This window comes from Xanthomonas sp. WCS2018Noco2-27 (assembly GCF_031843525.1).
GTDB lineage: Bacteria > Pseudomonadota > Gammaproteobacteria > Xanthomonadales > Xanthomonadaceae > Xanthomonas.
This window is the reverse complement of the sequence record NZ_JAVTIK010000023.1, coordinates 1-57,671: the sequence shown is the minus strand read 5'-3', so window position 1 is coordinate 57,671 and position 57,671 is coordinate 1. Positions and strand designations below refer to the sequence as shown.

Below are 57,671 nucleotides of genomic sequence, written 5' to 3'. Positions count from 1 at the left end.
GCATCGTGGCCTGGGCAGACGCACTCAGTGCACGACTGCTTTGCCAATAGGTGATGGCAGCGGTCAGGCCGAAGCACAGCGAGGCGATGACCGCAGTGCCGAACATCAGGCGGTACGCAAGGCGGCCGCCGAAACGTGAGTGCGTGGAAAGCGAGGTCATGGGCGTGGCTGCAAAGGGAGGGGAGGAACCCGCTGGGGCGCGGGAGTGCAGGTAAGACGCGCAACAGACTCACTCGGCGGCGATCAGGTCAGCGCGGGCGCTGTTCGGTGCGGCATGTACCTCCCGAACGCGGCATCTCTGAGGGCCGTAGCGGCCTTGCGGCCGCTGACGGCGTCTTGCGCTTGCCGCTTCTAGTAAGCGGCCAACGCCACGCGCTTGGGCGCGCGCATGCCTGCATTGCCATGCTGAGTAGCGGATACAGCAACCACCCGGAACGTCGACACCGCATCGTCCAGCTGCTGCGCCTGCTGCTGCATCGCGTTGGCGGCAGCGGTGGCTTCTTCCACCAGCGCGGCGTTCTGCTGGGTGCTCTCGTCCATCTGGGTGATGGTGAGATTGACCTGTTCGATGCCGGCCGACTGTTCCTGCGAGGCGGCGGAGATCTCGCTCATGATGTCGGTCACGCGCTGCACCGAGGACACGATGTCGGCCATGGTCTTGCCGGCCTGATCCACCAGTGCCGACCCCTGCGCCACCTTGCCGACCGAGTCGTCGATCAGATGCTTGATCTCTTTCGCCGCACCGGCCGAGCGCTGTGCGAGCGTGCGCACCTCGGAGGCGACCACCGCGAAGCCGCGGCCTTGCTCGCCGGCACGCGCCGCTTCCACCGCCGCGTTCAATGCCAGGATGTTGGTCTGGAACGCGATGCCGTCGATGACACTGATGATCTCGGCGATTTTCTTGGACGAGGTCTGGATGCCGGACATGGTGTCCACCACCTGGCTCACCACCTGGCCGCCCTGCGATGCGACGCTGGCCGCGCCGATCGCCAACTGGTTGGCCTGACGCGCGCTTTCGGCATTCTGTTTGACGGTCGAGGTGAGCTCTTCCATCGAGGCGGCGGTTTCTTCCAGATTGGCGGCCTGTTGCTCGGTGCGCTGCGACAGATCGTTGTTGCCGGCGGCGATTTCGCTGGCCGAGCCGGTGATCGAACCGGCCGCCTGCTGGATGCGCCCGACGATGCCGGCCAGCTGCGTGGCCGTAGTGTTGGCATCGTCCCGCATACGTGCGAACACGCCGTGGAACTCGCCGTCCATGCGCGCGGTGAGGTCGCCTTCGGCCAATGCGGCCAGCAGCTCGGACAGCTTGCCCAGGTTGCGGTCGCTGACTTCCATCATCGCGTTGAGGTCGTTGATCATGCGCGCCGAATCGTGCTTGAAGCGCGTTGCATCGCCACGCTGGCTGAAATCGCCACTGGCCGCTGCCTGCGCCAGGCGCTTGATCTCGGTGTTGATGGCCAGCAGGCTGGCCTTGGCCGCGTCGACCGCTTCGTGCAGTACCGCACGCGTGCCAGGCAGGCGGACCGCATCGCGCGACAGGTCGCCCTGTGCGTATTCGTTGAGGATGCCGATGGCATCGACGATGGCATCCAGGTGCTCGAAGAGCATGGTGTTGATGCCGGAGGCCAGCTCGCCATAGACGCCGGGGAAATCGGTGGGCATGCGGTGGGTGACGTCGTCGCCGGCATGCATGTGCATCATTACCTTGGTCTGCGCGGAGAAGCGCTCCAGGGTGTGCACCATGTCGTCGGTGGCCTTGAGCATCTGGCCGATTTCATCGTTGCCATGTTCGGCAGTGCGCACGCTCAGGTCGCCACGTGCCACGCCCTTGATCGCCGCCAATGCGCGCGAGACCGGCTCCAGGATCGAGTTGCCGATCATCCAGCCGACCAGCAGGTTGAGCAGCATCAGCACGCCACCGGCCAGGGTCACGATGCCGGTAAACGCCAGCGCCTGCGACTGGGTGTCGTCCAGATACACACCGGTGCCGATCACCCAGCCCCACGGCTTGTACAGCGCCGCATACGAGGTTTTCTGCACCGGGTCCTTCTGCCCGGGCTTGGCCCAGGTGTAGTCGACATAGCCGCCGCCAGCCTGCGCGGCGGTCACGAACGCCGGAAAAATACGCTTGCCGTCCGGGCTGAGCACATCGGTCAGGGGCTTGCCATTGAGGTCCGGGCGGGTGGGGTGCATCAGCATCACCGGCGCCTGGTCGGTGACGTAGATATAGTCCACGCCACCGCGTGCGCGCATGGTGGACAAGGTGGACAGCGCTCTGCTCTTTGCAGTGGCCACGTCCATCTCGCCCTTGTCGGCGCGCTCGGCGTAGCCGTTGACCACCGCCATCGCCATTTCGATCTGGCTCTTGAGCCCGTCGCGACGCGTATCGGTGAGATCGACGTACTGCATGCGTGCCGCGATGACGGCAAGGATGATGATGCCCAATGCAACGAGCGCAGTTTGGGCGAAGAATTTGCGCTTGAGCGGCACATTGGCCAACGTCTTTGCGAGCGAGCTCTTGAACGTCATGACAGGTATCCAGCGAGAGGATTGTGACCGGGATAAGTCGAATAGCGACCCGGCAATAGAAATGTTGAGCATTGCGTGACGTCAATTGCTCCGGCACGGCGTGCAACGCACCGACGTCTGTGCGACACGCCATCGCCATCGCCTGCGACACGCCATCGCCATCTGTTGACGCCTACACACCGAAACATGCAGGCACCGCGCGGCGCGCACGATCCGCTGTAAGGCAGATCACGTGAAGCGGTACAGCATGTTGTAGAGGGGATGGCGGTGGCCGCATTGCGGCCGATCGGCGCACGCCGGAATGCGCTTAGCGGTGCTGCGGCGTGCCGACCTTGGCCACCGAAGCCTGCAGGTTCTGCAGCTCGGTCCAGAGTATCTGGTGGGTATCGCCGGGCTGGCCAAGCGACAAGGCTTGCGCTTGGTACAGGTCGCCGGCATGCAGGGCGCGATTGGCCAGACGCTGTTGCGCCAGGTACTGGCCCAGCTGCTGCTGCACCACTGCAAACTGGCGCGCCTGCTCACCCTGCGGCGCAGTGGCCTGGAAATAGCCGGCATGCCGGGCGATGCGTTGACGCAGGTTGCCCATGCGCTCGTCATAGGCCTGCACGCGGGCCGCATCGTGCGCTGCGGCGAGCTGTGCGCGTTGGTCGTCGCGTAATTGCACCAGGTCGATGGCAAGCGACTGCAGTGCGCTCACCGGCACGCTGTCCAGCAGCACGGAGACCGGTGCGGCCGGTGCGGCAAACGAGGGCGGCAACGACACGCCCGCTGCCAACACGGCGACGGCGAATGCGGCGCCCAGCATGTTGCGGGCAGAGCGGATGGAATTGGCGGTGTGCATGCGGACATCCTTCGACATGGCGCGGGCGCTTCCGCCCTCATTGCTGTGTGTATCGGCCGCAGAAGCTTGCGCTTGATCACCTTTCGACCAACGGCAGCGCAGGCGGGTGAATCGTTGGTGTTGTGAAGCGCCCGATGATGCGGGTTTGTAGCGTCCGGATAGCAGAACGCCCCGGTGGTTGGCCGGGGCGTTCTGGGGCTTTGGGTGAGGCGGATGGGGGACGATTGGCGCGGTGACGCTGAGCCGTCCCCTCACCCGAGTCCACCTCCGTGCGGGAGGTGGGTTAGCGTCGTGCGCTTAGAACTCGCGCCAGTTCGCCTGGCTGTCGGCGGTCGTCGCCAGGGCCGGGCGCAAGGCCATCGCGGGTTTGGTCGCCGGCTTCGCTTTCGCAGATCCAAGGTGGCGGGGCGCACCCGTCGAGGCGACGGATGTCAGCCGCTGCGGGGCAGGGCGGGTTGCCGTTGCCGGCTGCGTCTGGCCGGGGTGGAGTTTGAAGATCGCCACCGCATCGGACAACTGGCCGGCCTGCTCTTCCATCGCCCGTGCGGCGGCGGTGGCTTCTTCCACCAGCGCGGCGTTCTGCTGGGTGGCCTGGTCCATCTGCGTCACGGTGAGGTTGACCTGCTCGATGCCGGCCGACTGCTCCTGCGAGGCGGCGGAGATCTCGCCCATGATGTCGGTGACGCGCTGCACGCTGGCCACGACCTCGGTCATGGTGGTGCCGGCCTGGTCTACCAGCCGCGAACCTTCGGCGACCTTGCTCACCGAGTCGTCGATCAGGTCCTTGATCTCTTTCGCCGCACCGGCCGAGCGTTGCGCCAGGGTGCGCACTTCGCTGGCCACCACCGCAAAGCCGCGGCCTTGGTCGCCGGCACGCGCCGCTTCCACTGCCGCATTCAAGGCCAGGATATTGGTCTGGAACGCGATACCGTCGATGACGCTGATGATGTCGGCAATCTTTTTCGACGAGGCCTGGATATCGGCCATGGTCGCGACGACCTTGCTGACCACTTCGCCACCTTGCGAGGCCACGTTGGCGGCACCGATGGCGAGCTGATTGGCCTGGCGTGCGCCTTCGGCGTTCTGCTTGACGGTGGAGGTGAGCTCCTCCATCGACGCGGCGGTTTCTTCCAGGTTGGCGGCCTGTTGTTCGGTGCGCTGCGACAGGTCGTTGTTGCCGGCAGCGATTTCGCCGGCAGCGGTATTGATCGAGCTGGTGGCCAGCTGGATACGCCCAACGATGCCGGACAACTGCGCGGTGGTGGCATTGGCGTTGTCGCGCATCTGCGCAAACACGCCATGGAACTGGCCCTGCATGCGCTCGGTCAGGTCGCCGGCGGCAATGGCTTGCAGCACCTTGGACAACGCACCCAGATTGCCGTCGGCAGTGGCCATCAACTGGTTGAGGCTTTCCACCATCGCCAGAAAATCATGCTGAAACCGCTGCGTATCGCCACGCACGCTGAAGTCGCCATTGGCGGCGGCCTGCGCGAGCAACTGGATCTCGCTATTCATTGCCGAGAGATTGTGCTTGACCGCATCCATGGTGTCGGTGAGCACGGCCTTCTCGCCGGGCAGGCGGTCCATGTCCTGACTCAGGTCGCCGATGGCATAGCGCGACATGATCTGCGCCAGCTTCATCTTTACTTCGATATGCGATGCGACCAGTGCATTGGTGTCGCGCACCATGGTGCCGTATTCGCCGGGAAACGCCGCCTGATCCATGCGGAAGCTGATCTGGCCAGCGTCGTGCCGGCGCGCCATGTCCTGCTGCGCAGCGGCCACGGCTTTGAGTTGATCCTGCATGCCGCGCATGCTGTTCAACAATTGACCAGGCTCGTCGCGCGGCTGCGGGCCGATCGGATTATCCAGCTTGCCGTGTGCGATCGCCTCGGCCACCTGGGTGGCCTGTTGCAAGGGGCGCACCAGGCTGCGCGAAATCAGCCACGCCAGTGCAGCGGCCAGGCCGGCCGACAACAGGCTGAAGGCGATCAAGGCGCGATTGGCCAGCGCCACACTGCTCAGGATCGTGTCTGCACCGGCGGCGTTCTGCTGGTTCTGCAATTCCACCGCCGCGGCGATCGCCTTGGAGCGGCGTTCCAGCAAGGGCTGCGCTTCGCCATTCAACAGCTGCTTGGCGCCGTCGAGATTGCCATCGCGCACCATGCCGAGCAGGCGGTTGTTGGTGGCGCGGGCAGCGGTGAGGCTGTCCTGGATGGCCTGGCGCGCGCGCATGCCATCGGTGTTGGTCGGCAGATGCTGCAGCGCGGCCCACAGTTGTGCGTAATGCGCACGATTTTCCTTGAGCTGTGCATCGACGGCGGGCAGTTGTTGCGGTGCGGCCAGCATGAAGTCGCGCATGTAGCGCTCGCCGAGCATGTTGCTTTCGCGCATCTGGTTGAGCAGCGCGGCCTTGCGATTGTTGACCTCGATGATGATCGAGACCTGGTTTTTGACGGTCTTGAACTCGTACAGCGCCAGGGTGGTGGAGCCGGCCAACAAAACGATCAGCAACGCGAATGCCAACGCCAGGCGTCGCCCGACGGTCAGGGAGTGCAGGAATTTCATGGTGATTCTCTAAGGGAGGGTGGGAAAGAGGTACACCGGTAGCGTTCGCTCGCCAGGTTTCTTAAGCCACTCGGGCGCGCTTGGCACGCCTGCGTTCAGCGCGGTCGACGCCAGCACGACGCATTGGCGCGATGCGTAGTGCCGCTGGCGCGTGCAAGGCGATGACACAGGCACTGTGGTTTGCAAACCATTGCAAGCCTTCTATTGCGCTGTGCTGAGCGCTGTGGGCTACGTGGTTTCCCAGGGCGGCATCGTGTGCCGGTACTGGAGGCGCGCGACCACAAGCGGCTTCCTGCATACCCGTAGAAACGCACAAGCCCCGGCATCGCTGCCTGGGCTTGGTGGTGCAGGCTGCGTAACCGCAGCCGATGTCGCGCAAGACCTCAGAACTCGTGCCAGCTGGTGTCCCCACCGGAGGCGGCTGCCAGGGTAGGGCGTGCCACGGTTTTCGTTTTGCTCGCCGGTGCGGCGGTGGCGGCAGCGCGCTTGGCCACAGGCGTTTTGAGCGGCTTGCGCGCTGTCGGGGCGGGGCGCGCCGGTGCCATCGTCACCGCAGCGGTGGGCCGCAGCTTGAAGATCGCTACGGCATCGGACAGCTGGCCGGCCTGTTCTTCCATCGAACGTGCGGCAGCGGTGGCTTCTTCCACCAGCGCGGCATTCTGCTGGGTGGCTTCGTCCATCTGCGTCACAGTGAGGTTGACCTGCTCGATCCCGCTGGATTGCTCCTGCGATGCGGCCGAGATCTCGCCCATGATGTCGGTGACACGCTGCACGCTGGCCACGATATCGGCCATGGTCTTGCCGGCCTGGTCCACCAGCAGCGAGCCTTCGGCGACCTTGCCGACCGAGTCGTCGATCAAGTGCTTGATCTCTTTTGCTGCACCGGCAGAGCGCTGCGCCAATGTGCGCACTTCGGAAGCAACCACGGCGAAACCGCGGCCCTGCTCGCCGGCACGCGCTGCTTCCACTGCCGCGTTCAAGGCCAGGATATTGGTCTGGAAGGCGATGCCGTCGATGACCGAGATGATCTCGGCGATCTTCTTCGACGACACCTCGATGCCGGACATGGTGGTGACCACCTGCGCGACCACATCGCCGCCTTGCGAGGCCACCGTCGCTGCGCCGATGGCGAGCTGGTTGGCCTGACGCGCATGCTCGGCGTTCTGCTTGACGGTGGAGGTGAGCTCCTCCATCGAGGCGGCGGTTTCTTCCAGGTTGGCCGCTTGTTGTTCGGTACGCTGCGACAGATCCTGGTTACCGGCGGCAATCTCGCTGGCCGCGGCATTGATCGACACAGTGGCGTGCTGAATCCGCCCGACGATGCTCGACAACTGCTCGGTGGTGGCATTGGCATCGTCGCGCATCTGCGCAAACACGCCATTGAACTCGCCGTGCATCTGCGCTGTCAGGTCGCCGGCTGCAATCGCCTGCAACACCCCCGACAACGCGCGCAGGTTGGTATCGGAGGTGGCCATCAAGGTGTTGAGGCTCGCCACCATCGCGTGGAAGTCGTACTGGAAGCGCTGCGCATCGCCGCGCACGCTGAAGTCGCCATTGGCGGCGGCCTGCGCCAGCATCTTGATCTCGCTGTTCATCGAAGAGAGATTGCGCTTGACCGTGTCCATGGTGTCGGTGAGCACGGCTTTTTCGCCGGGCAGCCGTTGCATGTCCTGGCTCAGGTCACCGATGGCATAGCGCGACATGATCTGCGTCAGCTGCATCTTCACCGCGATATGCGAGCCGACCAGGGCATTGGTATCGCGCACCATGGTGCCGTAGTCGCCAGGAAATGCGTCTGCGTCCATGCGGTAGCTGATCTGGCCGGCGTCGTGGCGCTGCGCCATGTCCGATTGCGCGGCCAACACGGCCTGCAGTTGGCGCTGCATGCCTTGCATGCTGTGCAGCAACTGACCGGCCTCGTCGCGGCTATCGACCTGGATGGTGTTGTCCAGTTTGCCCTGCGCAATGGCGCCGGCCACGCGGGTGGCGCGACCGAGCGGGCCAGCGATGCTGCGTGCGATGAACCAGCCGGCGAAGGCGGCCAGCAACACCACCAGCGTCATCGCCGCGATCATCACCTGCACCGAGCGTTGGTAGGTGGCTTCGGCTTTTGCGATTTCGCTGGTCATTTGCGCGCTGTTGAACTTGGTCAGCTCAACGAGTTTGGCAAACAGCTCGCGTCGCGCCGGACGTGATTGCTCGTCGGATACGGTATTGGCGGTGGCCAGATCATCGGCGCGTATCGCGGCGCTGAGCGCAGCGTTGGCCTTGTAGTAATCAGCCAGTTTCAGCTTGACCGCGTCGTATAGCTCGGCCTCTTTGCCGGGCGTGGTGGTCTTGGCGTAAGCGCTTTGTGCGACATCGATGTCGGCACGCGCCTTGTCCATACGCTCGAAATAATTCTGCACTGCCTTCGGGTCGTCGGCATGTGCCAGCTGGGCCAGTTCGTAGGTGCGGAATTCGCCGAGCAGGGCGCGCATTTCGCTCAACTGCTGCACCGCCGGCGCCCAGACATTACCGATGTCGCGCAATAGCTGCGCGCTGGATTGCATGCGCACCAATGCGAACGCGCCAAGGCTCACGGTGATCAGTGCGGTAAACGAAAACGCCAAAGCCAACTTGCGCGCGACGGCAAGATTGCGAAACCAGTTCATAGCGGTCATCTCATGTTGCAGAGAGCGACTGGCCGCACGGGCGGCCGGCAAGATGCGGGCGCGCGAGATGATGGCTGAGTCGAACGATCCGGACGAAGGGCCAGATTTTCCGTCGGTCGTGTCGGGCCGGACGGGTATTGCTGATGCCGGCAGCCCCCATACTGCCGGCGATCTCTCCAACCCCGATCGCTCATCGATCGCGTTAAGAGCGTTGCGCCGCGGCATCCGTGCCGCGGGATGTTGCCTTACGCTGCCTGCGGCACCTTCAACGAGCGCACCAGTCCGCCGATATCCACGATCAGCGACACACGGCCATCGCCCAGGATGGTGGCGCCAGAGACGCCTGGAATGCGGCGGTAGTTGTTTTCGATGTTCTTGACGACAACCTGTTGCTGGCCGAGCAGTTCGTCCACTTCCAGCGCGATCTTCTGGCCGTCGCCTTCGACCACCACCACCAGCGGTTCCTTCGAGGACTGTTGCCCGCCGAATCCGTAGTAATTGGTGAGCGAGAGAATCGGCAGATACTCGCCACGCACCCGCAGCACCCGGCCTTCGCCTGCCATCGAGCGGACGTCTTCGGCGGCAGGCTGCAGCGCTTCGAGTACGTAGGACAGCGGCAGGATCAGCGTTTCGCCGGCCACCGAGACGGTCATGCCGTCCAGAATGGCAAGGGTCAGCGGCAGACGGATCAGCACGCGGGTACCGCTGCCGGCGCTGCTTTCCAGCTGTACTTCGCCACCCAAGCCCTGGATGTTGCGGCGGACCACGTCCATGCCCACGCCACGACCGGAGAGATCGGTGACGGCATCGGCGGTGGAGAAGCCCGGTGCGAAGATCAGGTCCCACACCTGCGAATCGGTCGGGTTGTCCGGCACGGCAATGCCGCGTTCGGCCGCTTTTTCCAGGATCTTGGCGCGATTGAGGCCGCGGCCGTCGTCGCTGACTTCGATCACGATGTGGCCGCCCTGATGCGAGGCCGCCAGGGTAATCGTGCCGGTTTCGTCCTTGCCGGAAGCGCGGCGCGCGTCGGGCATTTCCAGACCATGGTCGATCGAGTTGCGCACAAGGTGCACGAGCGGGTCGGCGATCTTTTCGATCAACCCCTTGTCCAGTTCGGTGCTTTCGCCAATGGTGCGTAGACGCACCTGCTTGCCGAGACGGCTGGACAGGTCGCGCACCAGGCGCGGGAAGCGGCGGAACACCGCATCGACGGGCAGCATGCGCACGCCGATGACCGCTTCCTGCAGATCGCGGGTATTGCGCTCGAGCAGATCCAGACCGGCGAACAGCTGTTCGGCATGCGCCGGATCCAGCCCGGCGGAGACCTGCTTGAGCATGGCCTGCGTAATCACCAACTCGCCGACCAGGTTGATCAGCGCATCGACCTTGTCGACGCTGACGCGGATGGAGCTTTCGGCTTCTGCGGCGGCGGCCTTGGCCGGCGTCGCAGCAGCAGCGGCAGGCTCAGCGGCTGCGGCAGCGGCCGGTGCAACAGCCGCCACTGGCGCTGCGGTGTCTACCGCCAGGCTCGGCGGCGGGCCGGGTACAGCCATCGGGCGGATGTCCAGCTCGCAATCGTCCACCACCCAGGCGAAGGTGTCTTCGATCTTGCTGCGCGGAATCTTGCCGATCAGGCCCAGATCCCACGCCAGATAGGCTTCCAGCGGGTCGATGCTTTCAAAGCCCGGCATGCGCTCCAGACGCGCGGCAATCTGCAGCGGGCCAAGATGCTCCAGCTCGCGGATGATGCGCAGCGGGTCGTTGCCGCTCATGAACAGCGACGGCGCCGGGGTGAAACCGATATGCCAGGCTTCGGGTTCTTCTTCCTTCGGCTTGGCGACCACGACCGCAACCGGCGCTTCGCCGGCCAGCACCGCGTTCAAGCGCGTATGCACGGCCTTGACCGCGGCCGGGTCGGCGGGAGTGCCGTGTTCGGCTTCGCGCAGCAGGGCGCGTAGCACATCGACCGAACCGAGCATGGCATCGACCGCATTGGGTTCGAGCTGGCGCTTGTTGGAGCGCAACTCGTCCAGCAGCGTCTCCAGCACGTGGGTCAGGCCGGCGACGGCCTCGAACCCGAAAGTGGCTGCGCCACCCTTGATGGAGTGCGCAGCGCGAAACACCGAGTTGATGATTTCCGGGTCGCGGTTGCCCTCTTCAAGGGACAGCAGCCCGGCCTCCATCGCGTCGAGCCCTTCACGGCTTTCCTCGAAAAAGGTGGCGTGGAAACGTTGCAGGTCCATGCTCATGGGCGTGAGATCCGATGGTGAAGCGAGTAAGGATTAACCGAGAACTTTCTGCACGGTGGCGATCAGCTGTTCTGGATTGAACGGCTTGACCAGCCAACCGGTGGCGCCGGCGGCCTTGCCTTCGGACTTCTTGTCGGCCGCCGATTCGGTGGTGAGCATCAGCATCGGGGTGAACTTGTAGTCCGGCAGCTGGCGCAGCTCGCGAATGAGCGAGATGCCGTCCATGTTGGGCATGTTCACGTCGGTGACCACCGCATTGAAGCGCTGGCCCTTCGCGCGGCCCAGCGCAACGGCGCCGTCTTCGGCTTCTTCGACGGCAAAGCCGGCGGAGGTGAGGGCGAAAGAGACCATCTGGCGCATTGACGCCGAATCGTCCACCACCAAGATACGTGCGCTCATGCGGCGTTCTCCACAGATTTCAGGTTGTCATTGGATGCGGAAAGTCCCAGTGCGTCGGTGACGCCGAGCAGACGTGCCGCATCTCTAAAGGTGTCGTTGCAGCCATCGAATTCGGTGTGCAGACCGGCCTGGCGGCGGGTCTGCACAAAGGCGCAGAGCAACTGCACGCTGGCGGTGTGGATACGGCGCACTTCACCGGCATCAAGCACCAGGTCGCCGCCCTGGGTGAGGAATTCGGCAAGCTTCTGCTTGAGGTCGGCGCTGGTCTCGATGCCGAGATCCTCACCCAATGTCACTGTGCTCATTGTTGCTCCGAACGGCTGGTTCTATGCGTACTAACGGCGGAAGGCGGAAAAGCTTTAACGGTGAATCGGCGACACGCCAGATTGCGCAAGCCCTGCGTTAATGCAGCAGGTGCGTGGCATCGAGCAGGATCATCGGTTGATGGCCCAGGCGGGCGACACCGCGGAACAGGTTGTTGGAAATACGGCACAGGCGTGCGTTGTCCGGCGGCTCGATCTGGTGATCGGTAAGGCTGGTGACGTCTTCCACGGCCGACACGCGCAGGCCCATGGTCTCGCCGTTTTCTTCCAGCACCACCACGCGGGTGTGCAGGTCCATGTCTACCGGCGACGAGCCCAGATGGATGCCCAGGTCGATCACCGGCACCACCTGGCCACGCAGATTCATGATGCCGAGCATGGCGCTGGCGGTGCCGCGTAGCGGCAACAGCGGCACCGGCAAGACCACTTCCTGCACCTTGAGCAATTCCAGCGCATACGTTTGTTCGCCACAGCGCAGACGCAGCCAGCGGGTGCTGCGTTCGCTGGCGCGGCGCTCTGCATGGATCTTGTCGGCCTGGCCGGGCGCAAGCAGTGCCTGCAGGCCTTGCGGATACACCGGTGCCGGTGCGGCGCGTGGCGGTGCCGGCGCTGCACGCGGTGCAGGTGCCGGCGCTGGCACCGCAACCGGTGCGGCTTCCAGCCCGAACGCCGGGTCGGAATCCATTTCCGCCAGCAGATCGGCAGTCAGCAGGTCCACCGCAGAGGATGCGGTCCCGAAGGCGGGATCGGCGTCCATTTCGGCCATCAGATCGGCCGTGCTCATGAACGGGCTAGGCGCGGCGGTGGCGAATGCCGGGTCGGCATCCATCTCGGCCAGGAAATCGGCAGCGATGTCGGCAGCACTCGGTGCGGCGACCACGGGCGGTCCGAACGCCGGGTCGGCATCCATCTCGGCCAGGAAGTCGGCGGCGATGTCGGCAGCGCTCGGTGCGGCGACCACGGGCGGTCCGAATGCCGGGTCGGCGTCCATCTCGGCCAGGAAATCGGCGGCGATATCGGCAGCACTCGGTGCGGCGACCACGGGCGGTCCGAACGCCGGGTCGGCATCCATCTCGGCCAGGAAATCGGCGGCGATATCGGCAGCACTCGGTGCGGCGATCACGGGCGCACCGAGTGCCGGGTCCGAACGCAGGTCGGCCAGCAGATCGGCGGCGATGACTTCCGGCGTTGCGGCAACGGCAACCGGCGCTTCGGCGACAGCGACGTCGGTCTCTTCGATCGTGGCAAGCGCGGCAGCGGGCGCAGCGGCCAGGGTTGCAGCGGCAGGCGTGCTCGCGACGGTGGCGGGCATCTCTACGCCGGCATCGTGCAGCAAGCCTTCCAGATAATCGTCCAGCTCACCGTTGGCGGTGTGGTTGCTCATGCGGCTTGCTCCATACGCATCGCGTCATCGGCCAGCACCCATTCCAGCGCGCGGCGATAGGCGGACAGGCCGCGGCCCTGATAATCGGCGCCGGTGGCGGGGACGGTCAGTGCGGCGGCATTGCAAATACGGGTGTCCATCGGAACGGCGTCTTCCCACACCACCGGTCCGTAGGTGGTCTGCATTTCTTTGAGCGTTTCGTTGCCGGCGCGGGTGCGGCGGTCGAACAAGGTCGGCAGGATCGACACCGGCAGCTCGCGGCGACGCGAACGCTGCACCATGTCGGCGGTGCGCACCATGCTGGCCAGGCCATGCAGCGCGAGCGGCTCGGCCTGGGTCGGCACCACCACGCGGTCGCAAGCGGCCAGCGCGTTGATCATCAGCAGGCCGAGCGTAGGCGGGCAGTCGAGCAGGATGTAATCGTGTTGCCCGGCGTGGCGGGTCATGGCGTTCTGCAATGCCAGGCCCAGGCCGGGTTGATTGGCGCTACGGCGCTCCAGCGTGGCCAGTGCGGCTTGCGCGCACACATACGACAGGCCGGGGATGCTGCTTTCGTGCGCCAGGCTGGCCAGGTCGCTCGGCGGGGTGCCGAACAGATCCAGTACCCCGCGCGGCGGCGGGTCGACCGCCACGCCGAACGCGCGGGTGAGCGAGGAGTGCGGGTCGAGGTCGATCAACAACACCCGATGGCCGAGCGCGGCCAAGCCGCGACCCAGCGCCAGCGTCGTGGTGGTCTTGCCTACGCCGCCCTTTTGGTTGGCGATTGCCCAGATACGCATCTCACTGCACTCCTTCAATTACGGCGGGGACGGAACTTGTGCCGCTTTCGGTGGTGACGGCCGTTTGGCCGCCGTCTGACTTGGGAAGCTTTGGCGCCCCGGCGGCGGTCGCGTGCAACTGCGATGGCGGATCGGGTGCGAGTGAGCCAGCTGAGTCAGCGAGGATGATCAACACCACACGCCGGTTCGCATTCCGTCCCGCCTCGGTTGTGTTATCGGCACGTGCGCGGAATTCTCCATAGCCCACCATCGCCAATCGTTGCGGGGCGATGCCGTCGTCGGCAAACAGGTGCACCACGCTGGCCGCACGCGCCGCCGACAGCTCCCAATTGGAGGGGAACTGCAGGGTGGCGATGGGCTGGTTGTCGGTGTAGCCCTCCACGCGCACGCCGTTGGGCGCATCGCGCAGCACGGAGGCCAGGGTGGACAAGGTGTCGCGGGCGCTGCCGGCCAACGCGGCCGAGCCGGTACCGAACAGGATGTCGCTGTTGATCTCCACTTCGATCCACAGATCGTTGCGGCGGATGGTGATGAGTTTCTTGTCGATCAGCGGCGACAGCGTCTTGCTCAGCTGTTCGGCAACCGCGTCCATCTGCCGCTGCGCACGCGCCAGCTGGGTCTGATTGCGCAGCGACACCGGCATGCGCATCTGCGCGGCCATCGACGGCAGCAGGGTGGGGTCGGTGGGGCCATTGGACGCAGCCATCGGCGCGCCGGCCTTGATCACCGACGGGCGGTCGTAATCGGCGCCCAGGCTCTGGGTCTTGCCCAGTTGCACCGGGCTGGCGTTGGTGGACGAGCCGCCGAACGCGCTGGTCAGCGCCTGCGCCATGACCTTGTATTTGCCCTCGTTGAGCGAGGAGATGGCGTACATCACCACAAAAAATGCGAGCAGCAAGGTCATCAGGTCGGCGTACGGAATCGCCCACGCTTCGTGGTTGCCATGTTCTTCGTGGTGTTTGCGACGACGGGCCATAGCAAGCTCTAATGCAAGTAGCCTGCCAATTTCGACTCGATGTTGCGCGGGTTCTCGCCCTGAGCGATCGCAATCAGCCCTTCGATCGCCATTTCGCGCTCGTTGGTGCTGCAATGGATCACGCTCTTGAGCTTGGCCGCCACCGGCAGAAACAGCAGATTGGCCGAGGCAATGCCGTAAATGGTGGCGGTAAACGCCGCCGCGATGCCGTGGCCGAGCATGGCCGGGTCGGCCAGATTCTTCATCACCGCCATCAGGCCGAGTACCGCGCCGATGATGCCCAGCGTGGGCGCATAGATGCCCATGCCCTCGAACACCTTGGCCGCGGCAAGATCCTGACGCTCCTGGTTATCGACTTCGATTTCCAGCATATGCCGCATGGATTCGGGCTCCACGCCGTCGACCAGCATCTGCAGGCCCTTGCGCAGGAAGGCATCGCTCTGACGCGGCAGCTGATCTTCCAGGCCCAGCAGGCCCTGACGACGCGCGATGTTGCTCCATTCCACGATACGGGCCAGCAGCTGCGGGCGATCGCTGGACGGCGGCTGGATCACCCAGCGCAGGATCTTGAACGCGCGCCGGAAAACCGCCGGGGAGGTGTGCAGCAGGATCGCCGCCACGGTGCCCACGATCACGATGAGGAAGGCAGCCGGCGACCACAGCGACGAAATGCCGGCGCCTTTCAACACGCTGCCGCCAACGATCGCCACGATCGCCAGCACCAGTCCGATAATGCTCAGTCTGTCCATGGAAGCGGTATCGGCCCAGGCGCGGCGGACTTGATAGATGTGGCCGGTTGGCGCGCCAGAAACTTGTCGTTCTGAGGTATGGGTCTTCGAATTGCCAACTGCGCTGAGAGCGGTAGCGCGGTGCGGGACCGGTTCCTCGGTCGTAAAGGGTCTCGCTGAACTCAGTGGCGCCTCAGGTCAGCCCTTGCGTTACCGAGGCGGACATAGAAGACACGACCGACGCGACACTCAAGCCCCTCTCCTGCGGGAGAGGGGTTGGGGTGAGGGTACGTCCAGGCGCGGACGGTCGATTGTAGGCTTCGGTGAGGGCGCCAGCGCGGCCGGGAATCGTCTCTTCCAGCTCCACACACATCCTGTGTGAGTCGCCGTCGCGGCACATCTGTGCGATGGCGACGGCAGCCAGGCGGCGTGTGGTGGCCATGTCCTGGAATGTGTCAACACTCACGTCGATCCTGTCTCTGGCTGAGCCCGGTTGCAAGTGACGGGAAGAGTGCAGGCGCTTCAGTAAACCGCTTGCGCCTGGGTTCGTGCGAGGGCGTGTTGCGGGCCGCGATGAAGCTGCTGCGGCAAGCAGGCTGTGCCGTGCCGTACTGCATGCAAGCGTGGCGAGCCCGACCGCGCATCGTGGCGCTTGTATTGCTGCGGCCTGCTGCGCGGCAGAATGCGCTGGCGCATGGGCTGTGATACTTAGCTTTCCGTTGTATTAGAACGATCTAATCGCGTCCGCGCAGAAGGGGAGAGAAGAGGAGGGAAACCGGGTCGCCGCAACGGCGCCGGATATTTTTGCGTCACTCGCGCGGTGTTCTTGTCCGATCGTTGGATCGATACAAAGCCGCCGAAGCCGATCACTATTGGGAGAACATGATCGAAATGAACTGCATGCCATTCGCACGCAACCGCAGCACCTTGTCCGCCGGTATCGCCATCGCCTTGTTCGCGAGCGCCGCCTCCGCCACCGTCTCCGCCCAGCAGGCCGACGGCACGCCGGCGCCCGCGGGCCAGGCCGAGGTGCAGGCCACGGAGCTGGACGCTGTGACGGTGACCGGCTACCGCTACGCGATCGAAAAAAGCCTGGAGCAGAAGCGCAACGCCAACGCCGTGGTCGATGTGATCACCGCCGAGGACGTGGGCAAGTTCCCCGACAAGAACGTGGCCGATGCGCTGCAGCGCGTGCCCGGCGTGGTCATCAGTCGCGACGGCGGCGAAGGCAAGAACGTCAGCGTGCGTGGTCTGTCCTCGGAGCTGGTGCTGACCGAATTGAACGGCAACTACATCGCCACCGCCGAGTCCAACGGCGACCCGACGCGCTCGTTCAACTACACGCTGCTGCCATCGAACCTGCTGGGCAGCGCGGAGTTGTACAAGACCCCGGAAGCGCGCATCGACGAAGGCGGCATCGGCGGCACGGTGATCCTGCAGACGCGGCGCCCGCTGGAACTGGAAGCACATTCCGGCTTCGTTTCCGCCGAGGGCACCTGGTCCGATACCAGCAAGAAGACCGACGGCCAGTTCTCCGGTTCGTACTCGTGGCACGACAAGGACAACCGCTTTGGTGTCTTCGTTGGCTACACGCAGCAGAAGCGCACCGCACGCACGCTCAATGCCAGTACCGAGAGCTGGCAGTGGTACGGCCGCGACGAAGTCGGCCCGGCGGTGGACGTGAACGGAAATCCGTCGGACTTCAACGCCAACTGGTGGGGCGGTACCGGTTTCTGGGACCAAAACAGCAATTACTCCACCGGTTTCATGATGCCGACGGCGGTCAGCCTGGATGCCAAACGCGAGGAGCGCGAGCGCAAGGGTGGGCAGCTGACCTTGCAGTTCAAGCCAACCGACGACCTGACCCTGACCGCGAACTACTTCCGCTTCGACCTGTCGCAGAACTCGCAGACCAATACCATCAAGATCCCCGAGTGGAACATTGCCCGCTTTAACGGCGACGGCAACTGGCGCGGCGGCCGTCTGCTCGACGGGCTGCAGTTCGATCCCAGCGGCACGATTGTCACTGGCGCCGCCTACAGCCTGCGTCCGGGCAAGACCTATTACTGTAGCGAGGCGCAGGCCGCCGCAGCTGGCCTGCCGCCGGGCGGCTGGGGCTCGGACGACTGCACGGTGCCGACGCCGCAGATCACCGGCAGCTACAACATCGAGAAGTCGCAGTCGCAGACGGTGGACCTGGGCGGCGAATGGCGTGGCGAGCAGGTGGACGTGGCGTTCAAGGCTGGCCGCACCTGGGCCAAGGGCGGGCCGGAGCTGCAGTTCTCCCTGCCGATCAAGCCGCGCCTGCAGAACGCCGACGGCAGCTGGACCAACGGCAACTTCGCCAGCGCCTGGGACCTGACTGGCACACCGAGCATGACCTTCTCGCCGGAGCTGATGCAGAACCTGCGCAACGGCATCCTGCAGGTCGACCTGGGCTCGACCGGCTCGTCCTGGACCCGCAATACCAATCAGCAGCAGTACGCGCAGATCGATACCACCTGGCATTTCGACGGCGAGGTCTTCGACTCGCTGCAGTTCGGCCTCAAGCGTCGCGACGGCGGCATCCACCGCAGTACCGGCAACAACTACTGGGTGTGCCCGGGCACCGACCAGGGCGACTACGACAACCGCTACTGGAACGGGCGCTGCAATGCCATCGCCACGCAGTTCTCGCCGGGCCTGCTGTTCGCGCAGGACAATCTGGCCGGTGGCGTCAACGCCAGCGCGTTCCCGGCGATCAACTTCCCGGGCTACATCGGCTACTTGAACCAAACCTACGGCGCGATGCAGACCCGCAGCGAAGACAACTTCGTCTACAACGTCGACGAAGAGATCTATTCCACCTACCTGCAGCTCAACTTCCACACCGAGCGGCTGCGTGGCAACGTCGGCGTGCGGGTAGCGCGCACCGGCCAGCGTGCCGATTCCACCGACAAGGTGACCGCCTACAACGACTATTTCTTCGACGGCGCCGACGGCAGTCCGCTGGCCTGCCAGCAGGGCGCTGCCATGCCCAGCGGCGCCCCGGCCGACACCTATTGCGGCACCGAAGGCTACTGGCGTTTGTCCGACAGCGTGCAACGCACCGAGTCGTTCGTAATCAGCGGGCTGGACCGCAACTACACCGACGTGCTGCCGAGTTTCAACCTGGCCTACGACCTCACCGAAAACCTGCTGCTGCGCGCGGCAGCCGCGAAGGTGATCGCACGTCCAAGCTACAACGACATCGCCGCGCCTGGCAGCCTGGAGTTTTACAGCCCCGAGTACGTGGCCGACCGGCGCCTGACCGGCGGTGCCAGCGAGCAGGGCTGGTACGGCTCTGGCAGCAACAAGAACCTGGAGCCGTACAAGGCCAACCAGTTCGACCTGGGGCTGGAATGGTATTTCCACCCGGGTTCGGTGGCGGGTGTGGGGCTGTTCCGCAAGAACGTGGAGAACTTCGCGGTCGACGTGATCAGCGACGTCAACATGATGGTCGACGGGCAACCGGTCACCGTGCAGAACTACAGTACCCAGGCCGGCGGCCAGGACGCGGTCTCGCAAGGTGTGGAGCTCTACGCGCAGCACACGCTGCCGTTTGGCCTCGGCGTGCAGGTCAACTACACCTACAACGATGCCAGCAAGGCGGCGGTGCGGCTGGAAGACGGCACCGAGGCCGGCAAGACGTCCATGCCGGGCAGCGCCAGGAACCAGACCAACCTCACCGTGTTCTACGAAGCCGATAGCCTTCTGCTGCGCGCCTCGTACAACCGTCGTGGCGAACTGGTGCAAGGCCTGGTCAACGGGTTGAACGTCTTTGAGGAGCCGTACTACCAGATCGATGTGAACGCGGCCTACAACATCACCCCGGCGCTCAGCCTCACCGCCTCGGTGCTGAACCTGACCAAGCAGGAGTCGCGCTCGCACCTGGGCGAGGACACCCGAGCCCGCTTCTATAGCGGCGGATACGCAGGCCGGCTGGCGTACTTGGGGCTGACTTACAAGTTCTAGGCCCCAGCGTGTCGCGCCCATGCCTGCCGCGTGGCGGTATGGGCGCGATGGTTTGGCGACGGTCGGGCTGCAGTGGAAGTGAACTTGGAACTGTTATTTCAACCCTGCGCGCGCAATCAACAGCGGGGGGCAGTGTCCACATCGCGTACAGCTCCCACATAATGGCTGAAGTAGCCAAACGTGGCCGCACGGAAATACTTCGGCGAAAGCGCTTGCAGTATCGCGCCGAATGCCAGCTTGCCAATTGCACGCGGCGGAAGCCCTGGCGCGTGCTCAAGGCGCAGGATCATCGCCGCCGCGATCATGGCCAGCCCGAGGCTGCCACAATCGGCGTCTGCCACGGCAGCGCACCATCCATTGCCTTGATGCCTTGTCGCAGCGCCGTACCAAACGTCAACATACCTACCAGCCAAGCCAGCGCCATGCCCGCACGCTGCGGCGCCCACTGCACACCATTAGCTTCATGCTGATCGGGTAGATGCCGGCAAGGCACAGCCCTACTGAAAAGTGCTCGTGCTGGATGCGCCTTCTTTTTGACGCTATGTGCGTGGGCGATGTCGGGCATGACACCGCTGGCACAAAATGTCGGGTTCTCCACAGACAAGACTGCTACATCTCGGTATTGTCCAAACTGGAAATCTTCATGCATGGAAAGCAAACGGGGGAATAAAGTGTTTCCTGCTGCGTACTCATTAGCATGGCCGTTTGGTCCGGGTGTGAAAGTCGGCAACCTTTTTGGCATCCGGAATTGCGTGCTGTTGCTGCCGTCGCATCAAAGCGGCTCAATCTTGCGAGGCCTGATTAAAGGCATCAACGCGGTAATTGCACCTATGACATCGACGATGCTAGAGGTTCGCTGCCTTGCTGGGCTCGCTTCGTTTGTCGGAATGTGCCTGCAACACAAGCTATCAATTTTGCTCAACATTAATAAGCGTAGTCGCCGACGACTGGAGTCGCTTCGAGAAGGACGTGGGCGAAGCCTTATGCCAACGCTGCACAATATAGGGGGATGGCGCCGACGGCAGCATAGACCAGGGAAGACAGCCGCACCTTTGTGCAATGCAAGTAATAAAAACAGTAGCAAGTGGAGCTAAGCGTGTTGCAAGGCATGACAGGTTCGGACCCTCCAGAAGTACCTTCAACTCTCGAGCTGTCAAAGAAGAATAAATAATTGATAAGTGCCACGCAAAAAGGAAAAATAGTGGAAATTGAAAATAATGTTGCGTCGATGAATTTTGATGCCGTCATTTCATCGCCGGATGAGTCGGTAGACATGAAGTCAGGCTTAGATACGTTGCAGGGCATTTCGGATGCTACGAGAAAAATTGGCGAGACACTTCTAACGAAAAAAGTTCCTCAAAGGTTGCATCATGGTAGTGCGGTGCGTACCAAGCTTAAGCAAAGCTTCAAAGGCTCTTATGGACAGATTTTTAGTTTGGAGTTCCATGATTCAGATTTGAAAAAAGAACTAAGAAAGCTCGGCCGAGAAAATTTTGTCGAGCTAATGAATTATTTTATTGGTGAGTCACTTTATGAAATAAATAGCGACTTGTCAGAGAAGTCACAAAATCACCTGGAAAAATTGGGTAATGTGACTGAAGATCTAATAAAGAACTTAAGAACCTCTTGCATGGAAAATATCCATGAAGTCCCTGTCAAATTTGGTTTTGACGTCAAGCTAAATTACAGAAAAACTAGATCTGAAAAAATTGAGATCGGAAGTTTCACAAAAGAAACTGCATTAGTGTTACAGGCAGAGCCAACAGATGAAGAAGTTGAGATAAGGGCTGCAATAACTAGGCTTAACATAAACACCGGGAACGGCCGACTAAAGCCGGAGGAATCAGCTGAAACCTATGCGTTCGGATTTTCAAGTGCTTATGCGGAAATAAGAATGGAGGCCAAAAAGATATTCTCAGAGAATCTGAACTATAACAATGGAATTCCCGAGGAGAAATGGAAGGTTATTAGGTTGAGACTAAATCCTGTTAGATTAAAGGATAGGAGAATAATTAAATATATAGTAATTGGATACTTCAATGATTGACAGGCGAATCCTTATTGCGGCTTTAGCCGTTGCTGCAGTGTTGGGTGCATATACAATCAACTTTCATTTGAGTGACATTTCCCCTAAAGCAGAGGTTTGGGGTCAATTTGGAGATTATATTGGCGGAACCTTAAATCCCATACTTAGTTTTATATCGTTACTTCTGATTGTTAGGTCTTTAGGGCTGCAAAACGAATCTAATAAGGCGTTTCGGGATGAGCTTTATCAATCAAGAAAAAGTGAGGATTTGAAATCTTTTGAGAACAAGTTTTTCAAGATGATTGAAGTGCAATCAACGAAATTTCAAAGATTCAAAATAAACTCATGCGATGATGTTGCTGAAAAATCAGTATTTAGTGCTGAAGCAGTAGTGGCGATTGAAGACGAGATAAGTCGCTTAAGGAGCAATTCTTCAAGTGATGAAAAAATTGCCAATTTTTTGAAAACGTGCGATGAACAAGATCAAATATTTGGATCGGTTAGGACTTTTTACACCTGCGCTAAGTTCATTGTCGATCACCTCAGTGATTCAAATGGATTCAGCCAAAAAATTAGGCTTGATTACATGAGAACCCTAATTAACTTTACTGATTTCTCGTTAATACGCTTGAACATGATGTCGATACAATTTCTAGACTATGAGGCTAGTAGATACCTCAGGGCATGCGGGGAATTTAATGATATTATGGTGGAGGTTGGGCTTTCATATACGTCATACTAAAATGCGATATAGGGCAGTTTCCAAACAAAGTGGAAGAAGCTTTCGTTCAAGCTGGGAGTAATGGGGTCAGGTTCTTAGGTACCCCACATTTTTTTACGCCACCAGCGTCATCTGCTCGCGTACTTCGTCGGGCAGTGTGCGCAAGCGTTCTAGCCAGCGTGGAAATTACCGTGATAGGGTCAGGTGCACTTATCACGCGACGGCGCTCGGCTTGCGTGGCCCGTATGGAACTGCGGCAGCGGCGCATACAGCCGCGCGAGACCCGCCAGCGTGTATTGACACGCCAGACCGTGTACTTGCAATCTAGGCCCAAGGAGCGTCGAAACTCCTCACACAGCGGTACCCACCTCCGTCAAACCGGTGGGTTTTTTGTGCCTGCATCCTGCAGGCACAAGCCGACGCAATGCCTGCGTCGGGAGGGCGGCTAATACAACACCCGCAAGGGGAATACGCCCGCCGGCTGTGTGCGGTTTCGAACCTCCCGACATCCCGTCGCCGTTGGCGGCGGTTCTTGGGTTGTTCCAGGAGGGCGTTGCCATGTCTACCGAACTATCCGTGCCGGCATCGGTGCCGGGTTATCTGTTGCCAGCTTCCGCCCACAGCTTGCTGAGCGAGGTAGGCGAAGTGCTGCGCCGGCTAGCCGCACGCGCGGCCGTTGAGCAGGCCAGCGACGATCTTGCGCAGCAGTTGCTCAACCAGCCCTGCGTGTTGTCGCAGGCCTTGCATAGCCTTTCTGCACGCATCGACGTGGCGTTGCAGCAGTGCGTCGCTGCGCCTAGCGCTACCCGCCGCCAATCGGAGGCGCCATGACACGCCACCGGCCACCCACCACATCTGCCAGCGCACGGCCCACCCGCACGCGTGCGCGCCCTGCGCCGTCCAAGCGGGTGCAGTGGGTCGTTGTGGAACCCGACCGCACCAAGCTGCCACCGATGCTGCCACCCGACCCGGACGCCTCGCCGCAAGGCCCCGGCACGCTGGGCGCACCCCGCCGCGCCCGCCGCCCGCGCCAATGCACCGTCAGCTACACCCATTACCCCGGCGCCCACAATCACGGCGGCGACCAGCACGTACCCCATGTGCGCCTCAGCGGCCTATGGCTGGAACAACTGGGCTTTGCCATCGGCACCAAGCTGCGCATCACCGCCAGCGCGGGGCAGCTGTTGATGGAGGTGTTGCCGCCGGTGGAGGTGCCCGCCAAGGCGCAAAGCGTGCGGCGATGATGGCGTGGTTGCCAGAAGCCTTGCGATTGACCTCGGTGCCGGATGCCACTAGCGTCGCAGCCACACCTGCGCACAACGGACGCTTCATGATCGCGCGCCCCCTCTACGCTTTGCTCGCCACCTTCGCCCTGGGCGCATGCGCCCACACAGCGGCCACCCCAGCCCCGGCAACCGTCACGGAGACATCTGCCATGAGTTCCTCAGCCGATCACGTACCTGCAGATCCTTCCAAAAGTGGACCGCGTTCCGCGAAGGAAGCATTGGAACGGGTGCTGGAGCTGATCCGCACAAGCGCCAGCATTGAGTCGTTCACTGCCGATCATGTGTCTCGAGCAATGGGCCAGCCGGTGCAGTATCGCGATGATGGTTCCGGGCGGTTCGGTGCCAGCGGGGTGCTGACAAGCGAATGGCACTACGGGTTTGGTGTCAACAAAACCGAAGTGAAGGGGGCGTGGTTCGAGTTCCTGTTCCTGCCTAACCCGCCAGAAGCGTCTCCTTCTATGTCGGATATCTGCCAGATCGACTTCGAGACGTTTGCGGCACACCTAGAGAAAATGGGGTTTTCGCGGCAGCGCAACTTTGTCGAGGATGGACGATGGATGAGTGAGATCTTCCAGCGCCCAGGGATGCGCGTAGAGCTCTTTCCGCGTGGTGAAGCTGACGCACCCCCAGAGCGCGCCACTCATCAATGCGTCGAATGGGTCCAAATTCGCTAGTCCAAGGAGCGGACATGTTGAGCCAAGAAGCAAGTGCCGTGGTGGCATCATTTAGTCAGCAACCAGGTGTCACGCGTGAGCACCTGGACAACTTCAATCGGGTTCTGAACGATTCGCCCGAGTTGACCCGCCAGATCAACGAGGCGGTGCAGAAAAAGGTGTTGAAAGGCTTCGCACCGTTAAATGACCCGCATGCGGGAGGCATCTATGATCCACGCGATCAGGAAATTCATTTGCCGCTCGCAGCCCTGGCGAATGATGCCAACGGCAAGCATGCCGCGGCAGGCGATTTGACCTTTGTCTTGGGACATGAAATTCAGCATAGCCTTTACAGCCCTACTGCCGCACTTGCGCGGGAGCAATTCAAGGCAGAAGCCATAAAAATTGCCCGTAGCACACACGATCACACTGCTGCTGGTGAAAAAGTGCTGGCCAGTAACCGGACGGACGAATCAACGGCCGAGATAGCCGGATGGAACGCTATCGTGAGCGCGGTCAAGACTCGTAACCCTAATCCCACGCTTGAAGATGTTTACCTATTTGCGGATGGTCGGGCCAGAGATTTCGTCACGCGCAGCGGCTATCCAAGCGTCTATACACCCAAGCCAAACCTGACGTTCAATAGCGACCTAACGTTATCGCCCACGGCAAGTAACGTCGAGGCGATGGGGGTGAACTACTTCGACAAATCGGTCAAGGACACCCGTATCGGTCATGGGGGCCAGTCCGACTACGTCAACCATTACGGTCCGTGGGTGGTCGGCACAGCCGCCATCTACGAGCGTCACTACAACAAGTCAAAGCCCGGCGAGCCAGAGCAGCCGATGATCCTGAACATGCAGCGCTTGGGATTCAATGAAGAAATCCTGGAACGCAACGGCATCGATCTAGGCAGTGACCCCCGTCCCATGCCGTACCTCGACAGTAGTAAGCAGCCGCCAACACCTGGGCTCTTCCAGCACAGCAAGGACAATCATCTACACGTCTCGCCGATTTCTGCCCAGGCGCTGGAGCAGGAGCTACGCGAGCGCGACCCGCAATCACCACCTTCTTCCCCGGCGCAGATGCCATCACAGCCGGGCCACCCAGACCACGCGCTGTACCAGCAGATCAGAGGTGGCGTGATGCAGCTCGATGCCCAACATGGCAAAGAGTGGGATGCATCGAGCCAACGCATGACCGCCAGCCTGCTTGCGCTGGCAAAAGAGGAAGGGCTGTCACGGGTGGACCATGTAGTGCTCAACAATCCGACACCTCAATTAGCTGGCGGCGAGAAGGTCTTCATTGTCCAGGGTGCACTCAATGACCCGGCACACCAGCGTGCCCATATGCCAACCTTGGATGCCGTGCAGACACCAGAGGCCCAGTCATTCGATCGCCTGCAGGCAATCAACCAGACTCAGGCCCAGGCGCGCGAACAGCAGCAGGCGCTGGAGCAATCGCAACAAGCCGTTACCCAGGCCGGTCCGTCGATGACGCGTTGAGGTTCAACAAAACAGAATGAAGCCTGGGTGCTCATATGCCCCTCGCTACGCACGCCAATGTACCGTCAGCTACATCCATTACCCCCGGCGCCCAAGACCATGCCTGCGACCAACACGTGCCCCGCGTCCGCCTCAGCGGCCTATGGCTGGAACAACTGGGCTTCGCCATCGGCACCAAGCTGCGCATCACTGCAAGCGAAGGGCAGTTGTTGATGCAGGTGTTGCCACCGGTGGAGGTGCCGGCCAGGGCGTGTAGCGTGCGGCGATGATGGTGCGGGTGACAGAGACCTGCGATTGACCTCAGTGCCGCATGCTACTAGCGTCGCAGCGACATCAGCGCACAACGGACGCTTCATGATCGCGCGCCCCCTCTACGCCTTGCTCGCCACCTTCGCCCTGGGCGCCTGCGCCCACACGGCCGCCACCCCAGCTCCGGCAACCGTCACGCAGACATCTGCCATGAATGCATCCGGCCCTACCACTGTGCCGCCTAATAATCCCACTGCGGAGGGTTTGCTTGGTCAGCTGCTCGTATTGATCAAGGGCAGCCAGAACATCTCGGACTTCACTCCACAGCGTTTGAATTCGACGATGGGGCAGGCGGTTCAGTTCGTGAAAGGCGACGAACGCCGATATCGGGCCTTCGGTCCGCTCACTAAGGATTGGAGTTATGGATTTGGAGTCGATGAAACCAAGCTTGATGGCAGATGGTTCGAGTTCCGCTTCGATCGCAATGTGGCCGGTGCTTCGCCTCCGATGAGCGAAATTTGTCGCCTGGACTTTGATCGCTTTACCCAGCAGCTTGAGCAGATGGGGTTTGCACGTGAGCGCAACATCATCGAAGACGGCCGCTGGATGAGTGATTTCTTTACGCGCCCAGGAATGCGAGTAGAGGTTTTTCCGCGAGGTGAGGCTGCGGAACCGCAAGCGTTGGTGGCGCACAAATGCGTCGAATGGGTCTACATCCGTTAAGTCCAAGGAGCGGACATGTCACTCGGTCCTGATGCTTTGAAAGTTTTGAATGATTTCGGCAATGAGCCTGAAGTTACCAAGTGTCACGTCGATCACTGCCATAAGCCTTGCGATCGACCTCGGTGCCGGATGCCACTAGCGTCGCAGCCACACCAGCGCACAACGGACGCTTCATGATCGCGCGCCCCCTTTACGCCTTGCTCGCCGCCCTCGCTCTGGGCGCATGCGCCCACACGGCGGGCGGCGCAGCTCCGGCAACCGTCACGGAGACATCCGCCATGCGTTCCTCATCCGAATCCGCAGTCACTCCCGCTGGCAGTGAACTCAGTGGGCCGATACGAATGGCAGAGGATGCGCTCACCCGCATGCTTGCATTGATTCAAGCAATTCACGGACTGGACGATCTGACACCTGACTACCTGCAGTCCAAAATGGGGGTCCCGGTGACGCGTGCGGCAGCTGATCCCAAGCGTTACGGCGCCAGTGCTCCGCTTACCAGTGAGTGGGGTTACAGCTTTGGCGTGGACCAGACGCCTACCGCGGAGCGTTGGTTCGAGTTCACTTTCATTCCAGCGCAAGCGGGTGCTTCCCCGTCCATGACGGAGATCTGCGGGATCGATTTCGATACGTTTACCAAGAAGCTGGAAAACATCGGTTTTGTACGTCAACGCAACATGGTGGAAGACGGGCGATGGATGAGTGACTTCTTCAGCCGCCCAGGCATGCGCGTGGAGGTGTTTCCACGAGGTGAGGCAGATGCACCGCAGGAGCGGGTGGAGCACCACTGTGTTGAATGGATCTACATTCGTTAATCCAAGGAACGGCCATGCCATTGAGTTCACCGGCGCAAGCTGTTGTTGATGACTTCGGACGCCAGCCAGGCGTCACCCCCGAACATGTCACCATCTGCAGGGTGCGCTAGCCGCGTCGCCCGTTCAGCCAAGTAGCGGGTCCAGGTTTAGTGCGAAGAAATAACGGGTCAAGAGATAACGGGTCCAGGTTCAGTTCCACGGCAGCCTTACCGTCGCCAAACCATCGCGAATGCGTGCGCGCATGGCGTAAATCGGCAGCGATGCTGATAGTGAAACGATAACGGCCGCAGTACGCGGCCGTTGTCGTTAGATCAGGTAACCAGGATCGTCTTCCCGATTCCCGATTCCCGATTCCAAAGATCAATGATCGCTGGAACGCAATCCATCCACATCCAGAATCAGCGCCATGCGGCCGTCGCCGATGAGGGTGGCGCCGGCGTAGCCGGGCAGGCCGCGCAGGGCGCGGGGGAGGGGTTTGATCACCACTTCCTCGCGGCCGCGGACCTGGTCCACCACCAGGCCGAAGCGGGTTTCGCCGGCCTGCAGCAGCACCACGGTCAGCAGCGGCGGTTGATCGGCGGGCACGCCCAGCCAGCGGCGCAGGTCGATCAGCGGCAAGGTGTGCGAGCGGCGGTCGAGCACGGCGCGGCCATCGAACCAGCCCAGCGAGGTCTGCGGTGCGTGCAGCACTTCGACCACGCGTGCCAGCGGCAGTGCATACACCGCTTCGCCTGCCTGCACCAATAGCGTGGGCAAGATGGCCAGGGTCAACGGGACGCGGATCATGAAGCGGCTGCCCCGGCCCAGTTCGGACTGGATCTGGATCTGCCCGCTCAACTCGCGGATACGCGACTGCACCACGTCCATGCCGACGCCGCGGCCAGAGATGTCGGTGACTTCGGCCTTGGTGGAAAAGCCCGGCATGAAGATCAGGTGCAGGCATTCGTCGGTGCTCAGACGCGCAGCGGCTTCGGCATCGATCAGGCCCTTGTTGCGGGCGATTTCGCGCAGACGTTCCGGGTCGATGCCGGCGCCGTCGTCCTGGATTTCGATGCTGACGTAGTCGCCTTCCTGCTGCGCAGACAGGCGCACATGGCCGCTACGCGGTTTGCCGGTGGCTTCGCGCAATGCCGGCGATTCGATGCCGTGGTCGATCGCGTTGCGCACCAGGTGCACCAGCGGGTCGGCCAGGGCTTCGACCAGATTACGATCGAGCTCGGTTTCGGCACCGACCAGTTCCAGTTCCACTTCCTTGGACAGGGTGCGCGCAACGTCGCGGGCCACCTTGGGGAAGCGCGAGAACACCTTGCTCACCGGCTGCATGCGGGTGCGCATGACCGCGGTCTGTAGGCGGGCGGTGGCGATATCCAGCACGCTGACCGCGCGGTCGAGTTCTTCGTCGCGCAGACGGGTGCGCAAGGTCTTCAACCGGTTGCGCGAGAGCACCAGTTCGCCAATCAGATTGACGATGGCGTCCAGGCGTTTGGTATCCACGCGCACGGTCTGTTCGGCTTCGGCGCCGCCCTTGGCGCCAGCTTTCGGTGCGGCCTTGGCACCCGGCGCCGGCGCGGCATGGCCGTCGTCGTGCGCAGGCGCCGCAGCTGCCGCCTTGGGCGCGGCCTTGACCGCCGGCGGTCCGCTCTTGGCATCGAACTGTGCGATCAGCGACGGCGGTGCATGCGGCACGGGTTCGCCCGAGCCCATTGCATCCAGCATGGCCTGCAGATAATCCAGCGACTGCTGCGCGGCATCGAAGTGATGCGCCTGCAGCACCGCCTGGCCCGAGCGCGCCATGCCGAGGGTTTCTTCGGCGGCGTGGCACAGCTCCACCATGGGCTTGATCGCCAGAAAGCCGGCGCCGCCCTTGAGCGTGTGGAAGCCGCGGAACACCGCGTTGAGCTGGTCGGCTTCGTCTGGCGCCTGTTCCAGCGACACCAGCTGTTCGCCGAGGCGATCCAGGATTTCCTGGGCCTCGACGATGAAATCGGCAGCAATATCGTCTGGAACAGCACTCATGGTTACAACCCCAATCCGGACAGCAAATCGTCGGCGTCGTCTTGCGACACCGCGTGACGGTCCAGGCCCTTGACCGCAGGACCGGCAAGACCGCCGTCGTCTTTCTTCGGCTCGGTGCTCTTGGGCGGCAGGCCCAGCGCGCCGAAGCCTTCATGCACGCGGCGCACGATCCCGGCCACGCGGCGAATGATCTGCCCGCTGAGGTCCTGGTAGCTCTGCGCCAGCGACAGCTCGGTGAGGTTGTGGCGCATCTGGTCCATCAGCGCGCCCTGGTCTTGATTCAGGCCGCCGTCGCGCAGCTTGTTGGCCAGCTCGCGGCATTCTTCGACCAGATCCAGGGTGCGATGGCTGGCCTTTTCGGTCATTTCCACCACGTGGTCCAGGCGCGAGCAGGCATCGTCCAGTTCGCCGGCTTCTTCGGGCACGGTGGGCAACTCGCCCAGCGCCTGCCCAAGTTCGCGTGCGAGCCGGCTCAGGCCCTGCATCATCGGACGCGTGCGCAGGGCGGCGAGGTGATCGACCTCGCGCTTCCACGCAGCTTCGTCACCGCTTTCCAGTGCATCAAGCGCACCTTGCAGACGCTCGATCAACGCAGCGCGTTCGGCATTGGTCTCCACGGTGGCGTTCATCAGGCGGTCGCCGCCAGACGTTCGAACACCTTGCCCAGCTTTTCTTCCAGCGTCTGCGCGGTGAACGGCTTGATGATGTAGCCGTTTACGCCGCACTGCGCCGCTTCGATGATCTGCTCGCGCTTGGCTTCGGCGGTCACCATCATCACCGGCAGGTGCTTGAGCTTGGCGTCGGCGCGGATGTTGCGCAGCAGGTCGATGCCGGTCATGCCGGGCATGTTCCAGTCCGTCACCACAAAATCGAACGGGCCCGAGCGCAATGCAGCCAGCGCGCTGTTGCCGTCTTCGGCCTCTGCGGTATTGGTGAAGCCGAGATCTGCCAACAGATTCTTGACGATACGTCGCATCGTCGAGAAGTCGTCCACGATCAGGATCCGCATGTTCTTATTCACATCAAGCTCCTAACACGAAAAAATACGCGAAAAAATTAGTCGTCAATTTCGACACCGGCGTCGGCCAGTTCGAAGACTTTGAGGCGGCCGCGCAAACGCACCACGGCCTGGCCATGGATCTGGCAGACGCGCGACTCGCTGACACCGAGCACAGCGCCGATTTCCTTCAGGTTCAATTCCTGTTCGTAGTACAGCGATAGCACCAGCTGCTCGCGCTCGGGCAACTGGCCGATGGCCTTCCCCAGCTCGCGGCCGAACTCGCCACGCTCCATCATCTGCTGCGGGTTGGGGCCACCCTTGGCGGTGGTGTCCAGCTCGCCGTGATCTTCGATGCGCGATTCCAGGCTCAGCACCTGGCCGCGTGCAGCGTCTTCCATCAGGCGCAGGTAATCGGGCAGCGGCATTTCCATCGCGGCGGCCACTTCGGTGGCGGCGGCGGCGCGGCCGGTGTTCTGCTCGATCTTGCGCACTGCGGCGGCGGCGTCGCGGGCACGGCGGTGTACCGAACGCGGCACCCAGTCGCCACGGCGAATTTCGTCGATCATCGAGCCGCGGATACGGATCGACGCATAGGTTTCGAACGAGGCGCCCTGGTCGGAGTCGTAACTGCGCGAGGCTTCGATCAGGCCGATCATGCCGGCCTGGATCAGGTCGTCCACTTCCACGCTGGCCGGCAGACGCGCCGCCAGATGGTGGGCGATGCGGCGGACCAGATCGGCGTGCTGGGTCACCACGTCGTTGGCGTTATTGCGCTGCACGGCGCGGTACTGCGCGGTGGCCGTGGTTGCGGTAGCAGTGCTCATGCGGCCACTCCCCGTTGGATGATGCGTTCGACAAAGAACTCGACGTTGCCGCGCGGCACGGTGGGAGCCTGCCAGCGCGAGGTACGGCGTGCGATTTCGGCAATGGCCTGCGCCGACGGGCTGGCGGGATACGCCTTGATGACGGGTTGCTGACGCTGCACGGACAGGCGCAACCAGTCGTCCTGCGGCACGTGGCCGAGATAGTTCAGCGACACATCGCCAAGGAACTTTTCGCAGACGCGCGAGAGCTTGTCGTACAGCAGGCGGCCTTCGTTGGGGTCGCGCACCATGTTGGCGATGATCTGCAGGCGGTCCACGCCGCGTTCGCGCGAGAGAACCTTGATCAGCGCGTAGGCGTCGGTGATCGAGGCCGGCTCGTCGCAGACCACCACCACGGTGTCCTGGGCGGCCTGGCAGAAGGTCAGCACGCTGTCGGTGATGCCGGCGGCGGTGTCGATGACCATCACGTCCAGGTCGCGTTCCAGTTCGGAGAACACATTGACCAAGCCGATGTGCTGGGCCGGAGCCAGTTCCGCCATGTGGCGGCGACCGGAGGCGGCCGGGACCACCAACACGCCGCCCGGGCCTTCGATGATCACTTCATCGAGCGTGCAGCGGCCGGCGATCAGGTCGGCCAGGGTGAACTTGGGCGAGAGTCCCAAGACCACATCCAGGTTGGCCAGGCCAAGGTCGGCGTCCAGCAGCAGCGTGCGTTTGCCCATGTCGGCAAGCGCCACGGCCAGGTTGGCGGAGATGTTGGTTTTGCCCACGCCGCCCTTGCCACCGGTCACGGCAATCGTGCGCACCGGGCCCAAAGGCTCGGGACGGGTCGCCGTCAGGGGGAAGGCGTTGGTCAGCTTTGCGTATTCACGCGACTGCATGGTTGTGCTCCGGAGTACAGGGCTTATCGGCAGCGCGCCGTAAATCTTCAAGACGAAGAACGAGACTGGCGGCATTGGCGCGGTGCAGGTCGTCGGGGACCCGCTGTCCGTCAGTCACCCAGGTGATGGGCAGTTGGTGGTCGACCACCACCGACAAGGCGCTGCCGAAGCGGCCGGTCTCGTCGAGTTTGGTCAGCACCACGCCTTGGGGTTTGGCGTGGGCGAAGCGGCGCACGACCTCGTCGAGGTCGGCAAAATGAGAGTTGGCGGGCAGCACCAGCAGCGAGGTGACCTGCTGGGCGGCGCGCAGCCAGTTCAGCTGGGCAGCCAGGGCGCGGTCGCGCTGGCCCATGCCGGCGGTGTCGATCAGCACCAGCTTGTAGTCGCGCAGGCGATCCAGCAGCGCGAGCAGGCTTTCGGCGCTGTCGGCCTCGTGCACGGCGATGCCGAGCTGGCGGCCGTAGCTGTGCAGCTGCTCGCGGCCACCGACGCGCAAGGTGTCGGTGGTGACCAGGGCAACGTCGCGCGGGGCGTGCTGGGCAGCGAAGCGCTGCGCCAGCTTGGCGATGGTGGTGGTCTTGCCGGCACCGGTGGGGCCGACCAGGGCGATCACGCCGCCGCGTTCCAGCGGGTCGATCGGAGCGACCGGCAGACGCTTGGACAGCAGCCCCAACATCAGTCCGCGGCCGCGGTGCAACTCGGTATCGGCCGGGATCTGCATGGCGACATCGCGGGTCAGGCCGGCATCGAAGCCGTAGTCGTCCATCAGCTCCAGCGCCTGCGCACGCACCGGGGAGCCACGCAGGCGCTCGTCGGTGAGGCGGTTCATTTCGCGCTCGATCATCTGACGCATCAGCGCCAGTTCGCCACGCAGCTGCTTGAGTTCTTCGTCGTTCTGCGGGACCGGCGCGGCGGCCACCGGCACCGCGGCCAGCGCGGCGGGGGCGACGACGATCGGCGGCAGCGCGGCTGGCGGCAGGATCTGCGGCAGCGCGTCGTCCAGGTCGAAGTCGGCTTCGTCGTCGAATGCATCGTCATCCTGCCCATGCGCGGCGTAAGCCGGGGCGGCGAGGGCTGCGGCAACAACCGGGGTCGGCGCCTGCACCGGAGCGGCCTGCACGGCGGGGCGCTGCACCGGGGCGGTAGTCAAAAAGTCGGCGAACAGCTGTTCCGGCACGGCCGACAGCGCGTGTTCCTGACGCTGCACAACCGGGGCGGCGACATCCTGCACGGCCGGCATCGGCACCACGCTGCGGATCGGGGCGGCCACCGGGGCCTGACGCGGCACGCTGACCGGCTGACGCAGGGCCATCGCAGCAATCATTTCTTCGGCGGCGCTGGCAACGCGCTGGCGGTGGCTCATGCCGGTCTCGGCGGCCGGCTTGAGCGGGGCGTGCACCGGAGCGGCGGGGCGGGCAGCGGCCTGCACCGGAGCCTGCTGCACGGGCGCCTGCTGCTGCGGAGCGGTGTGGGTGATCGGCGCATCGGAGCGTGCGGTTTCCAGCGCACGCTGCACGAGTTCTTCGTCGTAGTTGCTGGCAGCGACGATCTCGATGCCTTCGGCGGTACGACGGTTGGACAGGATCACTGCATCCGGGCCGTGCTCTTCACGCACCATGCGGAATGCGGTGCGCATGTCCGGGGCGACAAAGCGTTTGATCTTCATGCCACGTGCCTCCAGGAACGGGACCCGCCGGACGCCGGACGGGTGCGCGATGAATGTGGGTGTGTTGCCAGCGTCATGAGTTGCCTGTCCCGTTCGGTTGTTCCAAGTCCTGCCATCCGCCCCGCAGCGGTGGTGCTGTCTGCGGTCTCGCCAGAGCTAATGCACGCGGCGTGCCAAAACGGCGGTGCTGGGTTTTTGGCGAGTGGGTGCGGGGCGTGCGCGGAGGAGGCTGGGTACTGACGCCGAGCCGGGCTTGCTGCGCTAAGTGGATGTTCTGATTGAATTTTTCGACGGCATTGGGTGCCGGTGCGACGGCGTCCCTGTGCTGGGCGGCAGCGCAGGTCGCGTCTGTCGGAGCGCATTGAACGCCCGCGGGAGCCGCGACAGCGTCGCGCTCGTCATGCTTCCCAGGGTCGGTGGCATGCAATCGATTGGGATTTTGCCGAGTGGCGGATTTCCGGCGCCTGGCGTTGGCGGTTGGTGGCCGGCCTGCGGCGATTGCTGGAGGACGCGATAGAGGCTGTCGAGCTGTACCGGAGCGCCGATGCAGTCGTAGGAGCGCACCTGGGCGCGATGGGCTGTATCGGTAAAGCCCTCGCGCCCGGGTGCGCTCCTACGGAATTAGGGCGATGACGGTGTGCTTTCGACTCAGCTGATCGTGCCGACCAGCTTCAGGCGCTTGTCTTCCGGCACTTCACTGTATGCAAGCACCGACAGGCTCGGGATGCTGTGGCGGACCAGGCGGGCGCGGACCGTGCCGGGTACCAGGACCACGGCCGTTGCCGTGGGTACTGGATTCCCCGAAAGCAGCCGCCGTCTACTACATCGGTGATAGCTGGACGTAGTGAGTTTTTGTCTCACACCCCACAACGAGACCAAGATTGCCGCTATTCCGTAACGTCCTGATATCAATCCGGTCCCTGACCCTTCCAGACGTTGGCCGCATCCTCCATACAGGTGCTGAAGTGTTAGATGACCTGCTTCCAGGCGTTCAGTGCGGTCTGCTTCAACTCTGGATCCCAAGGGGCACCGCTTCGTCGAACTGCGAGTCTGGCCGATGCGTCACGTTACTCTGCCAGGTGCGCAGCAAGAATTCGGGAACCGGGTGGGTGACGATCAGCATCTGCAGCACAAAAGCAATCGCCTGCTAATGTTGTCAATACGACACATTTTGGGTCATTAACGAACGGAATGGTTCGCTGAGACATATAGGTTTCGTATCCTGCGGTGGCTCCGCCTGGCTTGCCGCATCGCTGTGGGCATCGAATGCGCGATTGAGCGAGATTCCAACCTGTCACTGCAACTCTTCGACAGCGTCTTGCCTGCGGCGTTCTTTCCCGCGCTTGAATAGATTCATCATCGTGTGATTATCCCATGACCGGTCCTGGCTCGGTCGGCGCATTCTGTTTTGCTTGCGCACTCGCCTGCTGTTGCCGTGCGGTTTCTAGGGTATGGGTTTGCACCTGTTGCATCGACTCCTGGATCGATGGCGCCGGTCCGGCGATAGACATGTGTAGTCGATTGGAGGGGTCGGTGGTGTGCTGCGCATAGAACGTGTCGTTGACGACATCCACGCGCCCAGGCCAATCGGCCTTGAAACCGCCGATGTACATGGCGGCGGTGACTTGGTTCAAGCGATCTTCCGGCAGCGGTGTGCCCTTGGCCTCGAGCCGGTCCTTCACATCGACATAGAGAGGATGACCGGGATGTGCAGGATCACCCATGGCAAGAAGAGGCTGCGAAGCAGGCATGCGTCTAAGTCCGTCATCAGCACCTATCCCTGCTTCCATGGCGAGTTTGCCATCCCCGGGGCGCTGCGGTGAAGGCACCTCGGTGCCGCGGTCGCCGGTGCGCAAAGGGTGGTCTTGTGTCTGTGTAGGTGCCGTCTGCTCGGGCGCGAGCAGTTCGCGCGCTTTGCGCTCCGTGCCCTGGATGCGCGCATCCATGCTCGGCACCACCGTTTCGGTCATCAGATGCCGTTCGGTGGCTTCGTCGAAGCTGTCGCTCACCTTGTCGGCAAGCATGCCGGTCCTGGCCAGATTGAACAGACCCTTTATTGTCGTGGGATTGTGGATCGCCGCGGTGCCGACCACCGACGTCGCAGCGCCGACCTGCACCGCGTTGACTTCAGGTACCATCGCCGTGCCGGCCTCGATAGAGCGCCCGACGGTGTCAAATGTTGCGTTGGCGGCGGTTCCGACCGCGGTGAGGGTGGCCTGCTCGGCCTGGCCAACTTGCTTGGCAGCCGCGTCTAGCGCATGACCGGCGTCGTGGGTGCGCTGACGGATCTGCTGGGCATGCTCGGCGGCATCCCGTAGCGCTTGCGCAGCCTCGTGCTGGCCACGCTGTTGCGCGGCCGCACCGGCCTGCTCCAGGCGCTCGGCCTGTGCGGTGACGTGCTCGCCCACGCCCTGCGGCAGTATCCCGCCAAGGCTACGCAAGGCCGCCGCGCCAAGCGACGCAGCCTCACCTTGCGCCTGCCCCTGCAAGCGATCGATCCCTGCCTCGGCCTGGCCTAGTGCCTGCCGTCCCTGCGCGGCCACGACGCCAGTCTGCTCCACTCCCTGCGCCGCCACTGCACCCAGTAACTGGGTCGTGCCCTGGCGCAGCTGCGCTGCTGCCTGTGCTGCGCGTTGGGTCAGATCGCCGGAGGCGTCCAGCCCTTGTTCGGCCAGTTGGCCCGCTTGCGCCACTCCGCTACCCAGGGTGCGCCCCAAGCGCGCGCCTTGTGCGGTCAGATAAATCGCATCCAGCGCAGGACCTGCGAAATTAGAGACCTCGCGCAGCGACAGGCGGGTGGGCCGATCCACGATGCCGCCGTCGCCGGAGGCGTGTTGCTTGGCCGCCAGCAAGGGCTGCGCTTGACCGGCGGCCAGCGGCAGCTCGCGCAGCAGTTGCGCGGTGTCACCGTGTTGCAGGCGGTCCAGGAACGCATGCACGGACGGCTGCGCATAGCGCGGCACATTGGCATCCAGCTGGCTTGCCAGCAAGGCCTTGCTGTGCGGCAGTTCCTGAAGGATGGTGCTGGTTTCCTTGAGTACCGCACCCAGCTCTTCACGCCGGAACGCGTCCAGCCGGTGGATGTTCTGCTGGATGCCGTCGTTGAGCACTTCGCCGGCCACTTGATAGGCAGTGACGTTTTTCCGGGTGTCGTAGAGCTGCAGCCCGTTTTCCTCTGCAAAGCGCTGCGCGGTGAGCGGATGCAGGCCGGCTGCATTGAGGGTGGTAGTGCGTGCGCCGGTGACCGCAGCGGCGGCCGACGCCATGCCGCCGCCGAGGGAGTGGCCGGCGAGTTCGAAGTCGAGCTTTTGGTCTTTTAAAAGGGAAGCAAGACGCATCGCGCGATCGTAGTAGTCTGTCTTCAACCCCACCGACTGCGGGAAGTTATTGGCGATGAAATCCTCGCTGCCGGTGTCGCGCAGGCCATCCGGCGTCAGGACTTCGCCGGCGGAGCCCTTGAAAACGACGGTGGGTTTGTAGCCTGGGCCGAGCACTGCCGGGTCGGGGAGGTAGATTTCGGCGCGGAAGCCGGAGTTGCCGGGCTTCAGCAGTTCCGTGATCTGCTTATCTGTGAGATTGAGCTGCGATGCGTACTCACGCAGCTTCTCTGGATGCTCGCTTGCACGAATCCATCCGGCATCCGGTCGTCCTTCACCTTTGGCCGAGTCATAGACATCGTCGGCCAGGCCGGCCATTTCGCGGTCGTGGTAGAGAGTTTGCAGTTGTTCGGCTTGCTGCTGCGCGCCGGGATCATCGCTGGCACGCAGATGTGTGAGCAGGGTGCGCTGCTGTTGGTGTTCTGCAAGTGTGGGCATCTGAAAGCTCCTTCTTCAGTGATCGATCAAAGCAGAGGAATGTCTTTTTCTTCGGAGGGAAAGCCGAAGGCTTTGCGCATGCTGCGGTAGTTCTCTGGCAATGGTGGTCGCTTGTAACCGTGTTGCAAAAGGAATTGCTGGCATTTGCGTTGCCAGGTCGGATCATCTGGTTTGCCTGGGTGCCAAAATATTGCCTCGATAATACGGCCATCATCGACATTGGCGCCGTGCTGCATCAGCCAGTAAGACTGTTCGAATCCGCCTCTGCCTGCATAGTCAAGCAGGATTGGAGAGCCTTGGCTTTTCGCATTTACATCCGCCCCGCGCTCGACCAATAACTTGACGTTTTCCCATTGGTTTTGCGTCAAGAATGCTTGGAGAAGAATAGTCTCGTCATTTGTGTTGCGCGTATTCGGATCACCACCGTGATCGAGTAACAGCTTCAGATAGATCGGGTCCTGCTGTTTCGCGGCCCACACCATGGCATTCTCGCTTTTAAAATAGCTCCCGCCGCTGCCGTCCTTGTAGGTCTTGACGATCTGATCCTGCTTCCGCGCATTCGGATCTGCCCCATTCTCCAGCATCGCGCGTAAGCCAGCCGGGTTATGCGTCATGATCGGCCACATCAACAGCGGGTCGCCATCGGTTGAGAAGATCACATCCGGATCGACGTGCTCGTCCTTCATCAAGCGCCGCACTTCCTCGACATTGCCGTACTCGGCGGCCAGCGCCAGCGCTTGGGCCTTGCGGTCGGGGAAATACGACGGCAGCGGATAGGCAGATTGCTGCGCGGTGGCCGGCAGCGACAGCCCGCCGCAGCCGGCGCAGGCCAGCAATATCGACAACATCAACACACGCAAAAGACTAGACACATCGCATCCTTATGGCACGGCAACGGCGCAAGCACGCCCGCTGGTGGGGCGTGTCTGGCTAGACTAAATCGTGCGCGCGGCCGGCGCAAAGACGGTCGTGGCAGTGCGTCTTCAACCCTGCCGACTGCGGGAAGTTGTTGGTGATGAAATCCTCGCTGCCGGATTCGTCAGATTCAGCTGCGATGCGTATTCGCGCAGCTTGTCTGGATGCTCGCTTGCACGAATCCAGCCGGCATCCGGTCGTCCTTCACCTTTGGCCTAGTCGTAGACATCGTCGGCCAGGCCGGCCATTTCGCGGTCGTGGTACAGGGTTTGCAGTTGTTCGGCTTGCTGCTGCGCGCCGGGATCGTCGCTGGCACGCAGATGTGTGAGCAGGGTGCGCTGCTGTTGGTGCTCTGTAAGTGTAGGCATCTGAAAGCTCCTTCTTCATTGATGGATCACAGCAGGGGGATGTCTTTTTCTTCGGAGGGAAAACCGAAGGCTTTGCGCATGCTGCGGTAGTTCTCAGGCAATGGCGGTCGCTTGTAACCATGTTGCAAAAGGAATTGCTGGCATTTACGTTGCCAGGTCGGATCATCTGGATTGCCTGGGTGCCAAAAAACACTTTCGATGACGCGCTTATCATTAAATTTGGCGCCATGGTTAAATAGCCAATACATATACTCAAAGCCGCCGCGTGCAGCGTAGTTAAATAAAATGGGAAAGCTCTGGCTTTCCGCGTTCACATCCGCTCCCCGCTCAATTAGTAGCTTCACATTTTCCCATTGATTCTGGGTAATGAAGGCTTGAAAGAGCAGGGTTTCGCCATTGGAGTTGCGTGCATTGGGGTCGCCGCCATGATCGAGCAGTAGCTTCAGATAGATCGGATCTTCCTGCTTGGCAGCCCACACCATGGCATTGTCTTCATAGCGGCCCTTGAATCGCGTCGTGTTCTGCTGAGGATGGAGTTTGCGTGCATTGGGATCGGCCCCATTCTCCAGCATCGCGCGTAAGCCAGCGGGGTTATGCGTCATGATCGGCCACATCAACAGCGGGTAGCCATCGGTTGAGAAGATCACATCGGGATCGACGTGTTCTTCCTTCATCAAACGCCGCACTTCCTCGACATTGCCGTACTCGGCGGCCAATGCCAGCGCTTGGGCCCTGCGGTCGGGGAAATACGACGGCAGCGGATAGGCAGATTGCTGCGCGGTGGCCGGCAGCGACAACCCGCCGCAGCCGGCGCAGGCCAGCAACATCGACACCATCACTACACGCAGAAAGAGAGACACATCGCATCCTTATGGCACGGCAACGGCGCAAGCACGCCCGCTGGGTGGGGCACGTCTGGCTAGCCTAGACCGTGCATCCGGTATCCGGTATGGCATTGATGCCTGGCCGACATGCACATGCTCGGCCCAGTCATCCCTGCAGTTGCAGGCCCGTTACGGTCACTTCGGATTGAGAGTGCGGTCTATTTACTTCGAAGGCAGGATATCTTTGGGGTTAACGCTGATGGCAGTGCCCTTCGCATCCGGTATGTAGCGCACCTTTGCCCAATACTGTTTTCCGCAGGCATCAACATGCCACTGTTCGTCCCACGGCTGCGCTGGCGCGGGACGGCCGCCTGGTAACTTGGTTTCCAGAACATCTATCCGACAGCCCTTGGGCAAGAAGTCCTTGATGAGCAAGGCGCTGGCAACCTGGGTAACAGTGTCCTTTTGCAGAACCGGATTGGATTCCGATTCGCCGGGAAACAGCGGCAACACGGATGGCTCGCCATTGTTGAAAATGGTGATGGAGTTGTAGCGGCGCTGTTGGCCGCAGGCCGTTCCAGGCACGGTGTCTACCCAAACGGCCTTGACGATCCGGCCCTGTTCATCGAGTGTCGGCTGAACGGCAACATACGCCTTCGCCTTGCTCCAATCGGCCTGGACGCTTGGGCAACCTGTGCGCAGCGAGGATTCGTACTGCTGTATCACCGATTCCACGGCATTACGGTAGGCCGGGTACTCGCGCATGACATCAATCGCGGTTTGCGTCTGCGCATGCGCAGCGAATGCGCTCGACGCCACGCCCAGCACGAAAAGCACAATCTTGAAGTTGGGACGAATTTGCATGGGTATCTTCCTTGAGGAATAAATCGGTTGGCGGTTCGACATCGAAAACGCTACCTGGAGCGTCATGCACGTAAATGCTCTGCCTATCGCGGTTGCCCGGGATTTTCTCACTTTTTATCCGCTGCCTGACCCAACACCGATGCCAAGGCCGGTACAGGTACAGGGTCCATGATGCGGCCCTTTAGCCCGCTGTCTTTGAAGAACCAGTTTTTTTCGCAGCGGATCGGCTTGCTTCCCTCGAAGAACAACAGCTCCTGGTCGCCAGGAAGTTCCTTGATCTCCTGCGGCAGCATCAACGCTCGCCGTTCTTCGGTGTAGTTATACGACACATTGCTTCCGCCGCCCCCCCTACTGATGGACCTGTGCTGTTTGCGCAGGGTCTTGTAGCCAAGCATGTCGCTGTAAGCGTTCGCATCCTCCTGCTCTCGCGGAGTGAATGCGATGCTGGCGGCGTGATTGGTGATGAAGTTCTGTGCGTCATCGGCCCCATACGTGGCGCGTAGCTGCGACTGACTTTGAATGATGCACAGGTCGCGCACACCGTAACTGGCCGAGATCGAGATGCGCTTGGCCCAAACGTCAACGCGGCCCATTGCCGTGAACTCGTCCATCAGCATCAGCATCTGATACTTGAGTGTTGGGTCTTCGTTGAGCTGTTTGTCGAGGTTATTGCCGATCAACGAGCTGAAGAAAATATTCAGCAGCTTGCCGCTTTCATCGAGTTTTTGCGTCGGGATGATGACGTAAACGGTCGTCAGTTGTTTGCGTATCGCGGTGACGTCGATATCAGTGGCGTTGGTTGCAGCAGCCAGAATCGGACTGAGGAACTGCTGTAGCGGCGCTTGCATCGTCGCCATGACCGAAGAGAATGTCTGTTCTGCCAGACCGGCCAGTGCGCTGAAGGTGGAGCGCGTCTGCGGGCTGATGTAGTTGAAATTCTTGTTGGTAATAATTTTTTTCAGCAGATCGGTGGTGCTTTCACCACTGCCTCCACCGGTGGAGAAGCGCAGGATGCGTTCGAAACTGGGAAACAGCTCACCGGTGTTGGGGTCGTCCGCTCCGGGGAATCCTGTACTTCTCATGTCGTACCAGTTCTCGAACATGAAAGAAGCGAATGCCACGAACGCAGCACGCGGCTGGGTGACCCAGAAGCTGTCTTTCCCTGGTTCATCCGGATAGAGAATCGCGGCCATGGTTTGAATCGATGCGATACGCTCGCGAGGATCTTCTGGCACAAGCGTTAGCGGATTGAATCGATGGGTCTTGCCATCGGTCGCGTAGGGTGCCCAGACATAGATTTTTTGACCTTGCGAAGCTCTATACCCACTGGTGGCTTTGAACAGTTCACCTTTCAAGTCGAGCACGACCATGGATTGCTGATATGTCAGCAGCACAGGAATCGCGATCGAGGTGGTCTTGCCGGATCGTGTCGGCGCGACCACGATCACGTGGAGCGCGCCATTGATATAGATGTAGCGCCCCTTGAGCTTTCCTACCAGAATACTTTCTGGCTTCTTTTCGAGCATCCCAGCTTTTTTCAGGTCGGAGATGCTTGCGAAACTGGCCTCTCCGTGCAGGGATTCTTTCTTGCCCTTGAACATCGGAATCAGCAGCAGCGCCCAAGTCAGCAGGGGCAGGCCAAAACCGATGATGCCGCTTACTTTGATCCGCACTACGTAGGGCTTGACCTGCGGCAGGTCGAGCGCCCTCCAATATTCCCAATAAGTCGTCGCTTTCAATGGCACCTGAAGTTTCAGCAGCATCAGTGTCATGAAGCCGGACAGGTACAAGCCAGCGACCAGCGCAAGGATCAATAAGATCGTTGCAACTCCCGCCTTTCCTTTACTACTCATGCATCCATCTCCGTGTGTGTTTGCTCCTGCTACGCGTATCGGCAGCGATCAGGATGCGGTCGTTTCCAAAACTGTTCTTATCATAGAGGACTAAAGCCGCCCGTGGCATCGCATAGATGACTTGCCGTTGCGCCAATGGGCTGCGGAGCGGCGATATGGCTTGCTTGTTTTGGTGCGAGAAACACGCGCTGCCAGGGGCCGGTAGTCAACCGACGAGCTACGGTCTCTTGCATTCCGTCTATGGTGCATCGCGCCTTGCGGCACTTGACCGCATAGCCCACGGTCAATGCGCGTCGGCGAATTGACAGTACCTCGTAGGAGCGCACCTGGGCGCGATGGGGCTGTCCCGGTAACGCTGTCGCGCCCGGGTGCGCTCCTACGGAATCAGGGCGATGACGGTGTGCTTTCGACTCAGCTGATCGTGCCGACCAGCTTCAGGCGTTTGTCTTCCGGCACTTCGCTATACGCCAGCACCGACAGGCTGGGGACGCTGTGGCGGACCAGGCGGGCCAGGGCGGCGCGGACCGTGCCGGGCACCAGGACCACGGCCGGTTCGTTGCGGGCTTCCTGCTTGCCGACGCAATCGGCCAGGCTCTGGTGCAGGCGCTCGGCCAGGCCGGGCTCCAGCGCCACACCGTTACCGTGGGTGGATTCCTGCAACACGCGCTCCAGCTGCGGGGCCAGGGTGAATACCGGAAGTTCGGCGGACATGCCGGCGATCTCCTGCACGATGAAGCGGCCCAGCGAGGTGCGTACCGCGGCGGTGAGGGTGGCCGGGTCCTGGCTCTGCGGGGCGTGCTCGACCAGCGCTTCGACGATCTTGCGCAGCTGACGCACCGGGATCCGCTCGATCAGCAGGTTCTGCAGCACGCGCACCACCACCGACAGCGGCAGCGCCTTCGGGGTGAGGTCTTCGACCATCTTTGGCGCGGTCTTGGCCAGGGTGGCCAGCAACTGCTGCACTTCTTCGTGGCCGAGCAGTTCCGGGGCGTGTTCGCGGATCAGGTGCGACAGATGCGTGGCCACCACGGTGGCCGGGTCGACCACGGTGTAGCCCATCGATTCGGCGTAGGAGCGCTGATGCGGCTGGATCCAGGTGGCATCCAGGCCGAACGCCGGATCCTTGCCGGGAATGCCGTCCAGCTGGCCGAGCGCACCGCCCGGGTCCAGCGCCAGCTCGCGGTCTGGGTAGATCTCGGCGGTGGCTACCGGCACGCCATGCACCAGCAGGCGATAGGCATTGGCCGACAGTTCCAGGTTGTCGCGGATATGCACCGGCGGCACCAGGAATCCGATGTCCTGGGTGAGCTTGCGGCGCACGCCCTTGATGCGCGCCATCAATTCGCCGCCCTGGTGCTTGTCCACCAGCGGGATCAGCCGGTAGCCCACTTCCAGGCCCAGCGGGTCGATCGGGCGCAGTTCGTCCCAGCTCAGTTCGGCGCTGGCCTGCGCGGTGGCGGCTGCGGCGGCGGCCTTGGGGTCGCTGGCTGGGTCGCCGGTCGGGGCGACCACCAGGCTGCGCTTGTACATTTTCCAGGCGATCACGCCCAGGATCAGGCCGAGCGTCAAAAACGCGACGTTCGGCATGCCCGGCACCAGGCCGACCAGGCCCAGGATGGCGGCGGCCACCGCCAGTGCGCGGTGCTGGCCGAACACCTGGCTGATCATGGCGCCGCGCATGTCCTGCGCCCGCGAGGCGCGGGTCACCAGCAAGGCGACCGAAGACGACACCAGCAGGGCCGGCAGCTGCGCCACCAGACCGTCGCCGATCGATAGCAGGGTGTAGGTGGACGCGGCATCCACGAAGCTCATGTCGTGCTGGAACATGCCCACCGCCATGCCGCCGATGAGGTTGATGAACAAAATCATGATGGCGGCGATGGCGTCGCCGCGGATGAACTTGTTGGCACCGTCCATTGCGCCGTAGAAGTCGGCTTCTTCGCGGACCTCTTCGCGGCGGGCCTTGGCTTCCTCGCGCGTCAGCAAACCGGCGTTGAGGTCGGCGTCGATGGCCATCTGCTTGCCGGGCATGGCGTCCAGGATGAAGCGGGCGGTCACTTCCGACACGCGCCCGGCACCCTTGGTGATGACCACGAAGTTGATGATGGTCAGGATCGCGAACACCACGATACCCACGGCGTAGTTGCCGCCGATCACGAACTGGCCGAAGGCCTCGATCACCTTGCCGGCCGCGGCGTGGCCGTCCTGGCCGTTGATCAGGATCACGCGGCTGGAGGCGACGTTCAGCGCCAGCCGCAGCATCGTGGTCATCAGCAGCACGATCGGGAAAATGGTGAATTCCAGCGGGCGCTGCACGTAGATCACCGCCAGCAGCACCATCAGCGAGATGGCGATGTTGAAGGTGAACAGCGCATCCAGCACCGGTGCGGCCAGCGGCACCATCAGCATGGCCAGCATGGCCATCAGCGCCAGCGGGGCGCCCAGGCCGTTGCGCAGCAACTCCATGACGCGACGGGCATTCAGCGGGGTGGGTTGGGCGCTCATGCGCTGGCTCCCTTGCCGAACTCATCCACGTCCAGCGAGGGCAATTCCGGCATCGGGCCGCCGTTCCAGCCGCGTAACTGGTAGACGTAGGAGAGCACCTGGGCCACGACCGAATAGAGTCTCACGGGAATTTCCTTGCCGATTTGAGCTTCCCTATACAAGGCGCGTGCCAAAGGCGGTGCGGTGACGATCGCCACCCGGTGTTGTTCGCAGGCTTCGCGGATGCGGAAGGCCATTTCGTCCACGCCTTTGGCCACCACGATCGGGGCGCGCATCTTGCCGCCTTCGTACTTGAGCGCCACCGCGTAGTGGGTCGGGTTCATCAGCACCACGTCGGCCTTGGGCACCGCTTCCATCATCTGGCGCTGCGACATCTGCATCTGCATCTGGCGGATGCGGCCCTTCACTTCGGGGCTGCCCTCGCTTTCTTTCATCTCGCGCTTGATCTCTTCGCGCGTCATCTTGAGCTTCCGCATCCAGTTCCACTTCTGGTACGGCGCGTCGATGGCTGCCAGCAGCACCAGCGCGCCGGCGGTGTAGAACAGCAGGCTCTTGGTGAAGTGCAGGCCGTTGCTGATCGCCTGTTCCAGCGGCTGGTTCACCAGCGAGCGCAGGCCGTGCAGGTTCTTGGAGATGCACAGCCAGGCCGCCAGACCGACGAACAGCAGGCGCAGGATCGACTTGACCAGTTCGGCCAGGCTGTTGCTGCCCCACATGCGCTTGATCCCGCTGGCCGGGTTGAGCTTGGTGAGGTCGGGCATGATGGCCTTGCTGGAAAAATGCAGGCCGCTCATCAGCAGCGGGCCGGCCAGCCCGGCCAGCAGGCAGATGCCGATCAGCGGCAGCATCACCCACAGCAGCTGCATCAGCAGGTCGCCGAAGTGGCCGAATAGCGCCATCGGGTTCTCGCGCATCCTCGGGTCGGGGCTGAGCGCGGTCTTCATCCACACCGCCGCGCCATCGCCGATGCCGCCGGCCAACGCCATCAACCCGAACACGCCAGCGCCGAACACCGCTGCGGTGGACAACTCCCGCGATTGCGGGATGTTGCCCTGCTCACGTGCTTCGCGCAGGCGTTTTTCGGTGGGAAGCTCTGTACGCTCGCCGCCGTCGTCGGACTCGGACATGGAGGTGCCGGTGGGGGATCAGCCTGGTCTCATGCAAGCGGCGTTCCAGTTTCGGATCGGGAATCGGGGTTGGGGAATCGAAAAAAGCAGTGGCCGCGCGTTGAGCTGCTGGAGGATTGCGGCGACGGTGAGGGGCGAGGGCAGCCCGTCGGTCTACAAAAGCGCGGCTAACAAGACTGCGTGACGTCACTCTAGTGCAGGCCGGCTGATCTGCTACTTGGCTGCAGTGTCCTTGCTTGCCCACTATCGCAGGACACGCTGCAAGTACGTCCATGTAAGAGCGGCTAACAAAACGTAGCGAGCAGTCGTCAGGTGGGTGTGGACGGCGCGGAGGAACCGGAGTGTACGGGTGGTACATGCCGATTCCGAGCACCGGCCGCGCCCGCCTGGTGGCTGCACAGTCGTTTTGTTAGCTGCTCCAAGCTCCTTGGTTGAATCCATGCCGCCAAGGGTCCCGCGACGGTGAGCGGGCAAGGACCAGTCACGCTAGTCGTTGTGCAGAGCTTTCACCACGCAACCAGCAGCGGTATGGCGCAGTGCCTTCTATTCTTCAAAGTCACCAGCCGGCTGTCTGGCGCGGTGCCCTCGCGGCTTGCGGGACCGTTGGCGGCATGGATGCCGCCATCGAGCCCCCAGGGACGGGTTCACGGCATCTCCCGCGAGCGGCGAGGGCACCGCGCACTCGACCTACTCGGCGCTTGGCCTGGGCCTGTGACCGCAGGATGCGGCCGACAACGCCACTGCGCTCACTGCCCGGCAAACGCTCGCTACGTGCTGTCAGCCGCTCCACGTCCAGGCCGGTGCTCGGCCTGGCTGGGAGTCGTTGAGCATGAAGGCTGGGCCGGGAGTCGTTCGACGTCGTTTGTTGCTCAGCTGGCCAGGCGACGCGGGCCGTCGCGTTGGGCGACGACCACTGCAATGAAGCGGTCGGCTTCCATCGGCCGGCCCAGCAGATAGCCCTGCAGCTGGTCGCAGCCCAGCCGTTCCAGGGTGTTGCGCTGGGCGGCGGTTTCCACGCCTTCGGCCACCACCTGCAAGCGCATGGTGTGGGCCAACGCCACGACGGCGGCGACGATGGCGATGTCTTCGGCGCTGCTGTCCATGGCCTGCACGAAGCTGCGGTCGATCTTGAGCTCGTGCGCGGACAGCTTGCGCAGGTAGAGCAGATTGGAATAGCCGGTGCCGAAATCGTCGATGGCAATGCGCACGCCCAGTGCATTGAGCTGGCCAAGCGTGCGCAGGCAGGCCTCGGCATCGCGCATGGCCATGGTCTCGGTGATTTCCAGGGTGAGCTGGCCGGGGGCGATCGTATGCTCGGCCAGGGTGGTGGCCACTTCGTCGAGCAGGCTTGGCGAGGCGAGCTGGGTGGCCGACAGGTTCACCGCCACCCGCCAGTCGCCGTGGCCGTCGTCGCGCCACGCGCGCATCTGCCGGCACGCCTGCTGCAGCACCCAGCTGCCGAGCGGGCCGATCATGCCGCTGCGTTCGGCCAGCGGAATGAAGCTGTCCGGCGGCACCAGGCCGCGTTCTGGATGCTGCCAGCGGATCAGCGCCTCGGCGCCGATCGGGCGGCCGTCGTCGGCGCAGTATTTGGGCTGGTAGTGCAGCACGAACTGGCCCGATTCCAGCGCGCGCGGCAGATCCTGCAGCAGTTGCAGGCGCTCGCGGGTGGTGTCGGTCATCGCGCGCTCGAAGAAGCGGTAGCGATTGCGCCCGGCCTGCTTGGCATGGCCCATCGCCGCATCGGCGTGCGTCATCAACTGGTGCTCGCTGCCGGCATCTTCCGGATACAGCGCAATCCCGATGCTGCTGCTCAGGCGCAGCTCTTGATCGCCGACCAGAAACGGCACCGCCAACGCCTGCACCAGATGCCCGGCGATGGCCGCCGCGTCTTCCGGGTCGGCGATATCGGCCACCAGCACGAATTCATCCGCGCCTAGCCGCGCCAGGCTGCCGTGCGCACGCCGATGCGCGCTCAGGCGTTCGGCCACCACCACCAGCAATTGGTCGCCGACCCGATGGCCGTAGCCGTCGTTGACCACCTTGAAGCCGTCCAGATTGATCAGCATCACCGCAAAGCGCTGCCCATCGCGTTGCGCGCGCTCGATGTTCTGCAGCACGTGCTCGTGCAGCAGCACCCGGTTGGGTAGGCGGGTGAGCGGGTCGTGCAGGGCGGCCAGCGCCAGATCGGCGTTGGCCTGCGCCAGCGATTGCGCCAGCACTTCGGTGTGCTGCTGATGGCGGCGCGACAGCACCGAGATCACCAGCGCCAGGATCAGCAGGCCCAACGTGACCGCCACCACCACCGCGGTCAGCCACGACAACGGCAGGTGCGCTCCGGCCGCCGCGCCGCAGATGCTGCCAGGTGCGAATTGTGCGGCAGCCATGCCGGTGTAATGCATGCCGACGATCGCCACGCCCATGATCAAGGCGGCGATCAGGCGCAGGCTGTAGCGGCGGCCATCGTGACGCAATCGGAACGCGATCCACAGCGCGGCGGCAGACGCACCGATGGCGATCGCCACCGACAGCGCTAACAGCGCCGGGTCATAGGTGATGGCAGGCGACATGCGCAGCGCGCTCATGCCGATGTAGTGCATCAGCGCGATGCCCAACCCCATCAGCACCGCACCCAGGCCCAGCCGCGGCCAGGGCAGTTGCGGTTGCGAGGTCAGCCACAGCGCCAGCGCCGAGGCCAGGATGGCCGCCAGCATCGAATAGGCGGTCAGCGCCACGTCGTAGCCCAGCGGAATCGGCAGCTGGAAGGCCAGCATGCCGACGAAGTGCATCGACCAGATGCCGATGCCCATCGCGATGGCGCCGCCCACCAGCCATGCGGCGGCGATGCCGCCACGGCTGGCGGTCATGCGGGCAGCCAGATGCAGCGCGGTGTAGGAGGCCAATACGGCCACCACCAGCGACAACAGCACCATGCCAAGGTTGTAGGTTGCGACCACCCATCCAGTTCCGACGTCGGAAGACGCGCTTGCTCAAGGAGCTAGCGACCCGCTGCGCGCGTTCTTGAGCACACAAGGGCGCAATGCAGTGGATCAGGCGACCGAAACCTCGGGTTCTTCCGGTTCGATGCGATTGCGGCCGTGGCCCTTGGCCCGATACAAGGCCTCGTCCGCACGTGCCAGCAGCGTGGCGGCGGTGTCGCCGATGCGAAACCACGCCACGCCCACCGAGCAGGTCACCTGCAGTGGCCGCGCGGCACCGACGTCGTACAGCGGCAGGCTGATCGCCTCGTGGATGGCACGCAGCCGGTGCTGGCTCTGACGGGTCATGCCGGGCAGCAGCAACAACAGTTCTTCGCCACCGTAGCGGCCCACCTTGTCCGAGTCGCGCAGGCAGGCGGTGAGCCGCGCGCCCACCTTGGCCAGCACCGCGTCGCCGACCAGATGGCCGTGTTCGTCGTTGACCTGCTTGAAGTGATCCAGATCGATCAGCACCACCGCCAACGCATGCTCGGCATGCGCGCAGGCCTGCAGCTCTTCGGTCATCGCGTCGAGAATGCCGGAGCGATTGAGCAGGCCGGTGAGCGAGTCGTGGCTGGCCTTCAATGCCAACGCCGCGCGGGCGCTTTCCAGGTCGCGTTTTTCGCGCTCCAGTTGATAGGTGCGTTCGGCTACCAGCTCGGCCAGCATGCGCTCGCGCGCCACCAGATGGCGGTGCCGCCAGCTCCACAGGCCGATCAGCAGTCCGCCGCCGATCAAGACATACAGCGCAATCGCCGGCGGGCTGCGCCACCACAACGGCGCCACCGCGAATGCCAGATCCACCACCGGCGATGCGGTGCGCCGATAGCGGTCCAGCAGCTGCACCTGCAGGCGGAAATGCCCGGACGGCAGCGGCGGTTGGTCGATCGATAGATCGTCGCCCTCGATCCATTCGTTGTGCAGACCACGCACGCGATAGCGCACGGTGAGCCGGCTGGGGTCGTCGTAGACCTCCATCGTCGACAACTCGATATGCAACGGCGTGTCGCTCCAGGCCAGCAGTTGCCCGGCGCGTATCGGCACGCCGCCGCGGCTGACGCTGTCGATGCGAACGCTGGGCTGGCGCTCGTCGAACAGGCGCGCCGGATCCGCCAGGTGGCTGACACCGCGCGCGGTGCCGATCCACACCGAGCCGTCGGGATCTTCAAAGAATGCGGCTTCGGAGATGTCGTCCCAGATCAGACCCTGCGACTGCGACAGATGCGCCCAGCGCTCGCCGTTATAGACGTCCACGCCGCGTGCGTGGCCGACCCACACCCGGCCCAGGCTATCGCCGCGCATCAGGTACACACCCGCGTCGCGCAGCGCTTCGTCGCTGATCGCCTGCAGGTCCAGGCCATCGCCGAGCAACATGCCGTGCCACAGGCCGGGGCGATAAAACGCCAGCCACACCTCGCCGCTGTCGCTGATGTGGAACTTGCTGATCCACGGGTCGGCGTCGCCGCCGTTGACCTTGACCTTGACCTTGGACCAGCGCTCGCCCTGCAGGCGAAACAGCCCGTTGGCACTGGAGACCCACAGGGTGCCGTCTGCGGTCTGCTGGATATCGGTGTAGGCGATCGCAGGCATGTCGGCGACAGGCTGCAAGGTGCCGCCGTCCAGCGGGCGCTCGATCACGAACAGTCCGCCGAGGGTGAGAATCCACAGGCGCCCTTGACGGTCGTTATAAAGGCGCCGTCCGGTACGCGGAAGTTTGCCCGCCTCGGCGCTGCGGCCGTCCGGCCAGTTGCGGCGCACGAAGCCGGCAGAATTGAGCGTCCACACGCTGCCGTCGGTAGTGCGCGCCAAGCCGACGATCTGGATGCCCGCCTGCGGCAGGGCCGGCACAAACCGCTCGCCGGGTCGGGCCTGACGGCCTACGCCGTGCTCGTTGCCGACCAGCAGTGCGTTCTGCGCATCGCGTGCGATGGACCAGGTGGATGGGGCCGGCATCCCTTGCGAGGCGTCCCAGTTTTCGATCCATTCGTAGCCGGCCCAGCGCACCAGGCCTTCGCCATCCACGGTCATCCAGACGTCGCCGTCGCGGTCCACCACGATCGCGTCGCTGCTGCCGGGCGGCAGCCCGTTCTCGGTGCCGAAGCTGCGCCAGGCGCCATTTTCCCAGCGCGCCAGACCGTCGTTGCGGCGTACCAGTACACGCCCTTCGCGGTCCATCACCAACGGCGCCTGTTGCCCGACCGTATTGCTGTCGAGCAGCGGCAACGGCCGCACGCTGAACCGGCTCGCACCTGGTGCGCGGTAGAGCAGGGTGCCGGCACCACGCGCCCACAGCCCGCCGTCGTTGTCGCGTAACACGCTGTACCAGCGATCGACCGGCACGCCCTCGTCGGGCCCGTAGACCTGTACCTTGCGCTGCGCATCGATGGCGCACAGCTTGCGTCCGCAGCCGACCCACAACGTGTCGCCTTCCACCGACAGGCTCAGTACTTTGGAGAGATCAGGCAGGCGCACGCGCGTGGCGGTGTCCAGCAGATATTCGCTATGCCAACGGCCGTTGCTGCGTGCGCGCAGCACTTCCAGTTCGCCGCCATTGGCGATCACCGTGCCCCATGCAGGGCTGGCAAGCAGCAGGCCTTCCTGCAGGTGTTCGGCTTCATCGCGCGCGAGTTTGCGAAAGCCGTGCTCGTCGCCGACGAACAACGCCTGGAAGCCGGCGACCCACAGACGCCCATCGGGCGCTTCGCTGATCGAGGTAATCGGTTCGTTGCGCAGGCCGTCCAGCATCACCTGTTGAAAGATGCGGCCGTTGTAGCGATACAGCCCGCTCTCGGTGCACACCCACATCAAGGTGCTGCGGGTCTGCAACAGGCAGGTGCCGGCAAGACCGAGCAGGCCCTGGTCGTGCGCATAGCGGCGGATGCTGGCGCTTTGCGCGCTGGCCAGATCGGCAAACGACAGCAACGCCAGCAGCAGCATCGCAGCAAACGATGCCCCTCGGCCTGACGACCTCCCTTGGCGGTGCAAGAACCCCACGAGCGTTGCAATCTCCCACGCATCGGTGCGTGCGGTCCGCGCCCCTCGCGCGGTGTCTCACGCTTGCCATTGGCAGCCCCCATAGCAGGCCGCGTTATATCGACTAGCGGCTGTTCACGCGCTTTACTTTAGGACACCACCCTTGCGCATTGTGCAGCTGCCAGCAAGCACGACTGCAGTCTGGGAGGGGCGTGTGGCATGCAAAGGCTACGGTTTGGTGTTATCGACAGGTTGAGTATTGCGCGCTACGCGTGCTCGCCAGCGTGCGTCACGTGGCAATCGATGCTGGCACGATCGAGCGGGCGCGACTGCTGCACTGCTGCGCATGGACGCGCTAAATCGGCCGAGACTGCGACCAACACCGATGTTTGATCCAGACAGTGTGGCGGCCGCAACCGCGCTTATCTGCAGGTAGTACTGGCATTCGCTGCGGCATTCGCTGCATGGGTGCGGATGCTTTGCCACCGCCAACATCGCTGCATCTACGTGCGAAGTCGGGCGCGATGGTGGTCCGCGCGCGGCGATCAGTCGGCGCGATTGTCGGGTGCCGCAAGCGCAGTAAGGTGGCCGGCGTCGTAATCGATGCAATTGCGTCCGCGTCGTTTGGCGCTATACAGCGCGGCATCGGCGCGCGCCAGCAATTGCTCGAGGGTTTCGCCGGGCAGAAACCACGCCACGCCGATCGAACAGGTGACGTGCAGCCAGCCGCCATCGATGGGGTAATCGCCGCAGATACCACGATGCAGCGCGTCCAGTCGGTGCGTGGCTTCGTGCGTCAGCCCCGGCAGCAGCGCCAGCAATTCTTCGCCGCCGTAACGGCCGATACGGTCGTCGCCACGCACCAGCGTATCCAGCCGGCGACCGACCCCGGCCAGCACCGCATCGCCGGCCAGATGCCCGTGCTGATCGTTGACCAGTTTGAAGTGATCCAGATCGATCAACACCACCGCCAGCGGTCGCGCCGTCTCATCGGCCCGCAGCAGCATGTTGCGTAACGCGGCAAGGATGCCGGCGCGGTTGAGCAGGCCGGTGAGTTCGTCGTGGGTGGCCTTGAGGGCAAGTTCGGCACGTGCCGATTCCAGGTCGCGCTTGTCCTGTTCCAGCTCGGCAGTGCGCTCGGCAACCAGTTGTTCCAGCTCGCGCTTGCGCCGCAGCAGTTTGGCGGTGCGCCAGCGCAACAGCGCAATCACCGCGGCGATCGCCAGCAGCACATAGGCGATCAAGGCGGGAATGCTGCGCCACCAGGGCGGACTGAGCGCAAAGGCAAACCGTGTGATCGGGCTGGCACTGCGCTGGCCGGCGTCCACTGCCTGCACCTCCAGTGCATAGCGGCCGGGCGGTAGCAGCGGATAGGTGATGTGGCTGAGCGAGGTGCTGGTCCAGCTGGCCTGGTGGCCTTCCACGCGGTAGCGGAAGCTGATGCGGTCCGGGCCGCCTTCGGCGCCGGGCGTGCTCAGATCCACGTCCAACGGAACCTGCGACCAGGGCACCTGCGCACCGGCCGCAAGGGCCTGTTCGCCACGCCGCACGCGCAGCACTTCCACCCGTAGCGGCGGCGACGCGAACACCCGTGACGGATCGATCAGGTGGGTCAACCCGCGGCTGCTGCCGAGCCACACGCTGCCATCGACGTCCTCGAACAGGGCATTGGCAGACACGTCGTCCCACAACAGGCCCTCGCTGCGCGTGGTGCGCGACCAGTGCCCATTCTCCAGCAGGTCCAGGCCCTGGCTGCTGCCCAGCCACAAGCGCCCCTTGCTGTCGTGAGAGAGGATGAACGGCATCACGCGCGACACCAGCGGGTCGCTGACTGCGGTGAGCGTGACCGTCGCCGCGTTCTGCACGGCGCCATGCCAGAGCCCAGTGTCGCGCAAGGACAGCCAGAGCTGGCCGTCGGCCGAAAAATCCAGCAGGAAGTAATCGTGGCTGGGCAGGTTGCCGTGCACCTCCACCTGCAGCCAGCGGCCATTTTTTTCCTGGCGATACAGCCCTTTGCGGGTACTGGCCCACAGTCGACCCTGAAGATCCACATCGATATCGCCCACGAACGCCGCCGGCACTGCCTCTTCGCGCTTGGCCTGCAACGGCAGCTCGGGCGGGACGGAGTACAGGCCGCGTGGCGTGGTGACCCACAGCACGCCACCCGAATCGAACAACAGCTTGTTGGTGGGCAGCCCAAGCTGCAGCACGTCGAAGGTCTTGCCCGTCTGCGGGTCGCGACGGGAGAGGGCGCCCGACGAGCGCGCCACCCAGGCCGCGCCATCCTTCGGCGACAGCGCGATGGAGATCGATTGCAGCAATGGCTCGCCGTTGGCCAGTGTCCACGGCTGCATGCGCCCGGTCCGTGGATCCAGCACATTGGAGCCGGCATCGCCGCCTACCAGCAGCTCACCACTCGGCAGCCGCTGAATGGCCCAGGTCGGCGATTCGGCCAGGCCCTGGCTTTCGTCCCAATGCTCGATGTTGCCGTAGCCCAGCCAGCGCTGCACCCCCAGCCCGCGCGTGCCGATCCACAGCTGGCCGGTGCTTTGCATCATCAAGGGGCCCACCATCGGGCTGATCGACAGCCCCTGGTCGTGCCCGAAATAGTGCCAGTGGTCGCCTTCCCAGCGCACCATTCCGCGGTCGGAGCGGGTAATCAAGCGGCCCTGCGCATCCTCCGACAAGGTGGTTGCGCCAGCCAAGGTGTCGAACCTGGTGCCGGCTGGAGGCGCATGGTCGCGGAACACGCGCTCGCCTGCTGCGCGCGACATCACCATGCCGCCACCGCGCAGCCACAGGTCGCCACGATGGTCGCGGAACACCGCGCGCCATTGCCGCTCCGGCACACCGTCGGCATCGCCCAACTGAGTGATGCGTCCGTTGGCATCAATGCGGCAGACGCGTTTTCCGCAACTGGCCCACAGCGCGCTGCCATCGGCAAGCAAGGCTTTCCCGGCGGGCAGGGTGGTGCCGTCGTCCAGGCGCAACGGCAGCACCCGGGCGCTCCAGCCGCCTGGCTTGGTCGGCGTCAGGTGCAACAGCTGATTTTCGCTGACCACCACCACGCCGCCCGCGTACGCGGCGATCACATTGCCGCTGTCGGCACGGATCGGCGTGCCGTCATGCAACACCGGGCTGAAGGTCGTGCCATTGCGCACGAACACGCCATTGGCGCTGGCCACCCACAAGCGCCCGCGCGCATCCAGCGTCAACGCGCGGATGTAGCGCGCGTCCAGGCCGCTTTCCTGGCCGACCGGGATGAATTGTTCGCGTTCGAAGCGATGCAATGCCAGTTCGGTGCCGACCCAGACCACACCCTGTCGATCTTCGAGCAGGCTGTTGACGGTCATACCCTGCAGGCCATCGGCCTGTGCGTAATCGCGGAAGCTATAGGTTTTCGCCCATGCGCTGCCTGCGATCAGCCATCCGAGCAGGCACAGCGTTGCCAGACGACGCAGCGCCTTGCCGCGCACACCAGGTGAAACGAACAGCGCAGACACGTTGGGCATCGGCTTTCGCGGAAAGGGGGGCGTGCGATTGAACGGGCCAATCGTCCTCAGCGTTGACGGCGAACAGGTGCAAAACTTGAGCGTCCGTACGCTTAACCCGTCAGTTCTCTGGCGGAGTCGAAGGCGGTATCGAACATGCGCTGCACCGGTGGCGCGAACTCGCTTGCGAAGCTGGACAGCAGGAACAGCCCCAGTAAGACCGTCAACGGCAAGCCAAGTTGCATCGGGTTCAATGCCGGCGCCGCCTTGGCCAAGGCACCGAAAGCCAGGTTGACCGCCAGCATCGCCACCATCATCGGCAAGGCCAGGGTCAGCCCGCCGCGCATGATCTGCAGGAACAAGGTGGGCGCCACCTCCGCGAACGCGCGGGCGTCGGGAATGGCTGTGCCGATCGGCAACGCCTTGTAGCTGTCCACCAGCAGCGAAATCACCGCCAGGTGCCCGTTGGCCGCAAAGAACAGCAAGCCGAATCCGATATAGAACCACTGCGCGATCACGCCGGAGGTCACCCCGCGCATCGGGTCGGACATCTGCGCAAACGACAGGCCGGTGGACTGCGACACCAACTCGCCGGCCAGCGCGCCCGCCTCGAAGATCAGCTTCAGCATGAAGCCCATGCTGGCGCCCACGGCCAACTCACGCGCGATGCTCAGCACCGCCTGCGCAGTAAAGCCATCCCACTCCGGCACCGGCGGCAGGATCGGCGCCAGCACCATCGACAAGGTTCCGGCCAGCATCACCCGCACCCGCCCGGGCACCGCACGCGTGCCGATCAACGGCATGGCCGTGAGCAGCGCGCCGGTGCGCAGCATGGTCCACATAATCGCCCCGACCATCGCAAACGCGCGCTGGCCGTCGATCACCATCTGGGTAGCGGAATCCATCTGGTCTGGTCCGCTAACCGATCAAATGCGGAATGCGCTGGAACAGCGCAATGGTGAACTCCACCAGATGCCCCAGCAGCATGCTGCCGGTGGCAAACAGGGTCGCGGTCAACGCCACGGCCTTGGCCACGAAGCCGATGGTGGGCTCATTCAATTGGGTGGCGGCCTGCACCACGCCAATGACGACACCGACGACCAGCACCGCCAGCAACATCGGTCCGGCAATCCACAGGACGGTGACCAGGCCACCACGTAATTCAGTCAGGGCGATTTCAGGGCTCATGGGAGTGCTGATGCAAGTGCGGTGCCAAAGGACGGGATTTGGGAGTAGGCAGTGGGGATTCGTTGGTGAACGGGGATGGGAGTTGCCTCGTGTTGCACTGTCTGTCGCTGTCGCTGTCGCTGTCGCTGTCGCTGTCGCTGTCGCTGTCGCTGTCGCTGTCGCTGTCGCTGTCGCTGTCGCTGTCGCTGTGGACGTTGGCTTGGCTTGGCTTGGTTTTGGCTATGGTTTTGAGCTTCGCCTTCGCCTTCGCCTTTTGCCGTTGGCTTCCCATCCCCCATACCGCAGCGGCAAGCCGGGTAGATACAACCCGCAGGGCGGCGCGCATGGATGCGCGACGTTTTTGTAAGGGACATGGATGTCCCTTACAAAAATTTCTACCCGGCTTGCTTACCCGGAGCGCCTTGGCGCGGAGGGGCGCGAGGACGGGGGTGTGTTTCTTTGGTTACTTTCTTTGCACAAGCAAAGAAAGTAACTCGACCCCCGAAGGGTGCCGAAAGCTCTGCTTTTGCTTTCGCTGGTGATTGTGCTTCGCACTTGCCTTGATGCTGGAGCGGTCAATCAAATGCTTTCACACCCTACGGGCGCGAGTCACTTTTCTTTGCTTGTGCAAAGAAAAGTAACCAAAAGAAAGCACACCCCGTCCTCGCGCCTTCCGCGCTACGCGCTCCAGGTCCGCAAGTCCGGCAGAAATTTTTGTAAGGGACGTCCGTGTCCCTTACAAAAACGGCGCGCATCCATGCGCGCCGCCTTGCGGGTTGTATCTGCCGGCCTTGCCGCTGCGGTATGGGGCCCCGGAAGCAAAGTCCATAGCGAAGCAAGAGCTAAAACAATAGCGAAGCCGGAGCGAAAGCTGCCCCACCCCTACGACGCATTAAAGCTCGCAGCCAGCGTCCCCACCACCAACACCCACCCATCCACCAGCACGAACAACAGAATCTTGAACGGCGCCGAGATCAACATCGGCGACAGCATCATCATGCCCATC

Annotated in this window: 43 protein-coding genes, 1 other RNA gene and 3 pseudogenes (1 of these 47 running past the window's edge); 12 read left to right on the top strand and 35 right to left on the bottom strand. The window is 63.0% G+C overall.

Annotated features, from left to right (window positions below):
* The 12 genes from RQH86_RS22565 to RQH86_RS22510 all read right to left on the bottom strand — a co-directional run.
* On the bottom strand, positions 1 to 160 hold the beginning of the coding sequence (locus RQH86_RS22565; RefSeq protein ID WP_311240469.1) for a methyl-accepting chemotaxis protein. 2,630 nt of this gene lie to the left of the window's left edge; only the first 160 of its 2,790 coding nucleotides appear in the window; its start codon is at positions 158 to 160; the stop codon falls past the left edge of the window.
* Positions 161 to 351: 191 nt separating this feature from the next.
* Entirely contained in the window at positions 352 to 2,529 is a 2,178-nt protein-coding gene (locus RQH86_RS22560) for a methyl-accepting chemotaxis protein (protein ID WP_115527713.1), read from the bottom strand.
* 307 nt (positions 2,530 to 2,836) lie between these two features.
* The gene (locus RQH86_RS22555; RefSeq protein ID WP_115514501.1) at positions 2,837 to 3,370 is read right to left on the bottom strand and encodes a hypothetical protein; all 534 of its coding nucleotides are present in this window, start codon (positions 3,368 to 3,370) and stop codon (positions 2,837 to 2,839) included.
* Positions 3,371 to 3,667: 297 nt separating this feature from the next.
* Positions 3,668 to 5,938: a methyl-accepting chemotaxis protein gene (locus RQH86_RS22550; RefSeq protein ID WP_311240468.1), complete on the bottom strand. Its 2,271-nt coding sequence runs from the start codon at positions 5,936 to 5,938 to the stop codon at positions 3,668 to 3,670.
* Positions 5,939 to 6,321: 383 nt separating this feature from the next.
* On the bottom strand, positions 6,322 to 8,592 hold the full coding sequence (locus RQH86_RS22545) for a methyl-accepting chemotaxis protein (RefSeq protein WP_311240473.1): 2,271 nt from the start codon (positions 8,590 to 8,592) through the stop codon (positions 6,322 to 6,324).
* Positions 8,593 to 8,837: 245 nt separating this feature from the next.
* Positions 8,838 to 10,841 carry a chemotaxis protein CheA gene (locus RQH86_RS22540; RefSeq protein ID WP_311240467.1) on the bottom strand — a complete coding sequence of 668 codons (2,004 nt, stop codon included), beginning with the start codon at positions 10,839 to 10,841 and terminating at the stop codon, positions 8,838 to 8,840.
* Positions 10,842 to 10,874: 33 nt separating this feature from the next.
* On the bottom strand, positions 10,875 to 11,240 hold the full coding sequence (locus RQH86_RS22535) for a response regulator (protein WP_002806565.1): 366 nt from the start codon (positions 11,238 to 11,240) through the stop codon (positions 10,875 to 10,877).
* Positions 11,237 to 11,545, bottom strand: a complete 309-nt coding sequence (locus tag RQH86_RS22530; protein ID WP_055846598.1) for an STAS domain-containing protein — start codon at positions 11,543 to 11,545, stop codon at positions 11,237 to 11,239. Before RQH86_RS22530 ends, RQH86_RS22535 begins: the two co-directional genes overlap by 4 nt.
* 97 nt (positions 11,546 to 11,642) lie before the next feature.
* Entirely contained in the window at positions 11,643 to 12,947 is a 1,305-nt protein-coding gene (locus RQH86_RS22525) for a chemotaxis protein CheW (protein ID WP_311260741.1), read from the bottom strand.
* Positions 12,944 to 13,726: a ParA family protein gene (locus RQH86_RS22520; RefSeq protein ID WP_055846604.1), complete on the bottom strand. Its 783-nt coding sequence runs from the start codon at positions 13,724 to 13,726 to the stop codon at positions 12,944 to 12,946. Before RQH86_RS22520 ends, RQH86_RS22525 begins: the two co-directional genes overlap by 4 nt.
* Before the next feature lies 1 nt (position 13,727).
* Positions 13,728 to 14,702: a flagellar motor protein MotD gene (gene motD / locus RQH86_RS22515; protein ID WP_115553748.1), complete on the bottom strand. Its 975-nt coding sequence runs from the start codon at positions 14,700 to 14,702 to the stop codon at positions 13,728 to 13,730.
* An 8-nt stretch (positions 14,703 to 14,710) separates the two neighbouring features.
* On the bottom strand, positions 14,711 to 15,451 hold the full coding sequence (locus tag RQH86_RS22510; RefSeq protein ID WP_115512904.1) for a flagellar motor protein: 741 nt from the start codon (positions 15,449 to 15,451) through the stop codon (positions 14,711 to 14,713).
* Between the two features lie 816 nt (positions 15,452 to 16,267).
* On the opposite strand from RQH86_RS22510, the gene RQH86_RS22505 reads away from it, so the two are divergent.
* Positions 16,268 to 19,423, top strand: coding sequence for a TonB-dependent receptor (locus RQH86_RS22505; protein WP_311240507.1), 3,156 nt, complete (start codon positions 16,268 to 16,270; stop codon positions 19,421 to 19,423).
* A 301-nt stretch (positions 19,424 to 19,724) separates the two neighbouring features.
* Here the strand turns inward: RQH86_RS22505 and RQH86_RS22500 are convergent, their stop codons facing one another.
* On the bottom strand, positions 19,725 to 20,072 hold the full coding sequence (locus RQH86_RS22500; RefSeq protein ID WP_311240506.1) for a hypothetical protein: 348 nt from the start codon (positions 20,070 to 20,072) through the stop codon (positions 19,725 to 19,727).
* Positions 20,073 to 20,624: 552 nt separating this feature from the next.
* Here RQH86_RS22500 and RQH86_RS22495 point away from each other — a divergent pair.
* The 9 genes and pseudogenes from RQH86_RS22495 to RQH86_RS22455 all read left to right on the top strand — a co-directional run bounded on the left by RQH86_RS22495 (position 20,625) and on the right by RQH86_RS22455 (position 27,398).
* Positions 20,625 to 21,470 carry a hypothetical protein gene (locus tag RQH86_RS22495; protein ID WP_311240505.1) on the top strand — a complete coding sequence of 282 codons (846 nt, stop codon included), beginning with the start codon at positions 20,625 to 20,627 and terminating at the stop codon, positions 21,468 to 21,470.
* The gene (locus tag RQH86_RS22490; protein ID WP_311240504.1) at positions 21,463 to 22,191 is read left to right on the top strand and encodes a hypothetical protein; all 729 of its coding nucleotides are present in this window, start codon (positions 21,463 to 21,465) and stop codon (positions 22,189 to 22,191) included. Before RQH86_RS22495 ends, RQH86_RS22490 begins: the two co-directional genes overlap by 8 nt.
* A gap of 537 nt (positions 22,192 to 22,728) precedes the next feature.
* Positions 22,729 to 23,001, top strand: coding sequence for a hypothetical protein (locus tag RQH86_RS22485; RefSeq protein ID WP_311240503.1), 273 nt, complete (start codon positions 22,729 to 22,731; stop codon positions 22,999 to 23,001).
* Positions 22,998 to 23,414 carry a SymE family type I addiction module toxin gene (locus tag RQH86_RS22480; protein WP_311240502.1) on the top strand — a complete coding sequence of 139 codons (417 nt, stop codon included), beginning with the start codon at positions 22,998 to 23,000 and terminating at the stop codon, positions 23,412 to 23,414. Before RQH86_RS22485 ends, RQH86_RS22480 begins: the two co-directional genes overlap by 4 nt.
* A gap of 86 nt (positions 23,415 to 23,500) precedes the next feature.
* Entirely contained in the window at positions 23,501 to 24,130 is a 630-nt protein-coding gene (locus RQH86_RS22475; RefSeq protein ID WP_311240501.1) for a hypothetical protein, read from the top strand.
* The gene (locus RQH86_RS22470; RefSeq protein ID WP_311240500.1) at positions 24,103 to 25,614 is read left to right on the top strand and encodes an XVIPCD domain-containing protein; all 1,512 of its coding nucleotides are present in this window, start codon (positions 24,103 to 24,105) and stop codon (positions 25,612 to 25,614) included. The genes RQH86_RS22475 and RQH86_RS22470 overlap by 28 nt, the downstream gene beginning before the upstream one ends.
* A 37-nt stretch (positions 25,615 to 25,651) precedes the next feature.
* Positions 25,652 to 25,883, top strand: a pseudogene (locus RQH86_RS22465) (SymE family type I addiction module toxin); the annotation flags it as partial.
* A gap of 85 nt (positions 25,884 to 25,968) precedes the next feature.
* Positions 25,969 to 26,586 (top strand): hypothetical protein, encoded by a 618-nt coding sequence (locus RQH86_RS22460; protein WP_311240499.1) that lies wholly within the window; start codon positions 25,969 to 25,971, stop codon positions 26,584 to 26,586.
* A gap of 173 nt (positions 26,587 to 26,759) precedes the next feature.
* Entirely contained in the window at positions 26,760 to 27,398 is a 639-nt protein-coding gene (locus tag RQH86_RS22455) for a hypothetical protein (RefSeq protein WP_311240498.1), read from the top strand.
* Positions 27,399 to 27,758: 360 nt separating this feature from the next.
* On the opposite strand, the gene RQH86_RS22450 is transcribed toward RQH86_RS22455, so the two are convergent.
* The 16 genes from RQH86_RS22450 to RQH86_RS22375 all read right to left on the bottom strand — a co-directional run bounded on the left by RQH86_RS22450 (position 27,759) and on the right by RQH86_RS22375 (position 46,414).
* A complete protein-coding gene (locus tag RQH86_RS22450) occupies positions 27,759 to 29,414 on the bottom strand; it encodes a chemotaxis protein CheA (protein WP_311240497.1) in 1,656 nt (551 codons plus the stop codon).
* Between the two features lie 2 nt (positions 29,415 to 29,416).
* The gene (locus tag RQH86_RS22445; RefSeq protein ID WP_055854552.1) at positions 29,417 to 30,043 is read right to left on the bottom strand and encodes a protein phosphatase CheZ; all 627 of its coding nucleotides are present in this window, start codon (positions 30,041 to 30,043) and stop codon (positions 29,417 to 29,419) included.
* Complete coding sequence (gene cheY / locus RQH86_RS22440; protein WP_055854550.1) at positions 30,043 to 30,435, bottom strand: chemotaxis response regulator CheY; 393 nt, start codon at positions 30,433 to 30,435, stop codon at positions 30,043 to 30,045. Before cheY ends, RQH86_RS22445 begins: the two co-directional genes overlap by 1 nt.
* Before the next feature lie 35 nt (positions 30,436 to 30,470).
* Positions 30,471 to 31,238 (bottom strand): RNA polymerase sigma factor FliA, encoded by a 768-nt coding sequence (locus RQH86_RS22435; protein WP_011037072.1) that lies wholly within the window; start codon positions 31,236 to 31,238, stop codon positions 30,471 to 30,473.
* Positions 31,235 to 32,119, bottom strand: a complete 885-nt coding sequence (locus tag RQH86_RS22430; protein WP_055854547.1) for a MinD/ParA family protein — start codon at positions 32,117 to 32,119, stop codon at positions 31,235 to 31,237. The genes RQH86_RS22435 and RQH86_RS22430 overlap by 4 nt, the downstream gene beginning before the upstream one ends.
* Complete coding sequence (gene flhF, locus RQH86_RS22425) at positions 32,106 to 33,785, bottom strand: flagellar biosynthesis protein FlhF (protein WP_115527721.1); 1,680 nt, start codon at positions 33,783 to 33,785, stop codon at positions 32,106 to 32,108. Before flhF ends, RQH86_RS22430 begins: the two co-directional genes overlap by 14 nt.
* A 648-nt stretch (positions 33,786 to 34,433) precedes the next feature.
* On the bottom strand, positions 34,434 to 34,559 hold the full coding sequence (locus RQH86_RS22420; protein WP_272948284.1) for a hypothetical protein: 126 nt from the start codon (positions 34,557 to 34,559) through the stop codon (positions 34,434 to 34,436).
* Positions 34,560 to 35,152: 593 nt separating this feature from the next.
* Complete coding sequence (locus tag RQH86_RS22415) at positions 35,153 to 37,600, bottom strand: phospholipase (protein WP_311240464.1); 2,448 nt, start codon at positions 37,598 to 37,600, stop codon at positions 35,153 to 35,155.
* A gap of 26 nt (positions 37,601 to 37,626) precedes the next feature.
* On the bottom strand, positions 37,627 to 38,472 hold the full coding sequence (locus RQH86_RS22410; protein WP_311240463.1) for an ankyrin repeat domain-containing protein: 846 nt from the start codon (positions 38,470 to 38,472) through the stop codon (positions 37,627 to 37,629).
* A 258-nt stretch (positions 38,473 to 38,730) separates the two neighbouring features.
* Entirely contained in the window at positions 38,731 to 38,883 is a 153-nt protein-coding gene (locus RQH86_RS22405; protein WP_311240462.1) for a hypothetical protein, read from the bottom strand.
* Positions 38,884 to 38,909: 26 nt separating this feature from the next.
* Positions 38,910 to 39,743, bottom strand: a complete 834-nt coding sequence (locus RQH86_RS22400) for an ankyrin repeat domain-containing protein (protein WP_311240461.1) — start codon at positions 39,741 to 39,743, stop codon at positions 38,910 to 38,912.
* Positions 39,744 to 39,929: 186 nt separating this feature from the next.
* Positions 39,930 to 40,571: a hypothetical protein gene (locus RQH86_RS22395; protein WP_115527727.1), complete on the bottom strand. Its 642-nt coding sequence runs from the start codon at positions 40,569 to 40,571 to the stop codon at positions 39,930 to 39,932.
* Between the two features lie 107 nt (positions 40,572 to 40,678).
* Positions 40,679 to 42,424 carry a type IV secretory system conjugative DNA transfer family protein gene (locus RQH86_RS22390; protein WP_311240460.1) on the bottom strand — a complete coding sequence of 582 codons (1,746 nt, stop codon included), beginning with the start codon at positions 42,422 to 42,424 and terminating at the stop codon, positions 40,679 to 40,681.
* 411 nt (positions 42,425 to 42,835) lie between these two features.
* Entirely contained in the window at positions 42,836 to 44,929 is a 2,094-nt protein-coding gene (gene flhA, locus RQH86_RS22385) for a flagellar biosynthesis protein FlhA (RefSeq protein ID WP_055854540.1), read from the bottom strand.
* On the bottom strand, positions 44,926 to 46,056 hold the full coding sequence (gene flhB, locus RQH86_RS22380) for a flagellar biosynthesis protein FlhB (protein ID WP_055854538.1): 1,131 nt from the start codon (positions 46,054 to 46,056) through the stop codon (positions 44,926 to 44,928). The genes flhA and flhB overlap by 4 nt, the downstream gene beginning before the upstream one ends.
* 282 nt (positions 46,057 to 46,338) lie before the next feature.
* A non-coding RNA gene (locus tag RQH86_RS22375) (sX9 sRNA) lies at positions 46,339 to 46,414 on the bottom strand.
* Between the two features lie 77 nt (positions 46,415 to 46,491).
* Here RQH86_RS22375 and RQH86_RS22370 point away from each other — a divergent pair.
* Positions 46,492 to 46,743: pseudogene (locus tag RQH86_RS22370) on the top strand (hypothetical protein); the annotation flags it as partial.
* A gap of 182 nt (positions 46,744 to 46,925) precedes the next feature.
* Here RQH86_RS22370 and RQH86_RS22365 read toward each other — a convergent pair.
* From RQH86_RS22365 to RQH86_RS22345, 5 genes are all read right to left on the bottom strand, one after another.
* On the bottom strand, positions 46,926 to 49,013 hold the full coding sequence (locus RQH86_RS22365) for an EAL domain-containing protein (RefSeq protein WP_311240459.1): 2,088 nt from the start codon (positions 49,011 to 49,013) through the stop codon (positions 46,926 to 46,928).
* A 93-nt stretch (positions 49,014 to 49,106) separates the two neighbouring features.
* Complete coding sequence (locus RQH86_RS22360) at positions 49,107 to 52,028, bottom strand: diguanylate cyclase (RefSeq protein ID WP_311240458.1); 2,922 nt, start codon at positions 52,026 to 52,028, stop codon at positions 49,107 to 49,109.
* Between the two features lie 524 nt (positions 52,029 to 52,552).
* Positions 52,553 to 55,519: a diguanylate cyclase gene (locus tag RQH86_RS22355; protein ID WP_311240457.1), complete on the bottom strand. Its 2,967-nt coding sequence runs from the start codon at positions 55,517 to 55,519 to the stop codon at positions 52,553 to 52,555.
* A gap of 92 nt (positions 55,520 to 55,611) precedes the next feature.
* Entirely contained in the window at positions 55,612 to 56,403 is a 792-nt protein-coding gene (gene fliR / locus RQH86_RS22350; RefSeq protein WP_005996206.1) for a flagellar biosynthetic protein FliR, read from the bottom strand.
* A 13-nt stretch (positions 56,404 to 56,416) separates the two neighbouring features.
* On the bottom strand, positions 56,417 to 56,686 hold the full coding sequence (locus RQH86_RS22345; RefSeq protein WP_055854528.1) for a flagellar biosynthetic protein FliQ: 270 nt from the start codon (positions 56,684 to 56,686) through the stop codon (positions 56,417 to 56,419).
* Between the two features lie 89 nt (positions 56,687 to 56,775).
* Between RQH86_RS22345 and RQH86_RS22340 the strand changes: the two genes are divergently transcribed.
* Positions 56,776 to 57,207 carry a hypothetical protein gene (locus RQH86_RS22340; RefSeq protein WP_311260742.1) on the top strand — a complete coding sequence of 144 codons (432 nt, stop codon included), beginning with the start codon at positions 56,776 to 56,778 and terminating at the stop codon, positions 57,205 to 57,207.
* A gap of 340 nt (positions 57,208 to 57,547) precedes the next feature.
* On the opposite strand, the pseudogene RQH86_RS22335 reads toward RQH86_RS22340, so the two are convergent.
* A pseudogene (locus tag RQH86_RS22335) lies at positions 57,548 to 57,671 on the bottom strand (flagellar biosynthetic protein FliP); the annotation flags it as partial.

What these genes read in the sequence shown, in the direction of transcription:
- RQH86_RS22560 (WP_115527713.1), bottom strand. Translation starts at nt 2,529, where the DNA reads ATGACGTTCAAGAGCTCGCTCGCAAAGACGTTGGCCAATGTGCCGCTC.
- RQH86_RS22555 (WP_115514501.1), bottom strand. Translation starts at nt 3,370, where the DNA reads ATGCACACCGCCAATTCCATCCGCTCTGCCCGCAACATGCTGGGCGCC.
- RQH86_RS22550 (WP_311240468.1), bottom strand. Translation starts at nt 5,938, where the DNA reads ATGAAATTCCTGCACTCCCTGACCGTCGGGCGACGCCTGGCGTTGGCA.
- RQH86_RS22545 (WP_311240473.1), bottom strand. Translation starts at nt 8,592, where the DNA reads ATGAACTGGTTTCGCAATCTTGCCGTCGCGCGCAAGTTGGCTTTGGCG.
- RQH86_RS22540 (WP_311240467.1), bottom strand. Translation starts at nt 10,841, where the DNA reads ATGAGCATGGACCTGCAACGTTTCCACGCCACCTTTTTCGAGGAAAGC.
- RQH86_RS22535 (WP_002806565.1), bottom strand. Translation starts at nt 11,240, where the DNA reads ATGAGCGCACGTATCTTGGTGGTGGACGATTCGGCGTCAATGCGCCAG.
- RQH86_RS22530 (WP_055846598.1), bottom strand. Translation starts at nt 11,545, where the DNA reads ATGAGCACAGTGACATTGGGTGAGGATCTCGGCATCGAGACCAGCGCC.
- RQH86_RS22525 (WP_311260741.1), bottom strand. Translation starts at nt 12,947, where the DNA reads ATGAGCAACCACACCGCCAACGGTGAGCTGGACGATTATCTGGAAGGC.
- RQH86_RS22520 (WP_055846604.1), bottom strand. Translation starts at nt 13,726, where the DNA reads ATGCGTATCTGGGCAATCGCCAACCAAAAGGGCGGCGTAGGCAAGACC.
- motD (WP_115553748.1), bottom strand. Translation starts at nt 14,702, where the DNA reads ATGGCCCGTCGTCGCAAACACCACGAAGAACATGGCAACCACGAAGCG.
- RQH86_RS22510 (WP_115512904.1), bottom strand. Translation starts at nt 15,451, where the DNA reads ATGGACAGACTGAGCATTATCGGACTGGTGCTGGCGATCGTGGCGATC.
- RQH86_RS22500 (WP_311240506.1), bottom strand. Translation starts at nt 20,072, where the DNA reads ATGCATGAAGATTTCCAGTTTGGACAATACCGAGATGTAGCAGTCTTG.
- RQH86_RS22490 (WP_311240504.1), top strand. Translation starts at nt 21,463, where the DNA reads ATGATTGACAGGCGAATCCTTATTGCGGCTTTAGCCGTTGCTGCAGTG.
- RQH86_RS22485 (WP_311240503.1), top strand. Translation starts at nt 22,729, where the DNA reads ATGTCTACCGAACTATCCGTGCCGGCATCGGTGCCGGGTTATCTGTTG.
- RQH86_RS22480 (WP_311240502.1), top strand. Translation starts at nt 22,998, where the DNA reads ATGACACGCCACCGGCCACCCACCACATCTGCCAGCGCACGGCCCACC.
- RQH86_RS22475 (WP_311240501.1), top strand. Translation starts at nt 23,501, where the DNA reads ATGATCGCGCGCCCCCTCTACGCTTTGCTCGCCACCTTCGCCCTGGGC.
- RQH86_RS22470 (WP_311240500.1), top strand. Translation starts at nt 24,103, where the DNA reads ATGCGTCGAATGGGTCCAAATTCGCTAGTCCAAGGAGCGGACATGTTG.
- RQH86_RS22460 (WP_311240499.1), top strand. Translation starts at nt 25,969, where the DNA reads ATGATCGCGCGCCCCCTCTACGCCTTGCTCGCCACCTTCGCCCTGGGC.
- RQH86_RS22455 (WP_311240498.1), top strand. Translation starts at nt 26,760, where the DNA reads ATGATCGCGCGCCCCCTTTACGCCTTGCTCGCCGCCCTCGCTCTGGGC.
- RQH86_RS22450 (WP_311240497.1), bottom strand. Translation starts at nt 29,414, where the DNA reads ATGAGTGCTGTTCCAGACGATATTGCTGCCGATTTCATCGTCGAGGCC.
- RQH86_RS22445 (WP_055854552.1), bottom strand. Translation starts at nt 30,043, where the DNA reads ATGAACGCCACCGTGGAGACCAATGCCGAACGCGCTGCGTTGATCGAG.
- RQH86_RS22435 (WP_011037072.1), bottom strand. Translation starts at nt 31,238, where the DNA reads ATGAGCACTGCTACCGCAACCACGGCCACCGCGCAGTACCGCGCCGTG.
- RQH86_RS22430 (WP_055854547.1), bottom strand. Translation starts at nt 32,119, where the DNA reads ATGCAGTCGCGTGAATACGCAAAGCTGACCAACGCCTTCCCCCTGACG.
- flhF (WP_115527721.1), bottom strand. Translation starts at nt 33,785, where the DNA reads ATGAAGATCAAACGCTTTGTCGCCCCGGACATGCGCACCGCATTCCGC.
- RQH86_RS22415 (WP_311240464.1), bottom strand. Translation starts at nt 37,600, where the DNA reads ATGCCCACACTTGCAGAACACCAACAGCAGCGCACCCTGCTCACACAT.
- RQH86_RS22405 (WP_311240462.1), bottom strand. Translation starts at nt 38,883, where the DNA reads ATGCCTACACTTACAGAGCACCAACAGCAGCGCACCCTGCTCACACAT.
- RQH86_RS22395 (WP_115527727.1), bottom strand. Translation starts at nt 40,571, where the DNA reads ATGCAAATTCGTCCCAACTTCAAGATTGTGCTTTTCGTGCTGGGCGTG.
- RQH86_RS22390 (WP_311240460.1), bottom strand. Translation starts at nt 42,424, where the DNA reads ATGAGTAGTAAAGGAAAGGCGGGAGTTGCAACGATCTTATTGATCCTT.
- flhA (WP_055854540.1), bottom strand. Translation starts at nt 44,929, where the DNA reads ATGAGCGCCCAACCCACCCCGCTGAATGCCCGTCGCGTCATGGAGTTG.
- flhB (WP_055854538.1), bottom strand. Translation starts at nt 46,056, where the DNA reads ATGTCCGAGTCCGACGACGGCGGCGAGCGTACAGAGCTTCCCACCGAA.
- RQH86_RS22355 (WP_311240457.1), bottom strand. Translation starts at nt 55,519, where the DNA reads ATGCCCAACGTGTCTGCGCTGTTCGTTTCACCTGGTGTGCGCGGCAAG.
- fliR (WP_005996206.1), bottom strand. Translation starts at nt 56,403, where the DNA reads ATGGATTCCGCTACCCAGATGGTGATCGACGGCCAGCGCGCGTTTGCG.
- RQH86_RS22345 (WP_055854528.1), bottom strand. Translation starts at nt 56,686, where the DNA reads ATGAGCCCTGAAATCGCCCTGACTGAATTACGTGGTGGCCTGGTCACC.